This is a genomic window from Hymenobacter montanus (assembly GCF_014699115.1).
Lineage (GTDB): Bacteria > Bacteroidota > Bacteroidia > Cytophagales > Hymenobacteraceae > Hymenobacter > Hymenobacter montanus.
The window spans coordinates 1-57,671 of sequence record NZ_JACXAD010000019.1; the positions used below are offsets into that span (position 1 = coordinate 1).

50 protein-coding genes and 1 pseudogene are annotated in these 57,671 nt (G+C 58.3%); 34 read left to right on the plus strand and 17 right to left on the minus strand.

Translation table 11 applies throughout. The features are described from left to right. The 10 genes from IC235_RS15760 to IC235_RS15805 all read left to right on the plus strand — a co-directional run. Positions 1-2,615 (plus strand): TraG/VirB4 family ATPase (locus IC235_RS15760; RefSeq protein ID WP_191006154.1); only part of this gene is annotated, 2,615 nt, incomplete at its 5' end. A gap of 2 nt (positions 2,616-2,617) precedes the next feature. After that, the gene (locus IC235_RS15765) at positions 2,618-3,748 is read left to right on the plus strand and encodes a conjugal transfer protein TraG N-terminal domain-containing protein (protein WP_191006155.1); all 1,131 of its coding nucleotides are present in this window, start codon (positions 2,618-2,620) and stop codon (positions 3,746-3,748) included. A gap of 24 nt (positions 3,749-3,772) precedes the next feature. Next, positions 3,773-4,420 (plus strand): hypothetical protein, encoded by a 648-nt coding sequence (locus IC235_RS15770; protein ID WP_191006156.1) that lies wholly within the window; start codon positions 3,773-3,775, stop codon positions 4,418-4,420. Between the two features lie 48 nt (positions 4,421-4,468). Then, positions 4,469-5,224, plus strand: a complete 756-nt coding sequence (locus IC235_RS15775) for a conjugal transfer protein TraK (RefSeq protein WP_191006157.1) — start codon at positions 4,469-4,471, stop codon at positions 5,222-5,224. Between the two features lie 19 nt (positions 5,225-5,243). Continuing rightward, positions 5,244-6,143, plus strand: a complete 900-nt coding sequence (locus tag IC235_RS15780; protein WP_191006158.1) for a DUF4138 domain-containing protein — start codon at positions 5,244-5,246, stop codon at positions 6,141-6,143. Positions 6,144-6,161: 18 nt separating this feature from the next. Then, positions 6,162-7,547 carry a conjugative transposon protein TraM gene (gene traM / locus IC235_RS15785; protein WP_191006159.1) on the plus strand — a complete coding sequence of 462 codons (1,386 nt, stop codon included), beginning with the start codon at positions 6,162-6,164 and terminating at the stop codon, positions 7,545-7,547. Between the two features lie 31 nt (positions 7,548-7,578). Beyond that, positions 7,579-8,469, plus strand: coding sequence for a hypothetical protein (locus IC235_RS15790; RefSeq protein WP_191006160.1), 891 nt, complete (start codon positions 7,579-7,581; stop codon positions 8,467-8,469). A gap of 6 nt (positions 8,470-8,475) precedes the next feature. Next, entirely contained in the window at positions 8,476-9,015 is a 540-nt protein-coding gene (locus tag IC235_RS15795; RefSeq protein ID WP_191006161.1) for a hypothetical protein, read from the plus strand. Between the two features lie 18 nt (positions 9,016-9,033). Further along, positions 9,034-9,423 carry a hypothetical protein gene (locus IC235_RS15800; RefSeq protein ID WP_191006162.1) on the plus strand — a complete coding sequence of 130 codons (390 nt, stop codon included), beginning with the start codon at positions 9,034-9,036 and terminating at the stop codon, positions 9,421-9,423. A 25-nt stretch (positions 9,424-9,448) separates the two neighbouring features. Further along, the gene (locus IC235_RS15805; RefSeq protein WP_191006163.1) at positions 9,449-9,826 is read left to right on the plus strand and encodes a hypothetical protein; all 378 of its coding nucleotides are present in this window, start codon (positions 9,449-9,451) and stop codon (positions 9,824-9,826) included. Positions 9,827-9,884: 58 nt separating this feature from the next. On the opposite strand, the gene IC235_RS15810 is transcribed toward IC235_RS15805, so the two are convergent. Continuing rightward, positions 9,885-10,112 (minus strand): hypothetical protein, encoded by a 228-nt coding sequence (locus tag IC235_RS15810; RefSeq protein ID WP_191006164.1) that lies wholly within the window; start codon positions 10,110-10,112, stop codon positions 9,885-9,887. Between the two features lie 262 nt (positions 10,113-10,374). On the opposite strand from IC235_RS15810, the gene IC235_RS15815 reads away from it, so the two are divergent. Then, positions 10,375-10,797: a response regulator gene (locus IC235_RS15815; RefSeq protein ID WP_191006165.1), complete on the plus strand. Its 423-nt coding sequence runs from the start codon at positions 10,375-10,377 to the stop codon at positions 10,795-10,797. Positions 10,798-11,025: 228 nt separating this feature from the next. Here IC235_RS15815 and IC235_RS15820 read toward each other — a convergent pair whose 3' ends face one another. After that, positions 11,026-11,223 (minus strand): hypothetical protein, encoded by a 198-nt coding sequence (locus tag IC235_RS15820; protein WP_191006166.1) that lies wholly within the window; start codon positions 11,221-11,223, stop codon positions 11,026-11,028. 637 nt (positions 11,224-11,860) lie between these two features. Between IC235_RS15820 and IC235_RS15825 the strand changes: the two genes are divergently transcribed. From IC235_RS15825 to IC235_RS15835, 3 genes are read left to right on the plus strand one after another with little or no spacing between them, the layout of a single operon-like run. Next, a complete protein-coding gene (locus IC235_RS15825; protein WP_191006167.1) occupies positions 11,861-12,304 on the plus strand; it encodes a hypothetical protein in 444 nt (147 codons plus the stop codon). Positions 12,305-12,314: 10 nt separating this feature from the next. Next, positions 12,315-12,686, plus strand: a complete 372-nt coding sequence (locus IC235_RS15830; protein WP_191006168.1) for a hypothetical protein — start codon at positions 12,315-12,317, stop codon at positions 12,684-12,686. Between the two features lies 1 nt (position 12,687). Then, positions 12,688-13,065 (plus strand): hypothetical protein, encoded by a 378-nt coding sequence (locus tag IC235_RS15835; protein WP_191006169.1) that lies wholly within the window; start codon positions 12,688-12,690, stop codon positions 13,063-13,065. 175 nt (positions 13,066-13,240) lie between these two features. On the opposite strand, the gene IC235_RS15840 is transcribed toward IC235_RS15835, so the two are convergent. From IC235_RS15840 to IC235_RS15865, 6 genes are all read right to left on the minus strand, one after another. Continuing rightward, positions 13,241-14,569 carry an ATP-binding protein gene (locus IC235_RS15840; protein WP_191006170.1) on the minus strand — a complete coding sequence of 443 codons (1,329 nt, stop codon included), beginning with the start codon at positions 14,567-14,569 and terminating at the stop codon, positions 13,241-13,243. A 246-nt stretch (positions 14,570-14,815) separates the two neighbouring features. Then, positions 14,816-15,433: a DUF6088 family protein gene (locus IC235_RS15845; protein ID WP_191006171.1), complete on the minus strand. Its 618-nt coding sequence runs from the start codon at positions 15,431-15,433 to the stop codon at positions 14,816-14,818. 416 nt (positions 15,434-15,849) lie between these two features. Beyond that, positions 15,850-17,547, minus strand: coding sequence for a DUF262 domain-containing protein (locus IC235_RS15850; RefSeq protein ID WP_191006172.1), 1,698 nt, complete (start codon positions 17,545-17,547; stop codon positions 15,850-15,852). Positions 17,548-17,615: 68 nt separating this feature from the next. After that, entirely contained in the window at positions 17,616-18,527 is a 912-nt protein-coding gene (locus tag IC235_RS22680; protein ID WP_191006173.1) for a helix-turn-helix transcriptional regulator, read from the minus strand. 156 nt (positions 18,528-18,683) lie between these two features. After that, a complete protein-coding gene (locus IC235_RS15860; RefSeq protein ID WP_191006174.1) occupies positions 18,684-19,007 on the minus strand; it encodes a hypothetical protein in 324 nt (107 codons plus the stop codon). Between the two features lie 28 nt (positions 19,008-19,035). Next, a complete protein-coding gene (locus tag IC235_RS15865) occupies positions 19,036-19,545 on the minus strand; it encodes an FtsZ/tubulin family protein (RefSeq protein WP_191006175.1) in 510 nt (169 codons plus the stop codon). 179 nt (positions 19,546-19,724) lie between these two features. Between IC235_RS15865 and IC235_RS15870 the strand changes: the two genes are divergently transcribed. From IC235_RS15870 to IC235_RS15900, 7 genes are all read left to right on the plus strand, one after another. Continuing rightward, complete coding sequence (locus IC235_RS15870) at positions 19,725-20,222, plus strand: hypothetical protein (protein WP_191006176.1); 498 nt, start codon at positions 19,725-19,727, stop codon at positions 20,220-20,222. After that, a complete protein-coding gene (locus tag IC235_RS15875) occupies positions 20,150-20,812 on the plus strand; it encodes a GIY-YIG nuclease family protein (RefSeq protein WP_191006177.1) in 663 nt (220 codons plus the stop codon). The genes IC235_RS15870 and IC235_RS15875 overlap by 73 nt, the downstream gene beginning before the upstream one ends. After that, positions 20,802-21,032, plus strand: a complete 231-nt coding sequence (locus IC235_RS15880; RefSeq protein ID WP_191006178.1) for a hypothetical protein — start codon at positions 20,802-20,804, stop codon at positions 21,030-21,032. Before IC235_RS15875 ends, IC235_RS15880 begins: the two co-directional genes overlap by 11 nt. A 136-nt stretch (positions 21,033-21,168) precedes the next feature. Beyond that, positions 21,169-23,718 (plus strand): DEAD/DEAH box helicase family protein, encoded by a 2,550-nt coding sequence (locus IC235_RS15885; protein ID WP_191006179.1) that lies wholly within the window; start codon positions 21,169-21,171, stop codon positions 23,716-23,718. A gap of 45 nt (positions 23,719-23,763) precedes the next feature. Next, positions 23,764-24,558, plus strand: a complete 795-nt coding sequence (locus IC235_RS15890) for a tetratricopeptide repeat protein (RefSeq protein ID WP_191006180.1) — start codon at positions 23,764-23,766, stop codon at positions 24,556-24,558. Between the two features lie 126 nt (positions 24,559-24,684). After that, positions 24,685-25,530, plus strand: coding sequence for a hypothetical protein (locus IC235_RS15895; RefSeq protein ID WP_191006181.1), 846 nt, complete (start codon positions 24,685-24,687; stop codon positions 25,528-25,530). Between the two features lie 77 nt (positions 25,531-25,607). After that, complete coding sequence (locus IC235_RS15900; protein ID WP_223847351.1) at positions 25,608-26,540, plus strand: tyrosine-type recombinase/integrase; 933 nt, start codon at positions 25,608-25,610, stop codon at positions 26,538-26,540. 13 nt (positions 26,541-26,553) lie between these two features. On the opposite strand, the gene IC235_RS15905 is transcribed toward IC235_RS15900, so the two are convergent. The 4 genes from IC235_RS15905 to IC235_RS22865 are packed head-to-tail and all read right to left on the minus strand — an operon-like array spanning position 26,554 to position 28,783. Beyond that, positions 26,554-27,192, minus strand: a complete 639-nt coding sequence (locus tag IC235_RS15905) for a hypothetical protein (protein ID WP_191006183.1) — start codon at positions 27,190-27,192, stop codon at positions 26,554-26,556. 51 nt (positions 27,193-27,243) lie between these two features. Then, the gene (locus IC235_RS15910; RefSeq protein WP_191006184.1) at positions 27,244-27,762 is read right to left on the minus strand and encodes a hypothetical protein; all 519 of its coding nucleotides are present in this window, start codon (positions 27,760-27,762) and stop codon (positions 27,244-27,246) included. Continuing rightward, a complete protein-coding gene (locus IC235_RS15915; protein ID WP_191006185.1) occupies positions 27,759-28,538 on the minus strand; it encodes a toll/interleukin-1 receptor domain-containing protein in 780 nt (259 codons plus the stop codon). The genes IC235_RS15910 and IC235_RS15915 overlap by 4 nt, the downstream gene beginning before the upstream one ends. An 8-nt stretch (positions 28,539-28,546) precedes the next feature. Further along, positions 28,547-28,783 carry a YodC family protein gene (locus IC235_RS22865; protein ID WP_394355274.1) on the minus strand — a complete coding sequence of 79 codons (237 nt, stop codon included), beginning with the start codon at positions 28,781-28,783 and terminating at the stop codon, positions 28,547-28,549. Positions 28,784-29,029: 246 nt separating this feature from the next. On the opposite strand from IC235_RS22865, the gene IC235_RS15925 reads away from it, so the two are divergent. The 13 genes and pseudogenes from IC235_RS15925 (at position 29,030) to IC235_RS15980 (ending at position 51,276) form a co-directional block, all read left to right on the plus strand. Continuing rightward, entirely contained in the window at positions 29,030-29,851 is an 822-nt protein-coding gene (locus tag IC235_RS15925) for a hypothetical protein (RefSeq protein ID WP_191006187.1), read from the plus strand. A gap of 105 nt (positions 29,852-29,956) precedes the next feature. After that, entirely contained in the window at positions 29,957-30,445 is a 489-nt protein-coding gene (locus tag IC235_RS15930) for a BrxE family protein (protein WP_191006188.1), read from the plus strand. Positions 30,446-30,449: 4 nt separating this feature from the next. Next, complete coding sequence (locus IC235_RS15935; RefSeq protein WP_191006189.1) at positions 30,450-31,259, plus strand: BrxA family protein; 810 nt, start codon at positions 30,450-30,452, stop codon at positions 31,257-31,259. Further along, the gene (locus tag IC235_RS15940) at positions 31,222-31,818 is read left to right on the plus strand and encodes a BREX protein BrxB domain-containing protein (RefSeq protein WP_191006190.1); all 597 of its coding nucleotides are present in this window, start codon (positions 31,222-31,224) and stop codon (positions 31,816-31,818) included. Before IC235_RS15935 ends, IC235_RS15940 begins: the two co-directional genes overlap by 38 nt. Then, positions 31,815-35,429, plus strand: a complete 3,615-nt coding sequence (brxC, locus tag IC235_RS15945; protein WP_191006191.1) for a BREX system P-loop protein BrxC — start codon at positions 31,815-31,817, stop codon at positions 35,427-35,429. The genes IC235_RS15940 and brxC overlap by 4 nt, the downstream gene beginning before the upstream one ends. Before the next feature lie 72 nt (positions 35,430-35,501). Then, a complete protein-coding gene (gene pglX / locus IC235_RS15950; protein WP_191006192.1) occupies positions 35,502-39,815 on the plus strand; it encodes a BREX-1 system adenine-specific DNA-methyltransferase PglX in 4,314 nt (1,437 codons plus the stop codon). Between the two features lie 11 nt (positions 39,816-39,826). Further along, positions 39,827-39,928 (plus strand): annotated as a pseudogene (locus tag IC235_RS22870) (SEC-C metal-binding domain-containing protein); the annotation flags it as partial. Between the two features lie 42 nt (positions 39,929-39,970). After that, positions 39,971-40,714 (plus strand): hypothetical protein, encoded by a 744-nt coding sequence (locus tag IC235_RS15955; protein ID WP_223847361.1) that lies wholly within the window; start codon positions 39,971-39,973, stop codon positions 40,712-40,714. A 13-nt stretch (positions 40,715-40,727) separates the two neighbouring features. Beyond that, positions 40,728-43,298, plus strand: a complete 2,571-nt coding sequence (locus IC235_RS15960; protein ID WP_191006194.1) for a PglZ domain-containing protein — start codon at positions 40,728-40,730, stop codon at positions 43,296-43,298. After that, positions 43,288-45,348, plus strand: a complete 2,061-nt coding sequence (gene brxL / locus IC235_RS15965) for a BREX system Lon protease-like protein BrxL (protein ID WP_191006195.1) — start codon at positions 43,288-43,290, stop codon at positions 45,346-45,348. Before IC235_RS15960 ends, brxL begins: the two co-directional genes overlap by 11 nt. Before the next feature lie 121 nt (positions 45,349-45,469). Beyond that, positions 45,470-46,924 carry a hypothetical protein gene (locus tag IC235_RS15970; protein WP_191006196.1) on the plus strand — a complete coding sequence of 485 codons (1,455 nt, stop codon included), beginning with the start codon at positions 45,470-45,472 and terminating at the stop codon, positions 46,922-46,924. 12 nt (positions 46,925-46,936) lie between these two features. Further along, positions 46,937-49,426, plus strand: coding sequence for an ATP-binding protein (locus tag IC235_RS15975; protein ID WP_191006197.1), 2,490 nt, complete (start codon positions 46,937-46,939; stop codon positions 49,424-49,426). Positions 49,427-49,479: 53 nt separating this feature from the next. After that, entirely contained in the window at positions 49,480-51,276 is a 1,797-nt protein-coding gene (locus IC235_RS15980; protein WP_191006198.1) for a hypothetical protein, read from the plus strand. Positions 51,277-51,285: 9 nt separating this feature from the next. On the opposite strand, the gene IC235_RS15985 is transcribed toward IC235_RS15980, so the two are convergent. The 5 genes from IC235_RS15985 to IC235_RS16005 form a co-directional block, all read right to left on the minus strand. After that, positions 51,286-52,665 carry a Fic/DOC family protein gene (locus tag IC235_RS15985; RefSeq protein WP_191006199.1) on the minus strand — a complete coding sequence of 460 codons (1,380 nt, stop codon included), beginning with the start codon at positions 52,663-52,665 and terminating at the stop codon, positions 51,286-51,288. Beyond that, the gene (locus IC235_RS15990; RefSeq protein ID WP_191006200.1) at positions 52,665-52,937 is read right to left on the minus strand and encodes an antitoxin VbhA family protein; all 273 of its coding nucleotides are present in this window, start codon (positions 52,935-52,937) and stop codon (positions 52,665-52,667) included. The genes IC235_RS15985 and IC235_RS15990 overlap by 1 nt, the downstream gene beginning before the upstream one ends. A gap of 78 nt (positions 52,938-53,015) precedes the next feature. Continuing rightward, a complete protein-coding gene (locus IC235_RS15995) occupies positions 53,016-55,274 on the minus strand; it encodes a TraM recognition domain-containing protein (protein ID WP_191006201.1) in 2,259 nt (752 codons plus the stop codon). A 37-nt stretch (positions 55,275-55,311) separates the two neighbouring features. Next, positions 55,312-56,349 (minus strand): DUF5712 family protein, encoded by a 1,038-nt coding sequence (locus IC235_RS16000; protein WP_191006202.1) that lies wholly within the window; start codon positions 56,347-56,349, stop codon positions 55,312-55,314. Between the two features lie 50 nt (positions 56,350-56,399). Continuing rightward, positions 56,400-56,915 (minus strand): BfmA/BtgA family mobilization protein, encoded by a 516-nt coding sequence (locus IC235_RS16005; protein ID WP_191006203.1) that lies wholly within the window; start codon positions 56,913-56,915, stop codon positions 56,400-56,402. Positions 56,916-57,671: the final 756 nt, after the last annotated feature.

Sequence of the window (57,671 nt, forward strand, 5' to 3'; positions counted from 1 at the left end):
TGACCAAAAAGCCCAAAACGGCCGCGTTTAACGCCGTGATGCCCGTGCACAGCTTCGAGGGCGACAAAGTGGTTTTCAAGGACGGCCGCGTCGCGGTGGGCTTCCGCGTGGAGCCCGCCGAGATGGAAAGCTGGACTGCCGAAGACTACGAGGCCTTCCAGACCGCGCTGGTGGGCGTGCTACGGCCCCTGCCGGTGGGCACCATCGTGCAGAAAACCGACATCTACTACGACCGGCCCTACCGCGAGGACAAAACCCAGCAGACCTACTTCGAGAACAAGATGAACAAGCACTTCTTCGAGCGGCTGGTGCTGTTCCAGAAGTCCTACCTGTTTCTCTCCTTTGCCCCGGTAGCCGTGAAGTCGCCCAAGACCAACGCGGTGAATGCGTTGGTGGCCCGCGCCGGCGAGGCCGTGCTCAAGAACCCGTTTGCCCAGCTCGTGCACACGCTTGAAGCGGCCGAGAGCGGGGCCGTGGAATTCATTCAGGGCATCAAAAACCTGGGCGGCGTGACCTTTGAGCGGCTGCCCAGCGCGGAGATTCACCAGCTCTACCTGCAGTACTTCAACCTCAACTTCGACGGCCAGCCCACCCGGCAGGAGCGCGAAATCGGCAACGACCTGGGCACTTTCAGCGTGGGCGAGCACAAGGTCAACGTGCTGAGCATGGTGGGGCAGGGCTCCGATGCCTACCCGGCCGTGCGCAACTCCTACGGGGTGACGGCGCCGATGCTCTACCCGCTGACCCACATCCTGCAGTGCCCGCACGTGCTCACCCAGGCCCTGCTGATTCAGGATACCCGCGCCGAGCTCAGCTCGCTGGATACCGACCGCAAGCTCAACGCCTCCCTTTCCTTTCTGGCCACTCAGGACAACCACCTGCGCGCCGCCGAAGTCGAGGAGTTTACCGCCGAGGTGCGGGCCGAGAACAAGCAGATTATGGGCCTGCACCTGAGTTGCGTGCTCTGGGACACGAACGACACCAGCCGGCGCGAGAACGTGGAGCGGGCCACGGCCGCCTTCCGCTACATGTTCGGCACGGAAAGCGTCGTCGAAAGCTACCTGGCGCTGCCCGTGTTCTTCGGCCTGCTGCCCGGCAACGCCTGGCAGGTGCCGGACCGCTGGCTGACGAGCACCGCCGACCGCGGTGCCTGCTATACCCACTGGACGGCCACCTACAAAACCGACCCAGTGGGGGAGTACCTCACCGACCGGTTCCGCAACCTGGTGCAGGTAAACCTGTTCAACACGGCCCTGGACAACCAGAACGCCATTGTCATCGGCCCGTCAGGCTCGGGCAAGAGCTACACCTTCGGCAATTTGATTGTGCAGCGCTTCGAGAAAGGCGCCCGGCAAATCATCATGGACGTGGGCGGCACCTACCGCAACGTGCTGCAGTCGCTCAACGGCGAAGATTTCGACAACACCTACTTCGAGTACGACCCGCAGCGGCCCATCGAGTTCAACCCCTTCGTCGTGCCCCGCGACGCTTCGGGCAAGTGGCTCTACAACGACGAGAAAACCAACTTCCACCTGGCCTTGCTGGCCGCGCTCTGGAAGGGCGGCAAGGACACGACCCTGGACAAGAGTGAGCGCACCATTCTCTCGCGCTTTCTGATTGAGTACTACGCCTGCCTGAACGAAAGCCCGCGCCTGAACCAGAAGGACGAGGAGTTTCCCGGCATGGAGAGCTTCTACCGCTTTGTCGAGCAGTTTGACCACGAGATGCAGAAGCCCGTGGCACTGCCCGGCGACGGGGTGGAGCCCGACCCACTGGACGGGGCCCGCCGGCAGTACCAGAAAAACCTGAAGTACATCGACATGCACCAGTTCTTCCTGGTGCTGGGCCAGTACATCACCGGCGGCCGCTACGAGCGGGTGCTCAACGCCAAGCGCGACGTGGATTTGTCGGAGTACCGGCTCATCTGCTTTGACCTGGCCAAGGTGCAGGCCGACCCCGACCTGTACCCCGTGGTGGCCATGCTCATCACCGAGTTGTCGCTGGATTTGTTTCGCAAGTTTCCCGACGACATCAAGTACATCGCCCTGGACGAGGCCTGGACCATGCTTTCGGGCGTATTGTCGGAATTCATCGAGTCGATGTACCGCACCATCCGCAAAACCAACGGCTCGGTCACCATCATCACCCAGGGCATCACCGAGATTACCAGCAGCAAAATCGGGCCGGCCATCATCAACAACTCGGCCACCAAGATTATCCTGCGCCACGTCAACCCCGACTCCCTGGCCCAGCTGCAGGCTCCGCTCGGCCTGACCGGCCACGAGATGGACTTGATTAAGTCGGTGCGCTCGACGGAGGCCCTGCGGGAGTTCTTCATCAAGCAGGGCGCCAAGGGCAAGGTCTTCGCCCTGGAAGCCTCGCCGCAGCTCGACGCCATTCTGACCTCCAAACCCGTGGAGCGCAACCACCTCAACAAGCTGGTCAAGTTCTACCAGCAGACCCAGCAGCGGCCCAAAACCGACAAGAATGGCCACGTGCTGCTCAATGCCGAGGGGCAGCTAGAGTACGAGCCAGTGCGGGTACAGCGCCTGGACTACGCCGTCGACCAGTTTGTGGAAGATAAACAGGCCCGCAGAGGGGCCCTAGCCAAATGAGTATGCTCGCCATGGTTGCCTACGGCATCGACCCGGGCTTTCTGCGGGCCTGCGACCAGACCCTGCAGGTCGTGCTCACCGCCTGCCGCTTCATCACACCCAGTTTGATGGGCATCGCCCTGCTCTACACCATCGGGCGGGGCTTTATCTCCGGCAGCGGCCTGGCCATGGACTGGGGCCCGATTATCAAGGCCACCTGGATACTCTTCCTGCTGTTCTTCTACCAAACCTTGATGGACACGCTGGGCGCGGGCCTGGCCGCCTTCACGGCCATGTTTTCGACTGATAAGTCGGCGGCCGAAGCCATCCGCGACCTGACCACGCCGGCGTCGGTGGCGGCCGCCGCGCGCAATGACTCCATGGGCATCGGCGACATCGTGGCCGGCGCCAGCTCGCTGATGACCAGCATTTCCCAAACGCTGAGCTCGTTCACGCTCTCCGGCATCCTGACGCGGCTGTTTACGGCCACGGCGGTGCTCATCATCCGCCACATCATGCAGTTTATCCAGCAGTTCATTCTGGGTTTTCTGTACGTGTGCGGTCCGATTGCCATGACCCTGTCGGTGATTCCAGCCTTTGGCCAACTGGCCATGAAGTGGCTGCAGAACTTCCTGGCCGTGCAGCTCTGGGGGCTCACGTTCGTGCTGCTCGACACCATCTACGGCTTCTACGCCGAGACGGCGCAGGCCCCCAACGGCTTGTTTAGTGGCCTGACTAACGGCCCGCAGCAGTCGGTGGACGATGAGAAGTTCATGGTCATGTCCGTGGCCTTCGTGCTGCTCTACGTGATGGTGCCCTACCTCACGTCGATGTTCATCGGCTCCTCGGCGGTGCAGGGCTTCGTGGGCTCCATGGTCGGCTCGGCTGTGGGCGCCGCGACGGCCGTGGCCGGCGTGGCTTCGCCTGGCGGCGGGGGGTTGTCGAGCGCCGTGGGCCGCGCCTTGGGCAACGGGGGCAGCCGCGGCGGGGGAGGGGCGCACGGCCCCGGTGGGGGAGGTGGCACTGGCGGCGGTAGCAGCGACGCGGGTGAATCCGCTACGTCATCAGCCTCCTCCGGCCTGCCCACTATCACCATGTCGGAAGCGCTGAACCCGTCTTACCGCCAGCGCGCCTCGGGCATCTGGACCAAATAACTCATCCCCGCTGACTTCTTATCCATGAAGAATCTTCCTCTATGCATCGCGGCCGGCTTTACCCTGTGGCTAACCGCAGCCTGTCAATCTAACCCTACGACGGAACATGCTGCTGCTCCGATGGCGCCGGCCGCAACTGCGCCCACAGCTACCCTTCCGGCCCCACTGCCCCTTGCGGCCGTGGACCTCAAACCCGGCGTAGCCGAGCAGACCCCGCGCGAAGGCTACCTGCAGGTAGTTTCCGTTCGGGCCCTGAAAGCTGAGCCCATGCAGCTGCGGCTGCCGGCCCTGTGGCAATCGGACCCGGACCGCGCCGATGGTCAGAAAGTCGCGCCCGGCTACCGCATTTCCTACGAGGCCGTGCTGCAGTGGATACCGCAGGGCTTCGGCCGCCAGAAAGTACCGGCCTCGCTGCCGCTGTACTCTCCCAACGGCCGGGATACGCTGGCCTCGTTCCGTGTGGGGGGCCTCAACTTAAATGTACCCGGCCGTGAGCGGTACACGGTGACGCCCATCGAACCCCGCAAGCCGCTGACGGTGCGCGGAACCCTCTACGCCTTCACAGGCCAGAACGAGCAACAGCAGCCTGCCCTGGTGGTGTACCCCTATCGGGGCCGTACCGGCGGGTTCGACGATTCTTTCAAAAAGGTGCTGCTGCCCATTAGCCAGTAAGGGCAGTGGGGAGAAAATGTACCAATTACCACAAACAGACTCTCACCAATGGATTCCGCCAAAGACTTAAGTACTTCCTTCTCCACCATGCGCAACCTGGCGCTGGGCAGCGTGCTGGCCCTGCTGCTCGTGGCCCTGGCCTCGGGTTTCCTGGTGTACCGAGCCTACGAAAACAGCGGCCGGCGCGTGTACGTCGTCTCGCAAACCGGCTCGGTAGCGGCCCTCTCAGCCGGCAACGATGCCCACACGCCCTACGAGGCCCGCAACCTGGTGCGCCAGTTCATGCAAACTATGTTTGGCCACGACCAATACACCTACAAGGCCAACTTGGATGCGGCCCTGCCCCTGATTGAGGGGCGCGGCGGCCGGCGCATCTACGAGGGCTTCACCCGCGGGCAGGTGCTGCAGAACTACGAGCGCTACGCCGCCCGCAACGTGGTGACCGTGGACAGCGTGCTCGTGGACATGAGCCGCCGCCCCTGGTCAGGCTCGGTCTACATCAAGCAGCGCATTTTCATCGGGGGCCAGCAGAAGGAGCCCCTGCCGCTGGCCGCCAAGTTCAACCTGGTGGAAACCAACCGCTCGGACGCCAACCCCTACGGGCTGCTCATCACCAACTTCGATTATATCCCCTACAGCCCGCAGCTCACACGGGAAGAGCAGGAGTTGCTGCAGGCCCAGGAAGCCGACCGGCAGCGCCGCCTGCAGGAAGCCGAGCGCGGCCTGGCCCCGGCCGGCGCGCCCACGGCGCCGCTGGCCCCCAGCGACAAGCCAACTACCGCTCCCGCTACCCCGGCCAACTAACCTTTTATCCCTTTCACCGATGCGACTTTACACCCTTCCGGCCCTGCTGGGGCTCCTTTTACTGCTTCTCCCAACGGTGCCTGCTGGCGCGCAAACGGGCGCTACCACCCCGGCCTCGGCCGTCGTGGCCACCGATGACCTTCTGGACGTGGCCGTGTCCGATTCCTCCACCACTTACCTAGTCTTTGGCGGACCGGTGTCGCTGGTCGACGTGGGCATGGCAGGTAACTACCTGGTCAAGATTGAGGCCAACGCCGTGTTTGTGCGCGCCAGGCGCAAGCACGCCCCGCCCACTCCCATGCTCATCCGCTACGGCTCGAAGTACTGGATGGGACGGCTCGTGTACGTGAACCGCCCGGTGCTGCAGCTCTACGACTTTCAAAAGGACGGCGCGCTGAGCATCAATGGCAAAAGCGCCCGCTCCACGGGCACCGCTCCGGAAAACGAGCTGGCCCTGGACAAGGAGCGGGAGAAGAAAGCCGTCGTCGAGGGCAAGCTCCAGACGCTGCGCAAAGCCCGTGAGGAGCACCAGGCCGTGGCCGTGGTCGACAATGATTTGGTGCTCTCACTGGCCAACGTGCGCAACGACAAGGATTTCACCTACCTGCGCTTCAAGGTCATCAACAAGACCAACATCGACTACAACGTGGATTTCACCGACTTCCAGCTGGTGGAAAACGCGCAGAAGAAGTTTCTGGCCCGCAAAAAGAACGAGGCCCGCCGCCCGCTGGCGCCCTCGGGCGGAGGCCCCAACCAGGTGATTACCGGCCGCACGACCGGCTACCTGACCTATGCCATTCCGTTGTACGCGGCCACCGAGCGCGGCTACTTGGAAGTAACCCTGCGCGAACTCAACGGCGCCCGGGTGCTGGTGCTGCCTGTGCCTTCCCGCGTGATTAACCGCGCCGCCACCATCTAACCCTGCTTGGCTATTTCTATGGAACCCATCAATCCCCCTACCCAAGCAGCCGCCTCGGCGTCCCCGCCGGAGAATGAGCAGCCAACTGCGGCCGTTAAACGCACCCCCACGGAAATCCTGCGCTCAAACTGGATGGCCGTTGCTGGCCTGCTGCTCGTGCTCATCATCGGTGGCCTGTTGCTCTGGCTGAAATCGGCAAAGGAAGCTGCCCAGCAAGAGCGCGAGCCCGTCGCGGCCGCCTCAGCCAACATCGAGCCCGAGATTCCCTCGGTAGAAACGGTGCCGCCGGCGCCCACTGCCTCCCCCTCGGCTCAGATTGAAGCCCAGCGCCGCGCCGAGCAAGATGCCCAAAGTGCCCCGGCCCGGGCCGCCGAGCAGGATGTCGTGGAGGTATTTGCCGTCGATACCACCGGCCTAGCGTTGCGCAAGAAGCGCCGGGCTCAGGCGACGGCCCAGGCCGCCGCCCGCCGTGCGGAGGCGGCCCGCCTGGCCGCGGCCGACGTGGACACCATCGAAACCACGATTCAGGACCCTTCCACGGGCTCTTACCGGGCGCAAACCCTGGTGGTACCGCGCCGGCGTATTGCGGCGGGCGGGGGAGGCAGCCGCCGGGCTGGTGCGGGGCGAAGCGGGCGCAGCTTGGTACCAACCCGCGACGTGGACGGCACCCCGTTTGAAACCGACCCGGACGTGCTGGCCATGCTGGGCTCCTCACCGCCGGAAACCCGCGCCGCCTACGAGCGCATGACCGGCAAGCGCTACCGCGACCCCAACCAGACCGCGCAACTGCTGGCCACCCGGATGAGCGCGCCCGGCGTGGATGGCTTCAACACCGTGAAAGTGGGCAACGCCAGCCGGATGATGGCCCAGGGCAGCCAGCGCGAGCAGCAGCTGGCGCCCGACGTGTTTTTCAAGTGCGTCATCAACGGCGAGCAGAAGGTGCGCACCGGCTCGGTGGTCATCCTGCGCCTGCTGGAGGATGCCGTTATCTCGGGCGTGACCTTTCCCAAGAACATGGTTTTCGCCGGCGTGGCCACCGTGGGCGCCAACAACGTGACGCTGGAAGTCAACCGCCTGGGTCCGACGCGGGTGCAGGCCGACATCTATGACTTCAACTACATGCCGGGCATCATGATAGACCCGGTGAAGCGCGTGGCCAGAGAAGCCGGCATGGCGGGCAACGAGTTGCAGCAGCAGACCACCCAGGAAATCAGCACGGCCATTGACCGCTCGGCTTCGGCCGCCAACTCCGTGGTGGGCGTGGGCGGCCGCGTGGCGGCCTCCGTCCTGTCGCGGCCCAAAACCCGCACCAAGCTGCGCGACGTGCTGCTGCCCGACGGCTACCCCATTCTGATTACCACCGCGGCCGCCGGCCAGCTGGGCCCCGAAGCCGCGGCCCGCTGATTCATTTTCCCACACTAAACCGGATACAACGATGAAAAAGACGCTTTTGCCGGCCCTCGCGGCCTTCATACTAGCACTCGCTCCTGGTAGGGATGCTGCGGCACAGGCCGTGGTGAACGACCCGCTGCACATGGGCGTGCACATCGGCCAGTTTGCCAAGCAGCTCAAGGAGTGGGCCGAAACGGTCAAAAACTACCAAGTCATCAAGGACGCCAAGCAGATTGCCGGCGTGACCAAGGACATTACCGGGCAGGTGAAGGACATCACCGACGAGACCCTGCAGCTACAGCGCCAGGTGCAGGCCGACCTGCGCAAGGTGCAGAGCATTCAGGACCTGCGACTCTCCAACCCCCAGGAGCTGTTTGCCCGCGCCCTGGCCATGTCGGGCCGGGGGCAAAGCAACCAGTACATGCCCGTGTTCCAGAAGGCCGAGCGCCTGCGCCAGGCCCTGCAGCTCAACAACCCCCAGCAGGATTTGAACACGGTCTACGACGTGTTTTCCCGCTTCGGCTCCGGCGCCACGGCCGGCAACAACCGCATGAGCTCCCGCGAGTACCAGGCCAAGCGCGAGGAAGCGGCCGTCTCCACGTTTGCCTACGAGGAGATGATGCAGAAAAAGAAGATTGCCACGGCCTTTGGCTACTACAAGATTGCCGACGAGATGACCCAGCAGAGCATCGAGATGAATGCCACGCTGAAAAACCCCGGACGCTATGCCATGACCGAGGGCGAGCGGATGGTAGCCCTCAACACCTCAAACGACAACATGATTAAGGCCATGCAGCTGCGGCAGGAAGCCGACCGGCTGCTGGCCGAAGCCGCCCAGCCCGGCCCCTCGCGGCAGGCAGCCGAAATGGTCTATTCTGACATCCTGGTGCAAAACGCCCTCATCAAAGCCGACCGGGCCCGCCCCCGCAACTAACCCCTTATGAAGAACCTATTGCTAGTGGCCCTGCTGCTGGTGGGGGCCGGCGCCGTGCCGGCCTCCGCCCAGCGCCACGTAAAACACATTGCCAGTTGGGGAGCCCACTTGGGCCGCTCCGAGAAGGGTGACTTCTACGAACTGAGCTACACCAGCATGCTCACCAACCGCTTGGCCCTGCGCGCCAGCGGGCTGCGCGACGCCGGCACCCTCAGTGGCCGCGGTGAATACGCCAGCTACGTGGGCCGGGTGCTGCTGGCCCCGCAGCTGTTTCGGCTGGGCGAAGTGGCCTACGTGCACCTGCTGCTGGGCGCCGGCGCTGGCTACGAGCGCACCGGCGAAAACGGTACCAGCGAGCTGGCCCCAGATGCCAAGGAGCCGCAGCGCTTCACCTACGGCCCGCAGGCCGGGGCTGAAGTCGACTGCTTCCTGGGCAACCGGCTCTCGCTCGTGGCCACCGCCACCAAGGGCTACCTGTTTAACAACCCGCTCATCGACCAGTGGCCGGGCTACGCCAGCGCCGGCCTGCGCTACCACTTTCGCTAACCCCCGCCATTCTGACCTATGAAACGACTGACTTATCTGCTGCTCAGTGGCTTTACCCTGGCTTTCGCCGTCAGCTGCTCCAAGGATGATGCGACGCCCGCCGGCGCCAGGGAATACCAGGTGGAATACCGCATTTCTTCCACCACCGCCCCCGCATCGGACTACATCAGCTACGACAACGAAAGCGGCGGCACCACGACGATGAACAACGTTCCACTGCCGGCTACCTACCGCTTCAAGCGCACCATGAAGCAGGGTGACCACGTGGGCCTGCTAGCCAGCCTCGACGGGGGCACTGCGACGTCGGAAATAACGGCTTCCATCCTGCTCGACGGCCGAGAAGTGAAAAAGGAGACCGGCCGCGGCGCCGACGCGCAGGCCGTGCCGGTGTACGTGATTGGGCAGTAGGGAAGCAAATTGTGTACTTCGCGGCATGGATTCGCCCGTCATTCCCGCCGGTTTTCCCGACCCGGCCCTGGTCATCAACTATCCTACGGCCCTGCGCTTCGTCCGCTACCGGCTTAACCGGATGATGCACGGGCAGATGAAGCCCTGGGCTAGGGAGTACCGCTTTAACTACGCCCGGCTGGTGGAAATCAAGAAAGACAACCGGCCGCTTTACGTGCCGCTGGTGCAGCGGTTGCTGGCCACCTGGGGCCATTCCGTTGAGGTTATTCGTCTCCTCTCCCCGGACAAGGCCAAACGCCACTTTTATTGGTTTGCGACCCCGCAGGCGCATGCGCTGTTCAGCCACGAGCTGCGCTGCTATGACCAGTTGGTCGCGCTGGCCGGCCACGAGCGCACGGCGTAAAGGCGAGTAGCAGAAAGTGCGGGGCAGGGGCTGCTAGTAGCAACAGCCCCTGCCCCATTTACTCGTCGTTAAGCAATTCGAACAGCCGTTGACGCGTCGCTTCCCCCACATGGATGCTGATGGCGTACAAATCTACCTCGCCCGCTATGTAGCGGTCGTAGAGGGCCATGAGCTCGGCCTTGGCATGATTGGCTTCTTCTACGGTGACGGCTAGGGCGCGATTGGCAATTTCACGACGCTGGTCGGTGGTTTGTTCGGCGGGGCCGAAATTCAAGGGGGCTTGCACGGGGTTGCTGTTAGATAAACGCGCTAGGGTATAATCAGCAAAGCGTGAAACAGTGCAGCTTGTTTTAGCTAGGCTAGCAGGAAAATATCGTGGCCAGGAAAGAGGGGGCTTTTTATATGCCGACAGAGCGTGGCGCAAGGGCTGCGGTTTAAAAAAAGCCAGCGAATTCAGTCGTAATGCCCGCTTTGCCGTTGGGTAACTATCTAATCTACTGGCTTGCCTCGCTACTCTGTGTCGGCCATTCATGCTTGAATTGCTAGCCATGGACTCCCTACGTTGCATTTTACTGGTCGACGACGACCCCACCCTTCGGTTTTTGAACCGCCGGTTGTTGGCCCGGCTGGGCCCAGCCCAGCACGTACTCGAAGCCGCCAACGGGCAAGAAGCACTGGCCATCATCCACGCGCAGCGCGCCGACGATATTCGCACCCGCCCCGATTTGATTTTACTGGACGTGCACATGCCCGTCATGGACGGTTTTGCATTTCTGGCAGCGTACCGCGCCCTGCCCGAGCAGCAGCAGTGCGCCAAGGTCGTGGCCATGCTCACCTCCTCCCGGCAACCGCACGACTTGGAGCGGGCTATCTGGCTGTCTGCTTCCGCTTATCTCATTAAACCCTTCACGGCTAACCAATTCCACGAGCTCGTCCACGACTATTTCACGGTTGCTCCTGCGCGCGATTAGGTCGCCTGTCCCCGAAAACGGGAAGACAATCCATCATTCGGGTAACCCACCGGGCCCTCCTGGCGCACTAGAAGGGCCCGGCGCCAGTCTGTAGGGGTCGACAAGCGGAGAAACAAAAATGCTTCCGCACAAGCTGGGTCCCTGCCAAAGGCAAGGGTTGCGCGGCCCCGTTGCCTTTGTACTTCAACGGTTGAGCAAAAGCCAGCAGCGCTACTCTGCCCTTGTCAGTTACCGGGGCAGTTGCTCACGCAGCTGCTCGTAGGATTCCGGGCAAATTCGAATGGCGGGTTCGGCAGCCGTACAATAATAAAAGGTGGGGTCTGCCAGCGCCACGGCGCGGGCCCAGGCGGCCTCGGTAACAGCAGTGGAAAGAGATAGTAGTGGGGTAAATTCTTCTTGAATGAGCCGGATGACCAGTCTTTGCACGGTAGGGCAAATGCTGGAAAAGCGGCGATACGGACTCGCGGCCATGGAAAATATCGACGGAAAGGATGGGAAACGCCCCGCCTGCAGCCGCAGCTCGCGGCCGGGCAGGTAACAGCTTATCAGCGCCGCCGGCTACACGCCAGCGCAGCAGGGCACTGATTTCAGGAAATGGGGAGCGTTAGGCCAGGGAGCCCACAAACAGGGCGGGCCGCTGCTGAATGGGCAGCGGCTGCCGGTGAGCCCAGCGCAGCCAGTCCGCAGAGTGAACCGCTGACGAGGGGCAGCTATGCAAAGCGTAGGATTTCTGAGCTAGCATACTCGGCAATCAGTTTGGCAGGCAAAGCTAGCCAATACGGGCAAAACAGGCAGCTGTTACGCTTTTTAACCTGCAAAATTGCTAGCGTCCGGCACCAATTTTTACCAGGACGGCATCTCCCTGCTTATGATGGCCTGTGGCCTACTCCGCAAAATTAGGATAGTCTGAGCCGTAACCGCATACCCTATCAGAATCCCACGCAGTCAGCTGCGCAGCTGAGCATGCCTGACGCATTCAGACGCCTCTTATTGGAATTTATTCACCAATTTCCGTCTCATACTGGAATTTTATCCTCATTCGCTACCCCCTGCGGCTCCGTCAATGGAAAATCAGAACACCTGGGCTAATCTGCCGGAGCTGCTGCACCAGGTCGCAAGGGACCTCGCTGACCCGAGCGTGTATTACCTGCTGGGCGGGCACTACTACGACCGCGACAATCACCCGCAGCACCGGCACTACCCGGCGGTGTTTTCCCTGCACCACGGCGAGGTCGCCAACCTTGAAATCGGTCCCGACTTCGTGGCCTTCGACACGGAGTTCGTGCGCTACCCGGAAGACGATGAGCCGCACGCCCCGGGCCCCTGGATTGACCGCTTTCGCGCCACGATTCCGTTCGAGCAGCTCTACCAGCTGCTGCGCAAAGTCATCCCGCCTGGGGAGGAAGTGGACGAGCGGCTTACCTTTCTGCCAACCGATTCGGTGTACTACAATGAGCGTATCCACCGCGAGAACTACCCTACCCCGTGGACTATTAACCAACCGTAACGACCGTCTTATGCCCCGCGAGCCGCATGATGTAGCCGCCGTTCTGCACCAGGTGCACGCCGGCCTTTCCACCCCGCAGCATCATTTCATGGTGTGCACGACCTACTTTGAGACGGAGAACGGCCCGGTCATGCTCGGCACACTGCATCTGCACCAGAGCACGGTGTGGAATCTGCAAATCGGTGCCGACGGTTTCACGTGTGAGGTGCTGCTCCAGCCCGGCAGCCAGCAGCCCCGCTCGTCGGTGCGCGTAGCCTACGCCAACATCTGGCAGGTGCTGCGCGGGGATGGGCCCAATTTCAACGCTGGCAAGCGGGCGGGCTTGCTCTACGAAAACAACCACGCCTTATCCAGCTTTGCCAAGCAAGGGCTGGCGGAATAGCATGGAAGAACTGCTGCAACCGCGTCACCCGCTCGACAAGCACCACCAGGCCCAGCTGCAGGCCTTGCAGCAGCTGCCCGAAGGCCAACGGGCCGCGATGGCCCGGCTGTTCCGCCTGGGCAACGCCACGTACCGGTACCAGCAGCTGGCCGACGGCGAAGTCACGGAGGAAGATTATCGGCACTGGCTGGAAGGATTGCCCGAACGTTTTCGCCAAGCTATGGAGAAGGGCGGCTTTGCGGGCGCTAAATCCAGCCTGGCCCTGCGCCGGCATGCGCTGGAGCGGCGCGACGTGGGCTACTCCGCTTTTATGCAGGCCATCTTGTCCCCGGAGGACTGGGCCTTAGAGCAGCAGCAACGGGCTGCCGCTGGGTTATAGAGCAGATTCTCCATTCGGCAGTCCAAGCTGCTTATTTGCCGAAGCATACCAGACCCCGTGAGCCCTTACTGATCCCATTGCCATTGCGCAGTATTGCACCAAAAACAGTGTTCTAGCGCTACCAAGACACTTTTGTTAAATCCTACCGGGAAGTGATGAGCCCTTTGTGAGCCCTTTAAGAATCAAGCAGCGTGTACTGAGTGCCCACGCCGGTTTTGCCGGATTTCTGCAGCCAACCGCCCTTTTCCAACTCGCTCAGGTAGCGGGTAGCAGTAGGCTTGCTCACGCTCAGCTGCTGCTGCACCAGGGTGTTGGTAATGCTGCCGTGCTGCCCGGTATAGAGCAGCACCGGCACCAGGTCGGCGCGTACTCCCTGGGCCTGCCAGTAGGCCGGCGAGTACTCGGCAAACGCTACGATAAAACCCGAGGCTTCGAAGTGGAAACGCGGGGCCGGCAAGTGCACCGTACGGCACTCATTCAACATCTTAATGGTGCCCCGGCCCCAGGATTCAATGTAGCCCGCCCGGAACAGCGTGTTGGCCACGTCCGGGTTGAAGGGCTTGGACGGGTGCTTGCGCAGCAGGTTTTCCACGGTCCAGCTGTCGGGCAGGTGGCCCTCGTTCCAGAACTGCAGCCGGTCCTCGTACACGCTGATTTGCACCGGCGTGCCGCCGCTGTAGTCCTTATGAGCCAATGCATTGAGCAGGGCCTCGCGCAGGGCAGCCGCCGGAAAGGGCGGTTCTTCGATACGGCTGGCGCCTTCGTAGCGCACCTGAGCCTTGGCGTACTTGGTTTGCAACAAGTCCAGCGTCCGCTCCACCTGCAGCAGCAGCGGCCCGTGTACCTCATCCTGGTAGCGCAGGTCATCGTCGGTAGCAAAGAAGCCGATTTTCACGTACGCCCCCGTCACAAACTTCTCGGGGTTCGGGTGAAACAGCAGCACCGCCGCTCGCTTCAGGTAGTCGCCGTCGACCAGGTTCAGGTTATCAAGCAAAGCCTCGTTGCTGTCGTGCAGCACCTGTTCATCGACGCGCCCGCTTTTGGCGGTGCGCTGGCGAAACAAGTCAAAAGCCTCGGCCGACAAATCAGCCGCGGCAACACTCGGCACCGGCACCCCGTCCCAGCGCTTGCCCTGCTTCTGCAGCAGAAACGCGCTCAACGCCGGCCCCTTGAGCTCCTGCTTGGTGCTGCCGCTGCGGTAATGGTACTGCCCGCGGTAGCTAATAGGATATGGGTAGGGCTCGACGACGATTTCCAGGTACTCCAGTCCTGCCTCCTCGTGGCGGTTGACTTCCACCAGGATGCCCATCAAGTCGCGCACTTGGTTGGGCAGGTCCTCCAGCAGCTTGCGAATATTGGACAGGCCTACCACGCGGCCGTCGTCGTTTTTGCCGATGAAGATGCGCCCGCCCTGCGCGTTGGCAAAGCCGCAAATCCACTTGAAGTATTCCTCCCGCCACGATTCCTTCCACTCAATGTTTTGCTGTTCGCGGGCGGTGCTCATGGATAACGGTAACGAAGCGACGGGGTAGGGAAACAAAAAGACCAATAGCCGGCAAGTTACCCAATTCCCACGCTGAAAACCGCTGGTTGGAGCAACAGCAAAGGCCGTGCGCTACCACTCGATAGCTTTATGCGGAAGCGTCATCGGATGTTCCACTGGTGGGCGTTGGGAAGGGCGGCGGTGCTGAGCCCGAGTCGGTAGGTGGTGAGGGGATTAAGGGTGGCCCGTAGGCTAGCGGCACCGTGTTTATCGCCTTGCAGCTCCAACAGCGCGCCGAGTACTGCGCGGACGCGGGGCCTGGCGGCTGGCCAGCTCCACGAGGCGGCGGCGCTCGGTCGAGGCAAGTGCTTCGACAAAACGCTGCACCCGGGCTAACACTTTATCGGGCCTGGCATCGGGAATGCGGCGCAGGTCGCGTAGCACCTCCAGCCACTGCAGCAGCGGCACATCGCTGGCATCTTCCGGCACCGGGCGCACCACAAACGCCACCCGCTTTGGCCGGGTGCGCCGCGGCTTGGGGGTCGTCACTTTGATGGTAGCGGGCACCTGGGTAGTCAGGCCTAGCTGGTTATAAAGTGCAGCGCCGGTGAGATAAGCTGATACTATCCCTTCTTCAGTAGTAGTCAGGATGCGTAAGATAGCACCTTCGGACGGCGGCAGCTGCCCAAATCGACTGCTCTGAGGCCGGTAGTACTGCCCTTTGGCGTAGCGGACCACCAGCCCATCCCGGCTGAGTCGGCTCAAGGCCGCCGCCACCGCGCCGAACTGCGACGGCTCGGTCACTAGGTCTGCGTAGGTCAGCAGCCGGCCCGGCTCAACCGCCAATACCTGCTGACGGACCCGCTGCATGATAGACTCTGGCATGAGCACGCGTTGAGATTCATTAAGCAAGGTACGTCACAGTGTCAAGTTTTCACGAGTAAAAACTTGACACTATTTTCGGAGAAGGAGTTCCAGCCGTTGAGCTAGTGTCGGCTTATACCCTGGGCAACACGACGCGGTGTTGGCGTGAGTGGGAAGACTGGCTGCGCGCCGCCTGACAGGGCAATAAGTTGCGCGCAGATAATTTCACAGGGCAAACCTGAACCGGCCCCAGTTTAGACATTATAACTCTTACTTATGCTACCTAACGGGCACCAAAGGCTTCTGTCTTGTTCGTCAGATAATAGGTATCGATAAGGACGGCTTAGCACTACCAAACAAAGAAGCCCAACCTTACTATGGTTGGGCTTCTTTGCTTCTCCTGCCTGTAGCATCGCCACTGGCCCGGCTACCTGCTATTACAGGTTCTCCGTAATGAATTCAATGATGCTTGCTTTCCGGGCAGTAATCATTTCTTTACTCCACACGTTGGATTCGGCGCTGAGGTCCTGAATCTCCCGTTGCTGAGCCGTGTGCGTGTAGGAAGCCCGCTTCTCCAGAAACGGACTGTTCCCAACCGAGCAGTTATGAGACTTGGATAATAGCAGGTAGTTGCCCAAGCAGTCGATATACTGGTTTCTGAACTCCTCGTCGTATGCCGGGTAGCCCGCGGCTACTGGTTCCCCTTTCGTTGGCGTCTGGGGCGCAATATGCTCCAGTTCCGGGCGGGTAACGGCATCGAAGCGGGAAAGGGCATACCCGCTTTTGCCCTTGCTCTGCAAATGATTCTCGTACTTCCACAACAGGAACCGGGCAGTGGCCGGGTGCAGCCAGCCTTGTAAGGCCTTGTTCAGTTCCACTTTGTTCCAATAGGCGTACCACCATTCGGTGGTTGTTTTCAAATAATTGACCCGCTTGACAATCGGGTCGATGCTGGGGGTCTCCTCCGTGAAGCCCGAATACACATCATTTAGACGGGACGTTAAATCGGCCCGTGTACCTATTACCCGGCTCCGTAGCACCACGGATTCTAACGAGGTGCACAGCTGACAGATGCTCTCAATCGGCAGCCGGAACGTGTAGGCTTTGATGATAAACGGGATGGCCAGGCTATATCCGCCAAGGGCTACCAGCGAGTGAATCGCATGGTGCTCGGGCTCATCGTGTTTGAAGAAGGTCGTCAGGTGCCGAAAGCTCGTGTCCAATGCCTGCGTAAAGGCTTTGACAAAAGGTACGGGGTCGGCAACCGCCAGCTTCTTGTTGATTCTATCGAGCGCGCTGCTTTCCGACAAGGAATTGAAAAACACCTGGAGGGTGTACCCCAACACCTCATCCTCCTTAATGGACCCTTCGATAGAGGAGATGGACTTGTAGATATTCTCAAATCGCTCCTTTATCTCTTCGATGAGGCCATTCTTGGCTTCCCCGCCTTGCAAGTGCACGGCAAACATGAACTGCGCTTTGATAATCTCCAGATTCGAGGGCTTTTTCCCCCGGTTGTTCTGAAAGATGAACATCTGAATCGCTTCCGATTCGTCCCGCACCGGGTGGGTGGTGCAGGTGGCCTCACTGATGGTTTCCAGCATCTTCACCAGATAGCGCTCGTCTTTCTCAGCCAGGACATTGGTAAAAAAGTCGAAGGCGGCGACGATGCGTTTGGCAGAGGTGGTTTGCAGGCCGCGGTTATCCTTCCGCTCCTGGTTGATGACATAGTCTCTGAATAGTTGCCGGTCGTAATCGACGGTTTCAAAGCGGTAGGTCGAGTTCCGCTTTACCATGTCTTCCCTGGCCTCAATTTCCGGGTCGGTCCACTCCCGAATGGCCTTCAGGCGGGTGAACAAGGCGGAGAGAAAGATAACGAGCGTGGTCAGCCGCTGCTGCCCGTCAATCACCGCGAAGTCCTCCTTGGATATCTCCTCGAACAGGAAGTGCCCGAAGTAGTAGGGGGTCCTGGCCGAACTGGTGTTGTACTGCTCCAAGTCGCGCAGGAACACATTCACCTGTTTGGTGGAGTTCTCCTTTTTCGCCTCGGTCTCCCACGAGTAAGCGCGTTGGTAAGTTGGAACGACAATTTTGTTGCCGGCCAGCATTTTCTTGATGGTACTCGATGCTTCCATGTAGTGGGGGTGATGTTGTTTATAAGGTGATGGTTTAGGGTCGTAGGCTGCCGGCTGGTTGCTGCCCGCTACAAGGGGCCGGCCTTCATAGCGGTGGCATGAATCTGTTTTATCTGCTTCCGCAGCGACACCGGGGCCAATACCTGCACCTGGTCCCCAAGGGAGAGCAGTTCCATCAGCAGGTCGTGGGTATTGTACACGGTGAGTTGAAGCAGTAGCTCCTCGTCCGTATCCACCAGTACTCGTTGTGAAGAATGGAGGGGAAACGACTTGAGGTACTGGCCCTGCGTTGGTTCCAGCGCCAGGACTATTTCGGCCGGCGGCTCGTGGTCGGGACGAATGATGCCAAAGCTGTGGGCGTAGTAGGTATCAGGCTCAAAGTCCGCAGGGGGCTCAAAGGAAAGAGATGTCGATTCCAGCGCCCGGATGCGGTCAAGCCCAAAGCACCGCAGCCCCTGGCGGGCCGGCTCGTGCGCCAGCAGGTACCACCGGCCTTTGAATTCCTTGAGCAGCAGGGGCGAAACGGTCCGATGGGTGGGCGCTTCCTCCCAAAACTTATGGTACTGAAACGCGACCTGCCGGCGCAGCTGCACAGCGTGCAGCAACGGCTGCAGCCACTCCGTGCCCAAGGGCCGACGGGACTCCCACTGCACAAACGGACTCAGGGCCGTCGGGAGCCGCAGGAACTCCTGCAGTTCAAAGGCATCGAGCAAGCGCTGGTAGCCTTCGGGCAACGGGTCTGCCGAGACAATCACGTAGCCGCCGGCTCGCCGGTCGTGCCCAATGGTAACGCCAAAGCGCTCGGCAATCTGGGGCAAGTCCCGCTGCAGGGTGCGCTGCGAGTAGTTAGCGGCCAGGTCCCGCAGCGAGGTCTGCTCCAACAAGTAGTCGCGCAACTCCACAAAAGGCACCGCCCGCTTGAGGTGCTGCAGGCGCAGGACCACTAGTAATTGACGAAGAAAATGGGCGTGGGTCGTCACAGAGGAAAGCAAGTGCTTCCATTCGTCCAGGATTTCAACCGGATACGCTGCCCAATTTCATCCCCCGGAGTAGAAGGCAAATGGACGGTACCTGCTCTCCTGATGAAGCGTAAGCAAGGTGCAAGGTAAGGATTAGTAGCGGCCGGCAAACTCCCTTTATGATGGAGGGCCGGCCATATTTTCATTGTCGTAAAGGGCCATCAACATGCTCTCCTGCACCCATAGCAGACCCCACCGCTCGAACTTGTCGGTATCCGCGCCAAAGTAGCGCTGTGCCCGCTGCCAGCCGTCCTTTCCGGCCTCGACCAGCTCAGCCAGGCTCAGGCCCCGCCCCCGATAGCGGCGGGCAACGGAACCCAGGAGCATGTTGGTGTTCGGTGGCAGGCCGGGAGGTACCGGAGTGTTCAGCACCTCTTCCCGGGCTTGCCGGTCTTCCTCGGTCTGACATTCCAGTCGTATAATGCGCAGCGGTCGTAGCATGGGGTTACTCAGAAGGGTAGAAGTGGGCTTACTGCCGGCTGACGAGCATCATCACCTGGATGCTTTCGCCGAGGGCCGGATTAAGGCCGTGCCCAAACACAACTTCGGCCTGGTCGCCGGCCTGGCTCACCACGTATTCCAGCAGGTAGGTTAGCTCGTCCATTTCCAATTCCGTTGCCATTCCGCTTTGAATGGCCAGCAAAATCCGATGGGCCGGTAGTGTAGCCTCTCCGAGCACGGTGGATTCTGCCCATAGCTGCTGTCCGACCACTACGGCGCGGTTGTGGCCCTCCCCGGTGGCCAGGCCAAATTGCAGAGAGGTAGCCCCGGCCAGCAATGCCCAAATGTCCTGGTGGTCTACATTAATATCCCCGGTATCCGCCAGAATGTGCTGCAAGACGGTCAACAGGCCGGATTTTGTGGCCGGTGTCAATGCCTGCACGGCTGGCACGTCGGCGCATTCCTGTAGCCAGGACGTGAACAGGGCATCCGCCTGGGCTAGGCCGCTTGCCAGGGGTGGGATGAATGGGGTCTGCATGGGTTCAGGTGCCAATTTTAAACGAAGGTGCAGGCAGACGACGACAGAACGTGTCGTTCTCATCCGGGCCGGAAAATCGCTGCCGGGGTTAAGCTAAATGTTCGGGATATCTTCGATTTGCACCGCCCGATTCTTTGGCTCTTATTAGGCCCGGCTGCTAATTCCCCGGCCCAAATCGAATGACCAATCCACTACTTTCAGACCAGGAAAGCGAGCTTACCGCGTTGCTGGATGCCTACCAGGAGCAGTTTCCAGCGGCCGAGAGCCCCATAACTTATATGATGGGGTTTGGCCCGGAACAGCTGTGCACCATTTTGCGGGAAGCCAACGGGCGGGAAATCGTCTTCAGCTACCCCGAATTGGACCAGGGGGTACTCGATGGCTGCGCCTATCATTATAAGGAAGCCCCGGATGAAGCCGAGCGCGGCAATCCCATCACCTTGCAGGAACTGCTCTATGCCCGCGGCCTCCCGCGCACGGCCAAAACGAAGCTGGTGCGGCACCGCGACACCAGCGGCACGATTGACATCCACGACCTCTACCGCAACCACCGGCCAGCCTTCCTCGACTACCAGCGCCAGCAGGGGAACCGCGTGTTTGACAAATGCGACTTCCTCGTGGCCTGCCTGGGCGAGCCGGGCAGCCAGTCTCGCTTTGTGGGGTGTTTCAGGTGCTAGGCATCGAGCGCGAAACCGAAGAACATTACTACTACAATCTGGTCGAGGTGCCCGGCTTTGCCGACCTGAAAGAGCGGGTCATCTTCGACTGGGGCAAAGCCGCCATCAGCTGGCACCAATGGCTGCGGCCGGAAGTGGGCAAGACGGTCCTGGAAATTCAGCCCAAGCCGTTCAGCCAGCCCTTTACCGACTACCTGGATTTCACCCTCTCGTTCGCAGAGCTGACGCAACTCGTCACCAGTCAGTCGCCCCGCGACGAGTGGTGCCGGATGCTCTCGGCCACGGCCGGGGTGTATCTGATACTGGACCAGTCCAGCGGCAAGCAATACATTGGCTCCGCCTCCGGCACAGAAGGCATCTGGGGCCGCTGGAAAGACTACGTGGCCACGCGGGGCCACGGGGGCAACGTGGAATTGGTCAAGCTCCTGGCGGCCGATGCGCAGCACGGCCGGCATTTCCAATTCACGGTCCTGATGACACTGCCCAAAACCATGACCCGGCCCGAAGTCATCAAACGCGAATACCTTTTTATGAAAAAGCTCGGCTCCCGCGCCCACGGCCTTAACCAGAAAGCATCCCATGAGCAATAAGGCAGCCATTACCACGCACGCGGGCCTGACCCTCGACCTGGCGCAAATCAAGTGCTTCAAGCTGTCGCCGTTTCTTATGGATGGCAACGACACGCGGCAACTGCTGGTGGAGTACAAAACCAGGCCGGTGTATGTGCTGCACCCGGGCACCAAGCTGTGGGAGAAGGAATACCTGGCCGACGTTATATCCTACGACTTTCCAAGCTATGAATCCGCGTAGGCGCACTTAAGTGAGTGGGAAGAAATCTGGCAGGACCACCTAAATGGACAGGACTAATGAGCTTGGAGCAATTGTGATAGTTTGCTTGATGCTACTCCTATCTTGTGCCCTTTCTTAGCATTCGCATCTCGTTTTTATGGAAGAGGCTGAAGTAATCGCCGGTTGTGAACACCTCTTAGGGTTGATAAAAGAGCGCGACCGCAAGCTGCTGGTGTTGAAGTATGTCAACTTCCTGGATTGGTTCGGGATGGGTCTCCGGCGCAACCCCGAGCGGATGGCCATTATTGACAGCTTTTTACAAGCCAACAACATCACCGTGTGGTGTAAGCGCGAATCACACAGCTCTATTGCCGATTTTGACCGCCGCACTACCGACCGAATCACCTTCCGCCTCGAAGGGGCAGCCAAAACCATGCAGAACGGCCAGGACCAGATAAGTTACGACAACGCCGGGACCATCGAGGTCGCCAAACAGGACAGCGGCATCACGCTCTATCCCCACCAGAAGGAGGCCTTGCAGCAGCTGAACGACAAAATCACCAAGTCCGGGAAGGTACCCTTCGCAGGCTTGCTCGTTTTGCCAACCGGCGGCGGAAAAACCCTGACGGCGGCCCATTGGCTGTGCACCAACCTACTCAACCAGAACAAGAAAATCCTCTGGATTGCCCACCGGCACGAACTCCTGGACCAGGCCAAGGCGACGTTCCACGAACGGCTGGCTTTTCAGGACATTCTACGTACCAAGCCCTCGTTCAACTACCGCATCATCTCGGGCATTCACGATAAGCCGGTACATATCCGCCCGACGGATGACCTCATCATTGCCAGCAAGGACAGCCTGAATGCCGGCTTTCAGTACCTGCTGGATAAATGGCTGGTTAACCAGGAAGAAGTCTTTCTCATCATCGACGAGGCACACCACGCGACGGCCCGTACCTACCGGAAGCTCGTCGAGAGCATTCGCGGCAGCGTCAAGCAGTTTCGGATGATTGGGTTGACCGCGACGCCCTTACGCACCGTCGAGGAAGAGCAGGGGCTGCTGGCGAAAGTGTTCCCTGACGACATCATCTACAAGATTGACTTACGCAAGCTCATTACCCGCGGCATCCTGTCCGAGCCCGTCTTTGAGAGTGTCGAAACCGATTTCAACGTCCTGAGCCTGTTCAACAAGCAGGAACTGGACAAGCTGAACTACTTCGACATTGGCAGCATCGGCGAGGGAACGGCCAAAACCATCGCCCAAAACGACCAACGCAACTGGTGTATTGTCAACCGCTACTGCGAGAACAAGGCCAAATACAAGCAGACCCTCGTTTTCGCACTCAATCAGGACAACGCCATTGCCCTGAAAAAGCTATTTCAGCTGAAGGACATCCGCTGCGAGTACGTGCTCTCCTCCATTCGGGACCAAGCCACCGGCGTCACCATTTCCAGCAAGGGCAACAAAGAGATTATCCAGCGTTTCCGGGCCGGGGAGCTGGACGTGTTGATAAACGTGAACATCCTGACGGAAGGCACGGACTTACCCAATGTCCAAACCGTTTTCCTGGCCCGACCGACCATCTCGCCGACGTTGATGACGCAGATGATTGGGCGGGGGCTGCGCGGCGAAAAGGCCGGTGGCACCAAGGAAGCTTATATCGTCAGCTTCATTGACAACTGGGAGGACAAGGTTGCCTGGGTCAACCCCGAACGGTTGATAATCGAGGAGAACACGGACTTTAACGACACGCAGAAAAACACCCAAAAGCAGCTCGTCCGGCTGATTTCCATCAGCAAGATTGAAGAGTTCGCGGTGTTGGTGAACGACCACATCGACAAAGCCGACAAGGAGAAGCTGGAAAACATGCCCTTCATCGAGCGCTTGCCGCTCGGCATTTACCACTTCTCCTTATTGAGTCAGTTCGAGGAGGAAGCCCGGGAGAAGAACTGCGAGGTTCTCGTGTACAGCAATCTCAAGCAGCCCTACGCCGATTTGATGCATGCGCTCCCCACGCTGGTAGCGGGCCTGAAGGCTCCGGTGGCGGATTATCTGTCGGAAGCGCAGCTGCAGGAACTGAGCGCGACCATCGAGAGCCAGATTTTCTTTGGCCACGACTTGTACCCGGGGTACAGCCCGCAGGACGTCAAGGACATCGTGCAGTATTACTACCAAAGCGAGTCACTGCCGAGTTACATCGAGTTGCAGGACCGCGCCAAGTTTGATGTGACCAACGTGGCGAAGGATATTCTGGCGGGCGATTACAGTCGTTCGCAGGAAGAAGCCTACAAAAGCCAGTTGTGGGACGAGCACGAATCACAATGGAAAACCTTCTTTGGCCACGACAAGCGCTACTTCCTGCATGAAGTCGATTTGGCCATCCGCCGCATCAGCAACCCCGACCTGTACCAACGCCCGACCATCATCCCCACCGACCGGAAGGAGCTACGCCGACTAGAGGAACTGCCGATGGGCGAAATCCGGGAGCAGAACCCGGCGTACTGGAAATGGCTCAGTGACCATGTGTACGAGAAGCATCGCGATGCCGAAGGGTACTACCAAAGCGCGGAAGGCGATTACCGAAGCAAAAACAAGCTCGACTTTCAGTTGGACCACATCACGGCGATAAGTAACGGGGGCCTCACCACCTTCGAGAACCTGCAGTTGCTGACTAGAAAGCAAAACGCGGTGAAAGGGGCACATTAAGCGACATTACACATAAAAATTATTCAACCCCAAAAAGCCGTTAAAATGGGTCTTCTATACGAAAACGGCATCACGAACGGGGCAGGTTTCTTTGAGTACGACCGGGCGCTATTCCACCTAGCTCAAAGCAACTACAAAGCAGCCTTGACCTTATTAGATAAGGCAATAGCGGACAGTCCTCGTAATTTTCACTTTTATAAGTGCCGAGCCTATGCGAAAGCAAAGGTGAAAGACTACGCCGCAGCTCTCGTGGACATTGAGTTGTTTTTGCTTCATTTCAAGAAAGACAACTTGCATCCAACGGGTCTACAAGGCAATGAAAGCATTTTGTTTGCCAAGGCCTTTTGCCTGGCTGAAGCCGGGCAGTTGGAGGAAAGCCTACTGACAATTGACCAGTATCTGCTTAGAATGCGGTTCGACAAACGGGCTTATTACCTGGCCGGAGTTGTTGAATGCCGCTTGGGCAATTTCGACAAGGCCATTGAGCGATTGAACACTGCGCTCGGTAAACAGGCAGGTGATTTTTCGTTCCTGTATCTAACAACGGAGCAGTTACTTGCAATGAAGCTACTGGAATGGCTGCAAACAGTGCCAGTAGAGAAATCTTTGGACAACGAACCAGGGGCGGGCAGCCAGCAATTCCCACTCGGTTTTTATCCTTACTACTTTATCGACTTGGAAGGCAAGATGTCCGAAGCGTATAGTCGACTCAAACGAATGGATGCTCTGTTGTCAGAGGATGAAGTATACAGTCGGGCCAATGACACCTACTTCGACTATAAGACATGCCAGCGGTGTCAAATGGCCCCGTGCCATTGTAGCGACCCGGATTTCGATTAAGTAGCTTTCATTGAAAAAGCCGTGCACACTAAGCACGGCTTTTCAAAACCTATTTTAGGTACGATAAGGCTTCATTATCGTACCTAAGTTCTAACTACATTTACTGCCATTAAACCCTTACTCAGCATGCTTCATTTTGATAGTGCGTGGCGATTCGAGTCACCCGGTTCATTAGCTACTCCGGTCGCCCAGGAGTTCCTTGAAATCATTGGCAAACTAGCCCTAGGCAAGCAGCAGGTTTTTGAACACTTCAAAAGGTACTTTGCTTCGGCCTACGGTTCTGTTGCATCACAGAGCTCCAATGCGAGTTGGGCCTACTCTGACCTGCAGTATGCGCTTGATGAAGCAGCCAAGAATGCGCCCCTGTGCATTAACGCGTTCTATACCGCCTGCCAAGAACTGAACGACGGGCCAGTTCCCAACCATGAGCTGGTCAACCGCATTCTTGCGAGGCACGAAGAACCGTACCGAATTGAGCCACCCAACCTAATTCGTCTCGAATCCGGTCAACCAGTCACCAGACCAGAAGTACCTGCATCATTGGCTCAACAGGCCCAGGACCTGATACAAGAGTCCTTCGCGGAGTCACAGCGGCTGCTAGCAGAAGGCCGGTTCCGGCCCGCAGTGCAGGAAATCCTATGGCTGCTGGAAACCGTGTCGACCGCCTTCCAGGGAGTGAGTATTAGCGAAAACAGCTCCATACGTGGCAAGTACTTTAACACTATTGTCGACGAGTTGCGCAAGAAAAATCAAGGCACGGCACTAGACCAAATCTTTGGCTGGTTAAAAACGCTGCACGGATACCTTTCTGCGCCAGCTGGCGGGGGCATCCGCCACGGAATGGACCTGAAAGAAGGCGTAGCCACATCAGAGGGTGAAGCTCGGCTGTATTGTAACCTTATCACCAGCTACATCTCCTATCTACTTGCCGAGTACCACCGCTTAACTGCCGCTCCTGCCGGTAAAGCTTGACTGCCATGAAACAAAAGGGAAAAAAAGCAAACCTCCCAGTTGCTGCGGACTCGGTACCCGCGCTGACACTAGCTGACTTGTCTGGCCAAGTTGCGCCGGATGTGGCCCGCTACCTAGTGCGCGGCCTCGAAGGTGCCGACAACACACGCCTGGCCTACGCAACAGACTTAGCATCGTTTGAGGCGTACTGCTCCGAACTACAATTGGAGCCGTATCCGGCTTCCGTAGCGACGCTGGCCGGCTACGTTGCCTACTTGGCCGATAAGCCTCGCAAACTGGCCACCATTCACCGGCATCTGGCTGCCATTGCGAAGAAGCACCAGTTGATGGGGTTGCCGTCTGCCGTGGACGCGCCGGCGTTGAACGTGCTACTTAAAGGCGTGGCTCGTGAACTCGGCAAGCGGCAAAAGCAAGCTCCCGCCTTCACGGTGGCACAGCTGAAGCAAGCCCTAAACACGCTGGACCTGGAGACTGCCGCCGGCCTGCGCGACCGAGCTCTGTTGTTGATGGGCTTCGCCGGCGCATTCCGACGTTCAGAGCTGGTTGCCCTCGACTTGGAGCAAATCGAAATGAATGACGCTGCGTTGGTCGTCCACCTGCGCAGCAGCAAAACCAACCAAGCGGGCGAGACCGAAGACAAAGCCTTGTTCTACGCGGCCACCCCCCGTTACTGCCCCGTGCGGGCGTTCCTCGACTGGCAACGCGTGCTGGGCCGCTCGTCCGGACCAGTGTTTGTCTCGCTAGTACGCGGGCAGAAAGCAGGTGAAAGCAAGCCTTCTCAGAAGCGCCTCTCTGATGTGCGCGTGAATCGTTTAGTTAAGCAGCACTTGGGCGAGCAATATTCGGCCCACTCATTGCGCGCCTCCTTTATCACTACGGCCAAGCTCAATGGGCAGTCCAACGAGTTCATCAAGAATCAGACGAAACAGAAGACAGACGCAATCATCAGCCGGTATACCCGACTTTCAGATGTGGTGGCCTACAACGCAGCGCAATCGTTGGGATTATGAAAGTCCGTTCCGGCTAGTCAAGCGGTTGATAGCTCTGCTCTAGGAGAATCTCCATGGTTTGGCCATTCTTATACTTAATCTTGTACAAGCCAATGCCCTGCACATAATACTCGGTTGTATTTGCCCAGGCAACCAGAGTTTTGCCACCGTTACTGTAGCCCTGCTTGGCTACTTTGATTGCAGGGATTGTTTTGCCGCTGATAATAACAGAAGCTAACTCGGCCGTACACTTCTCTACATCCCCACTTGGTTGGGTAGTGGACCAGTAGGCTTTTTGACCGGGAACAGGCACCTTCAGCAGCGTTTGAGGCAATTTGTAGTACTTGTCAGTTTCTCCACCGAATGCATTTAGGGCTCTCTCCCGCGTCAGCTTCACTTCGTTATTGGTGAATTGAATGTACCGAGCCACCATAGACACCATTCTAGATTCCATCGTTTTCTTGCTCAGTACTTCATAACCGTTGTCATTTTTTGCATACACGATAACCGTAGCAAAAGCACTGGGCATTCCATCAGCACCAGGATGGTCGAACGTGCTTTGATTGACGGAATCAGCAGGAATATAGAAGCTTTTGGCCGTGGTAGACTGGCTGTGAGCTGTGAGTGCGCTTAGGCCAACCGCAGCGGTGAGGATGAGCTTGTGAATGTGCATGGAAAAAGGGGGCCGGTGCTAGAAAACGCTTAACCTCTTAACGACGAGCTATTACGCCTCCTTGTGATTGGCTTCGGGGGCCAGGAAGAGCAGGTTTAGGGTGTAAACAAGTGGTTCAACAGCAATACTCATGGCAATACCCCCAAAGCTGTGGTGCTCGGGATGCGCCTGCCGGTTGCGAATGCCCCGGACTGCGTGAAGCCGTTGTTTTAACTCGGCCGATTGAAGTTGAGTGCATAATTCATCGATAAGACGAGCCAAAGGTCTGTTCTTGGAGTCATTCTGGCCTTCGGCAATGGGAATACCTTTTTGCTGACACCGCAGCTTCACGGCCATTTCCACCATGCTCGTCAGCTTTTTAATGGCTTCGTCATACATTGGGTAGTGATACCAGGCCAGCGCCATTAGGTGCTCTACGGTACGGTAAGATTTCACTACATCTTCATGCACTTCGGGATGAAATTGAGCGGGGGCAACCATGTGCGCGACATAGCTTTCGCGGGTGTCAAAGCCTAATAGTCGCCAAGTGGAGTCTGGCTCGTACCAATCGCCGGCAGTAGGCTGGTTCATGAGCGCGGGGTTAGGGTGTCGCGTATCTGCATGACCAAGTTCACGCATAGCTCCTCCTTATCGGCCTCGTCCATCTTAATGAATGGGCGACTGGGTGCGTTAACACCTTGGTATTTCATGATGTCCGGGTACTCATCTAGAATACAAGGCTTGAGAACGATGAAGAGGATAATAGCCCCATCCTTTCGAGCGGCTTCCAGCAACGGCGGAATTTCCTTCTTGAGGATGAAGTCAGAGTTGAAGAAGTCAGCGCTGAGCAGTAGCAGGGCCACTTTAGCTTTGCTGATGGCTTGCTTGATTTCGTGCTCCCATTCCTGGCCGGGCTTAATTTTTTTATCGTCCCAGAAATCGATGCGGTTCTCCAACGGCCGGAAGTGCCGACGAATGTAATCCAGGTGGGCGCGGTCTTGGTGGCTATAACTAATGAAGACCGAGCTGCGCTCCGGGTTAGCTATTTCGCTGGGATGAATGACCATGGGTAGGGCTGCCACTTCCTGTTTAAGGAAAAACAACACTTTGGCCAGCATGACTTCCCGGTCGCATGGCTTGCCCTCCCGGTGACGCGTGCACTGCTCAACGTGTTTATTGAGCACCTCTTGGATGCGTTGGGTTACCTCATCCAAGAATACGGCTTTGTGAGCAGCAGAATAGAACTTCTCTAACTCCTGCTTCACGTATTCAATGAACTCGTTGTGCCCGTCGTAATCGTCTTGGTAAGCGCCCCAGCGATACGCACAACGCCCTGCTTCAGAGCGAATCAGTTGCTCGTCGTCCATGCTTGGTTTTAGTAAGAGTGTCTGCTGGGTGGCCGGATAGGCACAATGGTCGATGAGCCAGTGCGTGGCTTGTTTTTGATAAGGGTAGCAGCTGGAAAGCGCTGTTTGTTCTGCTGGCTCTTATCGAACCAGATGCATACTACTTCATCGCCTTCTACCTCGGCAACCGTCATCACGGGGCTACCTGACTTTAACTTAACGGTATCACCAACAGCAAACATTGTCATAGAAAGAAGCAAATACATTCACGTTCAATCAATTGCAATTGAATATTTTCACCTACTATACTTGAATAGATGAACAGCATAGAGTTGAGCGTGTAGAAAGACAACATATGCACATACGTCGCAACACCAAATCTAAGCTTTAGGCGCTTTTTGAAGGGTAGGTTCATTAGCTTCGTTCATTACTCAGCCGCGTCAGTTGCTCTCAATGGGCTTAGAGGCATCGTACTGACGAGACTATCTGCGGCTAAAAACAATGACTTTCCAATGAACTTTTCAGACTGGACAGAACCGAAATTTAAGCAAATACAGCTAACCTTTCGCAATGGGTCCTACGTGGTGCCTCCAGGCTGTCGTAAAGAAATACTGACCCACCCATCGGGCGATGGCCGGGTGGTGGAGGTAGCTCTCTTTCAAGAGCACCGCTACGCTTTCTATTACTGGCTTAACTGGACTCGAGAATCGAAGCAAGTGGCTCCGCCCTGTCTGGTCAGCTTAGACTGGCACCAAGACTTAGGTTACCCTGGAGACATTGAACAGGAGTGGCTCGACAAACTGGACCAAACCGACAATGCTGCTGTAGCTGGGTTCTGCTGGGCTAGCCTGCCCGGCAACAATGACGGCCAAATTATGGCGGCGGCTTATCTAAATCTAATTGGCAATGTCTATGTTCACTGCCGGGATGGCAATGGCGACGACTGGGATGATGAGCACTTTGAGGACAAGTTTGGCAACTCCCACATAGTCCGTAAATTCAAAACCCCACAGCAACTGGAAGCTGCCCTGTTTGCTTCTAATGAGCAGGCAGTCTACTTCGACATTGACCTGGATTTCTTCACATACCGAAACCATTTTAGTGAGGGTGGGAACAGCTTCACCTATATGCCCAAAGCCAAAATCGTTAAGCTTTTGGCAGCAGACGCCCCACTTATCCAGTGGATTTTCAGCCGCTTGGCTGGCTTCACCATTGCCACGGAACCGGAATTTTGCGGAGGAATTTCAAAGTCCAATAAGCTACTTGATATCCTGAATAAATTATACTTCACTCCAGACCTGTTTCATGACGAGTGCGAGTGGAAACACCTATAGCATCGTCAGACATGCTAGGGACACAAGAAGATAAGGTCAGAGCGAAAATAAACGGGTGCAAAAGTGGATTTAGGCCGTTACCTTCGGCTTTCCTCTTTACATGCCATGACGTTTGCCGAATTAGTTGAGCAATTTTTACTACTGCGTTTACAGGTAGCTTATGCCGGTGAGACCAGTGCACCCGCCTGGTGGCCCACTAGCTGCCTGACCGCCGACGCCGCATTGGATTTCAAGCACTTGTTCGCTGACGCAGCGCCGGCGGTAGCCTGGCAGCTTAGCAGTCAGGCCGCCTGCCAGGCCCACGACAAGTGGCTGTCCGGCATGGACTACCATTTGTTTCGTTTGCCTGAAGGGCTTGAAGAAGCCATTTACCATACGGGCTTGCAACTGCCGGTAGCGCATGCCCAACAGTGGCTGGAAGAAAAAGAGGCCTTGTGGACTGCCACGAAAAGCGCTGACCCTGCCTCGGGTCCCCAGCGCCTGGGCAGCAGTGCCGATTTGCTTTCTGGGGCAGCCCTGCCCGCCTTACGGGCCTGCTACGGAGCAGCCTTTCAAGGGGGTGTACAAGTTTTCCCTTATTTTACCACGGTATAGGTAGATGAGTAAGGACCTGTTATTTACTGCCGCTCTTAACAAAGGGCAAGCTCTTTTGCCCGAAATGCACCAGTTGGCTCAACACTGGCATCCTGGTGTTACAGCCCGTGAACTGACACAAGAGGCCTTGTCCACAGGCTATCTGGGCCGAGCCACCGAAGCTCGTATCCGCGACGTTGTAGCCGTGTTTAGCCGCCGTTTCCTACGTGGTCAACCGCAGCCGGCGGAGTACCTGCACGAGCTGGCGCAGCACCTGCCGGCAACCGGTTTATTCGCCGAAGTATGTTTGCTGCATACCGCCGTCGCACACCCCGAGCTACTGGTTTTCTTACAAGAAGTCTATTGGCCCGCTCACTTCGCTGGTCGGCATAACTTACCGAAGGAAGCAGCACAGGACTTTCTGCATGAAGCTCAAAAAATGGGACGTACCGGCAGCAGCTGGTCCGAGGGCTTAACCAAGCGCACTGCTCGGCGCCTTACGGGTACGCTGACTGAGTTTGGTTTGCTCGGCGCACCTGACCGCCAGGGTCTCCGCCCTATGCGCCCATTCCAGCCCCACCCAGAAACGGTGGTGTACCTAGCCTATTGGCTGCGCGAGCTCAACCTGGATGTGCCGTCCCTGCTGGCTCACCCCCTATGGCAGGTGCTGGGCTTACGAGCTAACGACGTGCTCCCGGCCTTGCGTCGCTTGGCATTACACAACTGGCTGACCGTGCTTACGGCCGGCGACTTGCTTCGCCTCGAATGGAATTATCCTTCTACAACTGCGCTCCTGCATGACCTCACTCAACGAAGCATTCACGCAGTTGCTTGATGCGCTGAATACGCGCTACCAAACCATCAATCCAACCGGAGCAGCGCAGTTTTATTACCTGGTATTTCCGCCTGAACAGGCGCTGGAAGTGAAGCGTCAACTGCACAAGTGGAAGAAGCGCTTGAACGACCAAAGCTATAAAACGCGGGAGTACAGCTTTGCCAAAGAACTACCGGGCCTGGCCGAGAAACACCCACTAGTATCACGGTCATTGCAGTTGGAGGCGACAAAGCCTGCCTCCTCGGCCGAAAAGTTTGCAGCTAGCCCTAAGCTTCTGCACCAACTCACCGGGGCGGCAGGAGAAAAGCTGGCAGCCGACATTACTTCCCGATTCAGCGGAACAAGCGACAAGACAGTGCTGCTGCTCACTGACCTGGAAGCCTTGCACCCTGCTGTGCGCATCGGCACAATCGAGAACCAACTCACCCAGACCTTGAAAGGTCCGGTTATCGTGTTTTATCCCGGCCAGCGCACGGCCAAATATGCCCTGAAGTTTTTGGGCTTTTATCCCGAAGACGGCAACTACCGCTCCACCCATTTTGAGGCCACTACCGCATGAGCATTCGTACCCTGTTTAACCTGGAAATAGAGCGCCCCATTGAGCCAGTCGTAAACTATGGCACCAATGCGAAGCGCGAGGAGGCGCTCCTAACGGAAGTTAAAGAGTATGTTACCACTGCCCATATCGAAGAGCGGATTGAGAAGCTACTCGAAGCAGTGGAAGATGGAGCCAACGGCAACCCCAATACCGAAGTGGGCATTTGGGTATCAGGCTTCTATGGCTCGGGTAAAAGCTCGTTTACAAAGTATCTGGGCATGGCCCTGGATACCAACCGGCTACTAGCAGGCCGGCCGTTTCGGGAGCAACTAGCCGACCGCCTCACTCCCACGCTGCGCCAGCGCCTGCTTACGCTCACTCAACGTCACCCGGCCGCGGTGGTGATGCTGGACTTGGCCTCGGAAGCCAGCGGAGGCATGCGCCTCGTGCACGAAGAACTATACCGTAAGGTGCTGCAATGGGCGGGCTTTTCAACCGAAGCCCGTACCCGCGACCTGGAGCTGCGGCTATTGCGCGACGGTAAGCTTGATGCTTTTAAAAAGCGGGTTCCTGAGTTGCCGGACGCTGCTGGCCTGAGTTGGGAGGAAGTACGCGACGACCCCTACTCCGGTATCTACGTGGCTTCCCAACTGGCCCATGAATTCTACCCAGCCCGGTTTCCTACGCCCGATACGCTGGCCAACATGGCCGAACTGCAGATAGAGCGCGGCCTGGACGAGGACGTGGCCACTATGCTCACGCTGGTGCGCCAGAAGACCGGCTATCAGAATGTAATTTTCGTCATTGACGAAGTAGGTCAGTATGTTGCGCCCGTTGACGACCGAATTACCATGCTGCAAGGCTTGGCGGAATCACTGAAGCGCCAAGGTCATGCCCTACTAATTGTGACCGCCCAGCAAACGCTGACCAACGACAACCCCGACGCGGCGCTGAACTCGGCCAAGCTAACCAAGTTGTTGGCCCGGTTTCCGATGCAGCTCGAATTAAAGTCCGGCGACATCAGCCATATTATAACCGAGCGCCTACTGAAGAAAAGCGCAGCTGGTACCACGGCCCTGCACCAGCTTTTCGAGCAAGTGGGGCAGAGCCTGAACCACGCTACCCGCTTGCAAGATGTGAGTGTATTGCGACTGCCAGAGTTCAGCCGCGACCGGTTTGTGGACCTCTATCCCTTCCTGCCACAACACTTCGAGCTGATGCTGCGCCTATTAAGCCGGCTGGCCACGAAGCACGGTGGACTGGGGCTGCGCTCCGCCCTGAAACTGACGCAGGACATGCTCCTCGACGAAACCAAAGGGACGGCCGTGGCCGATGCCGAACCTGGCCGCCTCATTACGCTGGCCGACTTCTACCGCGTGCTCACGTTGGAAATAGGCCGCTCGCTGGCTTACCTCACTGCTGCCGTTGATAAGGCCCGGCAAGTGTTTGGTGCCGACTCTCTAGCCGCTGAAGCCGCTTCGGCCGTGGCTGTGCTGCAAATCATTGAGGAAGTAGTGCCCGTCACGTTTGTTAACGTGGCCGCACTGCTCCAGCCTGATGCCCGCCAGCTGCGCACTCCCGCCCAAGTGAAGCAGGCCCTGGAAGAGTTGATTGCCCATGAGGCGCTGCCCTTTGCCCTGCTCAATGACCAGGTGCGCATCTTGAGCGAAGAAGTAAAGGAGCTGGAGACCGAACGCAACAAGCTGCAGCCCCTCACCGGCGACCGGCTGCGGCTGGAGCATGAGGTACTGAAAGAATTGCTACCCGACACCTCCCGCCGCACCACGCTGGGCGGCAACCGGGCCGTTACGGCGGGGCTGTTTTGGTATCCGGGGGCTGACGTCTTTTCGCAAGTTGCGGCCGGGGCTGACCCCATTCAGGTAGTAGTGACGCTGCTTGACCCCGGTGAGTACCAAGCGCAGGTGAGTCAGCTGGCCCTGCGCTCGACCGACCCTCAGGAACACAATCGCCTCTACGCGTGCGGGCAGCTGCCCGCGGGCTGGAATGACCAAGTCCGTGACCTGTACCGGGCTGGTGAAATCGTACGGTTGAACCAGCACTCGGCCCGCCCCGGCGACGAGGCCCAGTACGTGCGCAGCCAGCAGGAGCTGACGCGCCGGCTGTTACGCGAGCTTGGCCAAAAGGTGCGTCAGAGCCTGGAAAACGGCTCATTCATCTTCCGTGGCTCACAGACAGCCGCTCGCACTGAGGCCAGCACCTTGCCGGGGGCACTGGGCAAACGCCTGAAGGAAGTAGCTGAGCTGACGTATGAAAAGTATAGTCTCGCCGGCCAGCCTGCCACCACTGAGGCAGCGGTACAATTCCTGCAAGCCAAGGACCTTACCACGCTACCAACGCAGTTTGACCCGCTGGGCTTGGCTGATACAAACGGGGCGGTGCGGGCCGACCACGCCGCTCTAATGGCGGTGCTCGACTACCTCCGCCGCCACCTGCGTGCGGAGGGACGCTCACTACTGGACCATTTTGCCGCGCCGCCCTACGGCTGGTCTAAAGATGCCATTCGTTACCTGGTAGCGGCTCTACTGCGCGATGGACGTGTGAAGCTCTTCACCAGCGGACAGCCGGTAAGTGGTACCAGTCCCGAGGCCCGCACCGCTATTGGCAATACCAACGGCTTTAACCGAATTAGCCTGGGCATTGCCGACGGGGTGCCTTCGGCAGAGCTGCGCAACATGGCGGCTCACCGCCTGGAAAATCTAACCGGCGATACGGTATCGCCCACTTTGAATGGCATTGGCCGGGCCGCTCGCGAATTTTTCCCTAGCAAGCTTACGGAGCTGGCTGGTCTGCCGAGTCGCCTGCGCGCCGTGCAGGTGCCCGGCCCTGACCGCGCGGAGCATGTGCTGAATCAACTTCGGGGACTACTAGCCGGCGACGATGCTGGCATTATTATTAGCCTCGGTGACCCCGACAACCAACTGGTATCTGACCTAAGCTGGGCCGACAACCTCGGTCGGCAATTAGAAGGTGGGCTGGAAAATACCCTGCGCGAGCTTCTGCCCCTGCGCGAACGTTTGGCGCGGCTACCCGATGTGGCTGCCCTGGCCGAACTGCGGCGCGCCACCGCCGAGCCGTTGGCTCTGCTTGATGAACTGTTGACCCACGATACGTTTGGTGGGCGAACGGCGGAATTGACTGCTGCTCACCGGCAACTGGTTACGGCCCTAGCGGCGGGCGTAAAGGCCCTGGCTAGCCACCAGCTGACGCGTCTGCGCCTGGCTGGTACCGAGCTGCGCGGCTTCTATACCTGGAACAACCTAGACGTAGAAGCCCAAACGGCCATTGCCGACGCGTTGGACGCGCTGACGCAGCCTTATGAGCACGCACGCACCGGCACGTTGCGCGACCTGGAAGACCTGCAAAACCACGGTTACACCGTGGAAGAACGCCTGGCTGACTTGCGCCGCCGGGTGATGGAGGCCAGGCCGCCGGCTCCGGCACCTAGCGAAGTGCAGGAAGACGGCAGCCCCATACCGAGTGCCGCTACCCCCCTGCGACTGCGCCGTCGCCTCACCTCGGCTGCCGACCTCGACCAATTGATTGACCGGCTGCAACAGCTGCGCGCTGGATTTATCGCGGGCCAGGCAGTTGAGTTTGACTTTGAAGATTAACTACTATTAAAGCCTCCGTTCTGGTACTGCATCTCTTTGGAGAAGCGCTAGAAGGGAGGCTAAACTCACTATATGACGCCCACCCAACGCAGCCTGCTCCGCCAGTTCGTGGCTGATGCCCGCAGTGCCCTCTACCGCGATTTTGAGCAACAGCTGCCAGGCTTCGGCATTTTCTTTCAACTCGCCCCGGTGGCTGCCGGTGCTCCGCCAGCATACGCGAGCCTGCAGCTCACCGACCCCGGCGAGCTGCCCAACGCCGACCGTGCCACTCGCGCCGGGGCCGCCCGCTTGCAGGAGCGCCTGCACTACCTGGCCACTACCGTGCCCGGCGCGGTAGCAGGTGCTGCACCTCGTCTGGCGGAGGCCCTTCCCCGGCTGCTGCTGGAGCAAGCTTATACCTTCCTCAACCGCCTCACGGCATTGCGACTGGCCGAGGAGCGTGAGATTGTGATGGAGTGTCTGCGCCGCGGGCCGCAGTCGGAAGGCTTCACCGACCTGTTTTCCCTGTATACCAGCCAGGCATATCCCAGCGGCGATGCCCGCTACGCGGCCTTCATTCGGGCCAACTTTGACCGGCTGGCCCGTGAGCTACCCGGCTTATTTGGAGCCTACTCCCCGTATGGCCTTTTATGGCCACGGCAAGCGGCTTTTGACGTCGTGCTCACCCATCTGCGCCGCGCCGACCTGAGCTTTGCCTGGGATGCCGATGAGACACTAGGCTGGCTCTATCAATATTTTAACACCGACGCCGAGCGCCAGGCCATGCGGGCCACTAGCCGCGCGCCGCGCACCAGCCGCGAAATGGCCGTGCGCAATCAGTTCTTCACTCCGCGTTACGTCGTCGAGTTTCTAACCGACAACACGCTGGGCCGCCGCTGGCGCGACTTGGCAGGTCCTTCGGATGCGCTTACCGCCCGCTGCCGCTACCTGGTGGCCGATGATGCCCCCGACAACACATCCACAGTGCAAGCTCTGGAGGCAGCAGTCAGCGCTCCCGCACCCAAGAAAGAAAAAGCTGGTGGCGAAAGTGCTTCTACGGAAGAATTCCCACTGCCTGACCCACGCGGTCTGCGGGTACTCGACCCAGCTTGCGGCTCTATGCACTTCGGGCTGTATGCCTTCGATGTGTTCGAGACCATTTACCTCGACGCCTGGGACCGGCTACCGGATACTGTGCTCACCGACGTGCGCGCTGCGCTGACAGCTGAGCACCCCACCGATGAGGTGGCCCGCCGTCGGGCATTTCAGGCGCTGGTGCCGGGGTTAATCCTGGCTCACAACCTGCACGGCGTTGACATTGACCCCCGCGCCATTCAGGTGGCGGGCCTTACGCTCTGGCTGCGCGCGCACCGGACCTGGCAGAGCCTGAAGCTGCGTGCTGCTCAACGGCCGCGCATTGGCGAGGCCCGCCTGGTGTGGGCCGAGCCGCTGGCCGAGGGCGAGCTGCTGAATGCCTTTGGCCGCACTCTACGCCAAGAAACGCTGCCCGGCCAGGACAAGCCGCTAGCTCCGGCCGAGGCCGACGTGCTGGCAGGATTGCTCCGCAGCGTAGCCGCTCACACCCGGCTAGTGGGCGAGGCAGGCTGGCTAGTGCCCCTGGAACAGGAGCTTAGTGGCCTTATAGAAGCTGCCCGCCTGAACTGGACCAACGCCCGTGCTGCCGTTGCTCAAGCCGCACAAGTAGATATGTTTCGCGGGGCACCGGCGCAACAGTTGGGACTACCACTCACCGAAGCATTGGGTAGGGTGCGCCGCAAGGCTTTTTTCGAGGAAGCAGAAGGCCTGCTACTCGCTGCGCTCACCTTGTACGCTGAGCAAGCCGCAGGCCCCGATGCTTACCAGCGCCAGCTCTTTGCTGCCGATGCCGCTCGGACCCTGGCCCTAGTGGACCTCTGCCGCCTGCGCTACGACGCCGTGCTGATGAATCCGCCTTTCGGCGCCGCAGCTGCTGCCAGCAAGGCTTACTTGGAACGCGCCTATCCCAGTGCCAAAATGGACATCTTCGCCATGTTCGTGGCCCGGGCACTCAACAGACTGCAGCCCGGTGGTTTCGTGGGCATCATTTCCTCACGCACAGGGCTATTCATCTCTTCCTTCAAAACCTTTCGCGAGCAAGTGCTCCTGCGCCACCACTTGCCACTTGTAGCCGACTTGGGGGGCGAAGTGCTCGATGCCATGGTGGAAACAGCCGCCTACGTGGTGCAGCAGGCCCCGCCAGTAGCCAAGCCTACTCTATTCCTACGGTTACTCAATGTGCCCGGAGAGGACAAGGAAGCAGCTTTGCAGGAAGGATTGTTGAACAAGACCGCGCCATTTCGCTTTGAAGTGCCTACGGCTGCGTTCGATGTGATTCCTGGCAAGCCGCTAGCGTACTGGTCGCCTGCCGGAATCCGCAGAGCTTTTGAAAGCGAACCAGCTTTTGATGACGAAGCTGGTTCTACTAAACAGGGCTTAGCCAGTGCAGACGATTTCCGTTTTGTGCGAATGTGGTGGGAAAAGCCAGCAACAAAGGGCTGGTTCACCTTTGCGAAGGGCGGCTCCTGGTCACCTTTCCATACTGACTTCAACCTGATTTGTAATTGGGTGCAACAGGGAGAAGAAATGACTTCCTTTACCCGTTCAGCAATTCGCAACCCAACTTTTTACGGCCGTCGTGGCCTCACCTACCCACTTCGCACACATGAGTTGAGCCCTCAGGTCATGCCAGCTGGTACCATTATCAGCGTCCGTGGCCAAGGCATTTATCCTAATCCACCTGATAGCCGAACTGCGGAGGAACAGAATCTGCTCAACCTAGCTGTGCTGGCGTCTCGTGCGTTCGACTATATGCTTAAGTTAGGACTGGGGTTTTCGGCCCGTCCGCAATTTGACGGCGGCGCAATCAACCGTACCCCCTTCCCAGCCACCTTGCAGCTGCCAACTGCCGCGCAGGTGGTGTCCGAGTTGGAGGGTCTGGCCCAACGAGGCCACGCCGTACAGCGGGCGAGGGAGTTCACCCGCGAAACGTCTTTGCATTTCCGCCTCCCGGCACTCCTTCTACCTGCTGCCCTGGCTGGCCCTGCTCCATCGGAAGCCTTGCCCCCGGCGCTGGCTTCCATTTCTGTTCCTTTGCCATCAACTGACCCTATCACGCTGGCTGACACTGCCGCGGCCGAGGCGGCTCGCGCTGCCGCCCGCCAAGCTGAAGTACAGGCCATTCAGGGCGAAATCAATGTTCGGGTGTACGCTGCCTATGGCTTCGGCCCCGCCGAGCGTGCAGCGATTGCGCAATTCTACGCGTCCCCCAGCAGCGCCAGTGAAGAAGAGGCTCCAGCCGAGGAAGAAGAGGAAGATGACACTACGGCCCCCGGTAGCACTGACGATGTTGCATTCGCCCTGTGGCAGTGGCTGCTGGGTGCTGCCTTCGGCCGCTGGGACGTGCGCCTTGCACTAAATCCGGCGGGAATTCCAGCACCGGCCAGTGCATTCGAGGCGCTGCCGCCGGCTCCGCCCGGTGCCCTGCGACACCCCAGTACTGGCCGTCTGGTTACTAATGCCGCCGAAGTGGCTGATGCCGAAACGCCTTATCCCGTGCCCGTTGCCTGGCCTGGCCTGTTGCCCCTCGACCCCGACCACCAACACGACTTGGCCCGCCGCCTGCGCCAGTTGCTAGCCACGTTGCGCCCGGCTACTGCTGCGGCTATCGAAACCGAAAGTCGGGCCTTACTGGCGTCTTCTAAGTCGGACCTTACCGGCTGGCTGAGCGAATGGCTGGGCCGGGCCGGCGCCGGTGGTTTTTTCGACCGCCACCTGCTGGCCTATTCCCGCTCCAAGCGGGAGGCGCCCCTCTACTGGCCGCTGCAAGCACCTGGTACCGACTATGTGCTTTGGCTCTACGCCCCACGCCTAAGCCGCGAAACCCTCTACGCGGCTCTCAACGACTATGTGGAGCCACGCCGCCAGCGCGCCCGCGACGAATTACGCCAATTCTCGGAGCTTCTCAGTGGCCCCGCCCCGGCAAATGCCAAGGAGGCCCGGCAGCAGCTCCAGCGCCGCGACGACATAGCCCAGCTGGTGGCCGGCCTCGACCAGTTTGTCGAGCACCTAACCAGCGTGCTCGACCAACCCGGTTTCCAGCCCCACCCCGACGACGGCGCTGCCATCAGCGCCTGTATGCTGGCTGAACTGTTTGGCCACCGGGCCTGGCGCCGCAAGTTGGAGCAGCACCGGGCCAAGCTGCGCGCCGGCGACTACGATTGGAGCCACTTGGCCCTTTCCCTGTTCCCCGCCCGCGTCCGCGAAAAATGCCGGCTCGACCGCTCCCTGGCCATTGCCCACGGGTTGGAAAATCTCTATGAAGGTCCGCTGGCTGATTTGGTTGGCGCGACGGTGGAGAAAAACGAATAGAACTATCCTCCATGAAAACGCCGCCAGCTTCAGCTACTCCATCCAGTCAACCAAAGCCTTCCCGTAACCAACCGTGTCCCTGTGGTTCAGGAGTAAAATACAAGTACTGCTGTATCGATAAGGAAGTCCGGCCCCAGCATGTAATGGCTACAGCTATGCACAAAGGCAAGCCGCGGCAGGTGCAAGTCGATGCCAGCAAAGATTGGCTCAACATCCTTGCCACCTCGGAGTTGCCACTTAAGCTCTTCTGTAAAGACAACGGTCTGTATCTGTTTGGACTGGGCCTTACTGTTGGGCAACAGGAAGCGCTAACGCAACAGCTAAAACAGGGAAAGCTGACTCGGGAGGATGTATTGGCTACTTATCGTGAGCATTTTCGGCAGGAGCCCATCATGTCACTACTAGCCAGAGCTTGTGAAGAGCAGCCCATCTTTGAGAAGCGGCGCGCCGTGCTAACGGATGCTTTTGAGGCCCATTTCTCCGGTAAATACACCCTATCAATTCCTGTGCTTTTCACCCAGCTTGAAGGGTTACTACGGGACGTGGGTAAGCTAAAGAACTCAGACAATGTAAAGGGCACAATTCGCAACGACATCTGGAACGACCGACTTCTACGGCCCATTGAGGACGACGCCACCTTTTTCAATGCCTTTGTTCACAAGCTTTTCGAAGGGTCGAAAGGAAGCGGCCAAGGACTAAACCGTAACCCCATTTTGCACGGATTTGAGGTGGATTATACTTCGGCTGACAATTCGATGCTTCTCATGCACAGCATACTGGAAATCAGACTGTTTTTATGGTGGGAAGGGAGAACGGGCAATTTCTTCGATAAAATCAAGCTGACCATAGTCGACGAAAAAGATTCAGATTCTCCAAGCGAATCGGCCCTGAACCAATAACACTCACTCTAGTATGCCAACCATCCGCGCCTTCATTCAAAATCAAATCCAGCAAAAGCTGACCAAGCGGCGCTGCGTGGTGGTGTACGACCCGGCGCAGCTGTACGGCGAGCTGGTGGCAGAGCTAGCGGGACCTGCCGAGGCGCCACAGGCCGTGATAGTAGCTGCACTCCCCGGCCCTACCCAAGCCCTTCTTACTGCGTGGGCGGCCTGGGCCAGCTTGGGAAGTCGCCCCAGCCCGGGCCCGCCATTGGTGGTGTACGTGGCTGCGGCCGCTCCCCAAGGAGAAGCTGCCCAGCGTGCCGACCCATTCTGGGCCTTGGCAGTAGCAGGCAGCACCTTTGGCTGTACCGACGATGAGCAGTATGCCCAACTCGCTCGACAGTGCTACCCCGACCATACCAGCAAGCTCGCTGAGTTGTTCTCTGCCCCACAGCCCCCGGCATTCGCCGTGCTCGACAACCTGGGCGGTGGCGAACGGTGGCCACTGCTGAGTCATTACTTACCAGGCCGCGAATCGCGTGCTGAGCTACTGCGCGGCTTGCTGCTGCCCAGCGCAAGTACCGATAAACGCCTATTGGAGGCCACCGACTGGATAAGTGAGGCCCAGCGCCTGGTGGAAGTTGCGCTGGGCGTGCTGCCCACCGAAAATACCCTGCCCACCTTGCGCCGCAAACTTTGGCAGTTGGTGCTATTGGGTGAATTTGTGTTCGATTTGCGCTGCCCACTTCCCCCCGCCCTGACTGGTGTGGCCCGCGCCGCCGACCGCGCCCGCGACTTAGTGTTACGCCTGGCCGACGAGTTGCGTCATTACCAGGAAACCGAGTACCTGGAGCAAGCTCGTCAACTAGCCGACCAGCTCAACCTAAGCAGCTACTTCGGCCCGGACGATGACCTGGGCGAACGGCTGACTTTTGGCTTTGAGGACCTCACTTTGCTGGGCCAGGTACTCACGGCCATTCGCACCAACGACCTGTCGGGGGCCGCTGCCAAGCTGAAGCTGCAAAAGAAATCGGTGTGGCGCGACCAGGGCGCCGCCCGCTGGGAACTGACCGAAGCTGGCCTAGGCCTGTTGCAAGCGGTGAATTCGGCTCGTGCTTATCTACAAGCTGAGAATACGGCTGACTTAGCTCGCCTGGTAGCCGCCTACGTAGGCCCACTGCACTTGCCCGATGCTGCTCAGCGCCATTTTGAAGCCGCCGTAGCCGCCTATCAGCACTCTCCGGAAGCCTTACCTACCGCCACAGGCCGTCCCGATGGAGCTAGCTCTAACTTGGAAGAGTTTATCCAAGAATGCCGTTCCCAGTATGCTACGTTGGCAGTGGAGCTACATCAGCGCCTGCTGACCGCTGTTGAAAAACAAGGGTGGCCGGCCACAGGGCTACCCGCGGCCCGAGAGTTGACTAACCAGCTAGTGCAACCTGCCCTACAGGACGGGCGTCGCATCGCTTATTTTCTGGTAGATGCTCTCCGCTTTGAATTAGCCCAGGAGGTAGCCGGGCTGCTCTCTGAGCAAGGCGCCACAGTCCAAATACAGCCTTACTGTGCCCAACTGCCCACCAGCACGCCCATTGGCATGTCGGCCCTGCTGCCTCATGACGGCACTTGGACGCTGGCCACCGGCCCTACCGGCAAAGTGGAGCCGCAGGCTGGCCAGCCACTAGTACCTGTGCCCGACGTTGGCGCCCGGGATAAATTCTGGGAGCAGCGCTTCGGCGACCGGGTGCGCGTGCTGTCGCAGGAGACGTGGCTCAGCACGCCGACTGTGCCGGCCACTGTGCGGCTGCTGGTAGTACGCTCTTCGGACTTGGACCAGGCCGGCGAACACCGGGGCATTGGAGGGGTAGGGCATTTCCCCCTGGCCCTGCGTGCCTTACGCAAAGCGGTGCTAGCCGCTGGCACTGCTGGTTTCCGCGAAATCATTATTGTCACCGACCACGGCTTTGTACTTAACCCCAGCCCTGACGATGGCGCCCTGGTGCCGGTACCCGCCGGTGAATGGCCGTTCAGAAAGGTACGTAGCCTGCTCGGCCGCGGCCCCGCCGACACCCCGGGCACCATCCGGTTCGACAGCGCCCAGGTCAGCATCCCCGGGCCGTGGCCACACTTTGTTGTGCCCCGCTCCCTAGGTGCCTTCGAGCGTGGCATTACCTATGCCCACGAAGGTTTGTCTTTGCCCGAGGTAGTGCTTCCAGCCCTGCGCATACAGTTGCCCGCTCCAGAACAGGCGCCCAAGCGTACCAACTTATTCTTGACGTATCCCAAAACCGCAGTTACCACCCGCCAGCCTATCCTGACAGCGGAAGCTACTGCCGGCGGCCTGCTGGATTTTGATGACACGCCGCCAGTTGAGTTTCAGTTGGTCGTGGTTGCGGCTGACGGCCGAATAGTCGGCAAGCTGGGCCTGCACACAGCTGTGGTTGATGTAACCACGCAGTTGGTGCGCCTCTCGGTGCAGGAAAAGGCGCGCCTGCCCGTGCGCCTCGACGAGGAATTTGAGGGGATATTTACCGTGCGTGCCCTACACCCCGACACGCAGGTGGAGTTGGCCAGTATAACCTTGCAGACAGCGTATGAAATATGAAGGGCCTGATGCGCTGGATGCTAAGCTGAACGAACATTTCAGCGGCAAAGCCGTGCGCAAGGATTTGCTGCACCAGATTAAAAAAAGCACCAACGTGCCCTCGTTCGTGCTGGAGTTTCTCCTGGCCCGCTATTGTGCCACCGACGACCCTGACGAAGTGGAAGCCGGCAAACAAGCCGTCGTAGAAACGCTCAGCCGCCAGTATGTGCGCCCCGATGAGGCCAACAAAGCGCAATCGTTGGTGCAGCAGAAAGGCTCGCACCGCTTCATTGATAAGATTCACGTCCGCTACCAAGAACGGGAGCGCCGACACTGGGCCGCTATGGAGAATTTCAACTCCCAGCGCATTGCCATCCCAGAGCAGTTCTATAGCCAGAATGAGCGCCTGCTGGAAGGTGGGGTATGGGCTGAAGTAAAGGTGGCCCGCAACGAAACCGACGAGAGCTACGCCTTCCACATTGAGGAGCTGCGGCCCGTGCAAATGGCCCGCTTTGACTTTGATGCCTATTGCCTGGGCCGTCAAGGCTTCAGCCGAAATGAGTGGCTGGACGTGCTCATGCGCACTATTGGCCTGAATCCCGACAAGTTCTCCTTCCGGCTCAAGCTACACTACCTCACCCGCCTCATTGGTTTCGTTGAGTCGAACTACAACTTTATCGAGTTGGGTCCGCGTGGCACCGGCAAATCCTTTGCCTTTAGTGAGTTTTCGCCCTACGGCACGCTCATCAGCGGCGGTCAGGCCAGCACCGCCACGCTGTTCTATAACCTCTCACGCCGCACCGTGGGCTTGGTAGGCTATTGGGACATTATCGGGTTTGATGAGGTTGGCGGCATCCGCATTAAAGACCAGAATACCATTCAGATAATGAAGGACTACATGGCCAATGGGCGGTTTTCCCGGGGGGCCGAAGTGATTGCGGATGCCTCGTTTGCCTTCGTAGGCAACATCGACCATTCGATTGAGCAGCTCGTTAGCTCTCCCATTCACACCTTGTTCCTAACCCTACCCGACAATTTTGACTTAGCCATACAAGACCGTCTGCATTACTTCCTGCCGGGCTGGGAGATGCCTAAAAACAGTTCTTCTTACCTCACCGGGCAATACGGCCTGATAACGGATTACCTGGCCGAAGCGCTGCACTACCTTAAAAAGAAGGTTAACAAGTACCCAACTCTTAATAGCCGTATCCGACTCGGGAAGTCTGTCGAAGGCCGGGACGAGCAGGCCATTAAGAAGACAGTGGCGGGCTTGCTCAAGCTCCTGCATCCTGCCGACGAACCTTCTGACCAAGAGTTTGACGAGTACGTGGCCTATGCAGTAGAAGGCCGTCGGCGGGTAAAAGAGCAGATGAACAAGCAAAAGCCCGATGATGAGTTTGCCAATATCAACCTGAGCTATACCCGCCGGCAGGACGACCAAGAGGAAATCGTGTACTGTCCCGAGTCGGCTCACATCGTACGGAGTACAAACGCCCCAGCGCTAGACGCAGCGGCAGTACCTGCAGTTTCTGTTCCACCTACCCCTATTACGCTACCATCTACTGGGGAGGCGCATGCTGGGCCTCCTCCTGGCGTGCCTCTGCTGGAAAAAACCGTCCGCATTTTGTTTGGTGACACCGGATACAGCTATGAGGTGCTGTTTGGCCCCTACCTAGCCGGAGCCACCGCCGTAACGTTAGAGGAACCGTACATCCGCACGTCGCACCAGTTAGGTAACTTAGTGCGCTTTGCTGAGCTGCTGGCCCGCGTCGGTGACTGCCGTGAGCTCACCGTGCTCACCGGACAGCCGGAAACCGAAGAGCAGCAGGCCGAAGTTAAAAAAGCGTTGGAGGACCTGCGCTGGAGCCTGAAAGAGTTTGACATCCAACTCAACTTCTCGTTCAGCCCCACGCTGCATGACCGAGAACTCCGCTTGAACAACGGCTGGGTTATTCGCTCTGGCCGCGGGCTTGACCTTTACCAGAAGCCAGAAAATTGGTTTAGTATCGGGGTAAACGACTTTGCCTATCGCCCCTGCTTGGAAACCACAGTGGTATACCAACGCCAATGACGTCAATCAGAAAGAAGCATCTATTCTCCGTTTTCCGCTTCGGATGCTAAACTTATGAGCAGGCATAGTAGCTTAGTTGAGGGGTTTTACGTTACTTTTGGCACTATCCCGCTTATATTCCTTGCGTCACATTGGTTTGGTAACTGCAACATCTTACCCTCACTCTACCTCCTCCACCCTGCCCCACTCTGTGCAGCGTGGCCCGGAAGCTACTGACCAAGCGTTAATTCAAGCTATAGAGGCCTTAACGCAGCAAGAGAAGAATTTTTGGAGCCAACCGCTCGAATATGACCGGCGCGGCGCCGGTCATCGCTTCTTTCAGTACCCGGCGATGATGCTGCCGGTGGTGCAGCGTAAAATAATTCAACTGGTAAAAGCAGCAGCTCCTCGAACGCAGACTCTGTTGGACCCCTTTATGGGGTCAGGGACGGCCCTGGCGGCAGGGATGCTGAACGGGTTGGATTGTTATGGGCAGGATATAAACCCAATGTCTATTCTGCTGGCGAAAGTGAAAGCGGAGGCTTTCAATCAGCCTGCGTACCAGCGCGCCGCAGAGCGGCTGTGGAAGCGGGTAAAAGCCGATACGTCAACCGAGATTACAGCTGCTTTCCCCAACCTGGACAAATGGTTTAAGCCAACCGTAGCCCAGGAATTATCCAAGCTGGTACGTGCCATTCGCCAAGAGCGGCAGTTGAGTACTCGACGTCTGTTTTGGGTAACGCTGGCCGAAACAGTTCGCCTCACTTCTAATGACCGCACGAGCACCTTCAAGCTCCACGCCAGATCCGCCGAGGATATAGCTAAGCGTGACCCGTCGCCGCTTAAGACCTTCGAGCAGCTGTTTGCTCAGAATACAGACGACATTGCTTTTTACGCTGAACAGCTGACCAAACAAGGTTATTTGCACGAGGAAGCTTATACTGGTCGGGTAAGCATCAGCGTACTGGATTCATCAAAACGCATTAAGCTGCCGGCAGCTCGTCAGCCTCTTTCTGCTTCTGCCGCCGATACGCCGCCTGGTTTTGACCTCGTGGTTTCGTCGCCGCCGTACGGCGATAACCGGACTACGGTGCCCTATGGGCAACATGCTTATCTGCCGTTGCAGTGGATTGACTTCGCGGACATTGACCCGGCCGTTTCTCCCGACTGCTTGGCTACTACCCACGAAATTGATAACCGAAGCCTAGGTGGCCAGCGCAACACGGTTACCAAGCGGGACCAAAAAAAATTCTCCCGCCTCTCGCCAGCTTTTGAAGCCAACATTCAGGCGCTGTTGCAAACCAAGCCTACAGAAGTAAAAAAGGTGGTCTGCTTTGTCCGTGACCTAAACGAAGTTTTGAAGCGTTGTGCCCAAGCGGTGAAGCCGAATGGCTACTTGGTGTGGACTATCGGCAATCGCAAGGTAGGCGGACTGGAAATTCACAACAACTTGATTCTGGCGAACCTGCTAGCTCACTATAATATCATCCAGGTATACAAAATCGAGCGTTCTATACAAAGCAAGCGGATGGCCGCTCGTAACAAAAGCACGACGACCATGACGAAGGAAGAAATACTCATTTTCCGCAAGAAATAAGCGGCGCAACCAGTGGACGAACCCCTAGAACTTCCTCACTTTGACATTGACGCCACGGTCGTGAAGCGCCTGGGCGAAGAGTTGATTTCCGACGAGGTGAGTGCCATCATGGAGTTGGTCAAAAACGCGTACGACGCGGATGCCGACTGGGTAAAAATCACCATCAGTACCGAGGGGCAGGTGCCAGAAGGAATGGTGTATGCTGGCACGGAAGGCTACATAACCTTGGAGGACAACGGTGCCGGGATGACCTACCAGGATATACTGTCGAAATGGCTGGTTATCTCCTTATCAAGCAAGCGGGATATGAAGGCCCGCAACGAAACAACTCCTAAAGGGCGGGTCCCACTCGGCGACAAAGGGGTCGGCCGGTTGAGTACGCAACGCCTGGGTAGGCAGTTGGAGCTAATAAGCGGCGTGGCGGGTAATGAGGAATGGAACCATTTAGCGTTCGACTGGGCGGATTTTGAATCCCACGTCCCGTTGACAAAAGTGCGGCTCCAGCAACGGATAACGCCCAAAAAAACCAAGCAAAAAGGCACCCAGCTTGTTATTACCCGCCTGGCTAATCAGGACATCTGGAAGAAGGAAGCTGCTGACAAGTTTCGGGGGCAACTCTCCCAGCTGATATTTCCTTACAAGCAGCACCGTCCCTTCTCGGTCTATTTGACCATCAACGGCCAAAAGCACGACCTCGACGAAATCAGTGAGGACTTGCAGACGCAGGCGATTGGCCGCTATCAGTTCCGCTTCGTCGGGGGCCAACTTCTGCTCGATGGACAGATAAGCCTTGGGAAGCTGCGCGGACAATCAAGCAAGGAAGAGTTTGAGAAATTTGTCCTGCTCGACCAAGGACAAGACTTTTTTAACTTTTTAACCGATTCAACCGCTAATCGTCGCTACTTTCTAGCTGGCATTAAGCCCCAAAAAGGCTCCTTTTTTTCTTTCCATCGGGAGCTCTCGTTCGACAAGGACTTCCCTGGCAAGAGCTTAGCCCCAGACTCTGCAGGAGAGCTGGTCGTAGCTAACCCAGGCGAGTTCTTTGGAGAAATAGACGAGTACGATTTGCGCGGCACAGAGTCGACCGAAGAAGTTTTCACAGGGCTGAAGCAATACCAGAGCTTGGTAAAAAATCAGGTGGGCATCCGTGTTTTTCGGGACGGATTTGGCATCAAACCCTATGGCTTTGACGGCCAGGATTGGCTGAACCTGGGCGGTGGCCAAACCTCGGGCGGGTCATTTTATGGCCTTCGGCCCAACAACGTCATTGGCTTTGTATCCATCTCGATGGCTGGCAACGCGCAGCTCAAAGAGCTGACCAGTCGCGAAGGCTTCACTGACTCTCCCTACTCCCGCAACTTCATGCTGGTAATGCAGCGGGTAGTAAAAGAAGTAAGCGAGGTCTTGGAGCGTACCCGACGTAGTTATCTCGATTATAAGAAGACCGTTGCTGAGCGGGTAACGGGTTTTAAGTCCATCGCCGAACCTGTAGCGCTACTCAAACAGACCTCCCAGCAGGCTACTGCAGTGGATGCCCGAAGCCGTCAGGCAGAACGTAAGTTCAACGACTTATCCCAGACCGTTAGGAAACAAGTAGACCGGCTGCAGAACGAGCCGCTTTTCGCAGCAGCTGGGGAAACGGCCTCGCTACCACTTCTACGAGAGGTAGAAGGTATGGTAAGCGAAGGTGCTAAGCTATTCGCCGAAATCAATGCCATTCTGGACAAAGCAAAGAAGTGGGAGGAATCGGCGACCTACGTTAGCACCCAAGTAGCCAACCTGGAGAGCCAGTTGGTGCAGTTTACCGAACTGGCTGGCCTGGGCTTAACGGCGGAGGCCTTGACTCACGACATCTACTTTTTGCTTGACCGTATCAATACATACACCGATAACTTCAACAAGCAGTTGGGGCGGGCTACGGTACCAGCTTCGGTTTATGAATTTATGGAGTATGTGCGCTCCTTTTCCCGTGATTTGCGCAAGCAGCTTACTCACCTAGCCCCTTCACTACGCTTTAACCGGGAGAAACGTGAAATTCTTTCCATGGCGGAGTTTGTGGAAACCGTGCGCGACTATTACAACACCCGGTTTTCGACGGCAGGCATCAAACTCATCATTGAAACCCGCAAGGATTTTACAGTGGTGGCCAACAAAGGCAAGCTGACGCAAATATTTGATAATCTATTTCTGAACGCCGAATACTGGTTGCGAGAGCGTCAGAAAAGTGAGCCCAACTTCTCTCCTGAAATCAAAGTTGAAATAAACGAGCCCGTTGTGCGCGTAAGCGACAACGGTTATGGCGTTGCGGAACACTTGGAAGACACGCTTTTTCAGCCCTTCATTACCGCAAAACCAGCGGAGGTTGGCCGTGGATTGGGCTTGTTTATCGTGCAGCAGCTCCTTGAATCCATCGGAGGTGACATTTTCTTGTTGCAAACGCGCAACGCACTGCATCGGCGCTACATTTTTCAACTCAACCTAGACGCTGCTATTCAAGCGTAGGTCGCCTCACTATCCGGGATTCTACATCATTGCTTTAAGCCTAAGTAGTTCGTATGAAAGAACAGCTACACCAGTTGTTAGAGTTGGCAAACGTGTCCAGCGTTTACATAGTAGATGACGCAATTGGTGACGGCAGTGTAACGTATGAGCACTTCATCGGTCTCATCAGAAAGGTAGAAATTGCTAGTGGGTTGGAAGCGTTGAACAGCTTGGACGAAGGATTGGATTTTGAAGACAACGCACCAGCTCTTGAGGAGTATAGCGCAGGCTTATGGAAGGCAGCTGCGCCATACAAGCAGCTGCATTACGTGCGGCGGCTTTGCGAGCTGACTCCGACGGGCGAAGACGAGGACTTGGCCACCAACTTGGATATTGCCCGGGTCCTCCAGCAACTGCGCGAGGACGAGCACCTGAAGAAGCCCGAGTTGGTAAGCTTGTCGCCCCTGGAATGGGATGCCCAACGGGATGAAATCGCAAGTAAAGTCCCAGCAGGTAAACGAGTATTGGTGCTCTTCGACCAGCGGCTGGAACGTTCAGGCGAGCGTTTTGCTGTGACGAGGGGGATAGACCTGGTTAAGGAGATTGTATCCTCAGCCCACAAGCTTGTTTTCCTAACGGGCATCCTGACTTACACGGTTACCGAAGAGGGGCAGGAGCTAGATGAACGCGCCAAGCTTATAGCCGACAAGGCCCTTGAAGCCAGCGATTTATTTGTTCTTACAAAGAAGCGGTTAGAGGAACTGCCTCACTTCGTGGATGGTATCAAAAAACTATTGCTGAATGAGCCTTGCGAACAAATAAAGGTGCAGGCCATTTCGCTAGGTGAATCAGCTTTGCAGTCCACGAAAGCTAAGCTGCTGGCTTTGGATACCTACGACTTTAATCGCACGGTATTGCAGTCGTCATCAACGGAAGGAATTTGGGCACCTGAAACGCTTTTCCGCATCATTGACATCATCTACAAGGATGAGATTAAAGAACAACTGCTCCAAAGGAATTTAATTCCTGAATTGAACAAACTGCTCGTTCAGGCCACTGCGCTATCCCAAATTCCAGTTCCAGTTCTGGAAGCCGAAGCGTACACAAAACGGTACAGCTTGCGCCGCCAGGAAATCTACGCCACTGCTAACCTTGTGAATGGCTTATTCAAGCCCATTGAGAACGGCGACATTTTTGAGGTCACGGGCGGGACAGGGAAGGGTCTGTACGTTTTGCTGGCCCAACCCTGTGACTTAATGATTCGCAGCAACGGTACCCGGTCGTCAGAAGTAGGGCATTTACTCAAAATCAGAACGACGTCAAAGCCGGACTTAGAAGCCTTGTTGACGGAGCAGCTTCAAAAGGCCAGCATTAAAAAACTTCATGACTTTAATTTCTGGAAAACAAGAGGTGTAATCGAATACATTGCGGACGACCCTCAAACCATCGGGCTAGTGAGCCTTACCAAAGCCCACGTCGTTAACTTAGACGTGCTGGACTTAGCCATGTTTAGCTCCACAGGCGAAGTGGTACTAGATATTTCCGCTACGCCGCCAGCTGCCTTGCACATTGGTTTGGCCAAGCGATTTGATAAGTTAAAAGGGCTTCACGAAAAGATACACCGTAATGTAGGAGAATGCCAGGTGGCCCTGAAGGCAGTCCAAGGGACCTTGCCAAAAGAGTTAATTCAAGGTTTGCTACCTAAACTTTCGCTTAACGATAAGCTGGGCGCAACAACGCTTACAGGGAGTCTTTTCTCGTTTGGCATTCGACGCGTTAAAGCCCTACGGGAGCCTTATGCTAAAAACCTGCTCGACAAATACACCCGTCATTTATCGCGCACCGGGGATTTACACGATTTTGCTGACTAACAAGTGAAGTCACCGCTCAAGCTGGTTATGATTATGATTGCTACTTGATATGCCTTCTGAGCTACTTTTTATACGGCCTGGAACCTGTTGCAATACTTCTGTAGCCTGCTTTAACTCACGTAGTGGACTATTACTTTTCAAGGCATCAATTTGGTCCGCAGCTACTATGGCTTTGCTCACATTTTCCTTATTCAACCCAGCCAAATAGGGGTTTCGTGCTATATGCTTGGCCACCTCGTCCAGCCGGGCAGCCGCTAACCCCTGATTATGTTCCTGCAGCGCGCGGGCAACCTGAGTAGCTGCTGCGGCAAACGTAGCCTGTGCTTCAGCATGGGTCTTAAGCGGCGGCATTGCGCGCTGCTGAATCTCGGTCCCCATGACTTTACTAGCTGCAATTTCACTGACCTGCTCAGCGGCCGCACGAAACCGTTTCGCATCCGACTGGTCTTGCCTAGCATCAGGCCCCTGCAGTGCAGGATGTTTGACAATCTTCTCCGCTGCCTGCTGAAACTGCCCTAGGTGTGTCTGAATAGCCGCAGGATTAAGGTTGGTTGCCTCTATTCCCTTGCCAACTGACACCCCCTTCTCGTAATTACCGGCGCCGGGCATGTTGGCCACAATGTCCATCACTCGGTAGCCCGTTACCTCCAACTCGCGCCGGGCATCCATGGCTTGCATCTGCGGGGATAGAGCTGCTAGCGGCCGCGCTTGGCTGGGGTCACGCAACTTTTCGGCTTCTAGCCCTGGGGCCGGGCTAATTACCTGCTCAAACATTCCCTTCAGTGCCTGCAGGTTCTTTCCTGCTTCCTCGGGAGCATGCGGGCGCACCATAGCCAGGTCGCGGGCCCGATTCAATGTGGCCGGGTCGATGCGGGCAAAGTCGACCTGATAGCCGGCTTCCTTGCCCAGCTGCACAAACGTAGCCTGCAGCGTACGCCCGTTGCCGTCGCGAAAGGCATGGGTGTGGTTGTACTGGTCGAGGTAGTAGGCGGCGCGCTCGGCAAACTTCTCCGGCGGCAGCCCCTTTAGGTAGTTCTCCTTGCCCAGCTGCTCACCAATGGCGTTCAGGCGCTGCTCAATCTCCTTGTATGGCGCATACGTCATCGTTTCTTTGAAGCCGGTGACGTAGGTGGGCTTGTGCCCCTGAAACTCGCGGTCGGCCCGGGTTTCGCCGGCCCACGGGTACACGCCTTCAAACAGCTTCTGGTGCACCTGCTTGAGGTGGGCGTGGTCATAGCGCCCGCCGGGGATGCCGCCCTGCATATTGAGCCGCTGCAGGCGCAGCAGCGAGGAGTCGGTTTCGGCCTGGGCCAACTGCTGGGGGTCGGTAATGCCCAGCCGGTTTATCCGTACCCCGTGCTCGTCGCTGAAACGGTCGCCGGCTACCATCAGCGCGCGGGGTTAGGCTCAGAGGTAGCGGAGCCAGCTCCGGGCCGGTAGCGGGCTAGCAGCATGGCGTCGGTAAGCTCAATGGCTTCCTCAATGCTTATCTCCCCGTCCACGTGCCGCTGCATGATGGCCAGAGCCTCCGGACTGGGCGCGGGGCCGTTGCTCATCAGGATGGCAATAGAGTTATTGGCGTGCCGCTCGCGCTCCTGGCGGGCGGTCAGCTGCTCGGGGCTTAGCCCGGCCGGGGCGGGCGTGAAAAAGCTTTTCATCATGGGATTTGGAAGTGGATGATGGGTACTTACTCAACAGCAAAAAGGGCCTAAACGTCGCTTTTTACAGGCTTTTTGAGGCTATTCCACCTCATTCTTTGTGGCTCCTGCTAAGGTGTTTGCGTGCAGGGCCAGCGTTTCTTTTACCTGCTGAGTAACCCGCCGGTAGTTCTCCTGCACCACCACGGAGAGCGTGGCGGCGCTATCTTCTTCGTCGGTGCCGAAGGTGGCCACCGGGTGCAGCGGAAACCGCTCCGGGGAAGCGTCGGCCCGGGAGATGACGCCCTGGAAGAAGGTGCGCTCGGTTTCCACCGTCTGGCCGATAAACTCGCCCTGCTGCAGGCCGATGGCATCCTGCACCCGCACCAGGTTGCGCTCCTGGTAGCTGGTGCTCAGGTTGGAGCTGTGGCTGCCGTGGCCCCCCGCCCCGCCCTGGCTCTTGCCGGTGCTGGTGCTGTGCATCTGCTTGTCCTCCCGGCCCACGAGTTCAGAAATGAACTTGGCCGTGTCGAGGGAGTTGACCTTGCCGAAAAACTGGTTGTTGAGGTTAGAGACCATAACCTTCATCTTTTCAGGCCCATAGGCATCGGTCATTTGCGCCAAATCCTGGGTCATGTAGATGGTGGCCACCCTGTTGCTGCGGGCCGTGGCCGGCAGCAGTTCCAGCCCGGGCACGTAGACCGTGGCGGCCTCGTCGAGGAACACGTAGCTGCGGTGCTTATGCTGCTGGTTCATGAGCTTGATGGCCACCGTGATGATGCAGCTGACCACCGGCGAGAAGGTTTCCTTGAGCGTCGGGTCGTTGCCGATGCAGAGCAGCGCCGGCTGCTTGGGGTCGTTCAGGTTCAGCGAAAACCCCTCCCCTTTCGCCTCGTCGGGCGTGAGCACCCACACGATTTCCGGGGAGTTGATGCGGTTGAGAATCACCTGCAGCGTGCCCACCACGGCCGCCACCTGCTTCTCGGCCCGCTGCTCGACGGCCGTCACGATGCTGCGCACCATGCCGGCGCACTCCGGGTCGGTTTCCAGCATCGAGAGCACGTGCTTGAAATCCTTGTGGATGGCCGTGGCCACCACGTGGGGAATGGTGCAGTAGCGGGGGAAGTGCTTTTTGTAGAACCAGATGATGCCCGTCAGGTAGGCCACCGCGCTGATGTCAAAGAACTCCATCTTGCGGATGCTGGCCGGGTTCAGGTTATTGATGATGGCCCGCGAGTACTCCTCGGCAAACGCCACCACCGGCATGTCGGCGGCCCGCAGCGGGTTCACCCGCTCGCTGCGCTGCAGGTCGCGGAAGTTGATGACGTGCAGCACCACCGCCGGCTCGGGCTCTCCGTTGGGCAGCAGCCGCGGCGGGCTCTGCTGGCGCCCGGCCAGCTCCAGCGCCTTCTGAGCCACTTCGGCCAGTACCGGGAACTTGAAGTCGTAGATGAGCCCGGCAAAGTTCTTGGCCGCCAGCTGCTCAATGACCGGCTCGCCGATGGAGTAGGTCTTGCCCGCCCCGGCGCCGCCGAGCACCAGCACGCCGCGGTAGGGATTGGGTACGTTCACCCAACCGCCCCCTTCCGTGGGCAGGTTGAACCCATCCGGCGTCTCCAGCTTCCTGCGCTCCACGCTCAGCCCAAACTCCGGGCTTTTGGTCGCGGCCCGCAATAGCCCTACCACAAAGCCGCTGGCCAGCGCCGCAGTCACCGCGACCGGGTAGCCCAACCGGATAAAGCCCGGCTGGTAGGAGGCCATGGTCAGCAGCACGTAGGCGCTGAGCAGAAACAAGCCCGCGCAGCTGGCCACGACCACACGCACGGCCTCAGGCCGCAGCCGCTTGCGCCGGGCCGGGCCGCCGGGTTTGCGCTCGGGTGCCGGCAGCACGAATACCAGCACCCCGGCCGCGAGCAGCACCAGCGCCCGCAGGAAGATGCCGGCCGCGTCATAGAGCCGGCCGGCCTTGACCAGCAGTTTGCCTTTGAATCCCTGGCCGGCGGTGGCCACGCGTAACGCGGCGACCCCTCCCCTGCTCACTACCTGGTCGACGGCCTGGCTCGTGGCCGTGGCCAGCTCGGCGGTCGGCTGGCCTACCACCGGCGCCGCCTGCCGCTGCAGCCGCTTCCGCCGGGCCTTGGCGCGTTGCTGGTTGATGATGACCATCCGGGCTGCCAGGCGCTGGCCGGGGGCTAGCGAGGGCGCCTGCCCGGCCTGGTGCTGGGCGGCCCGGGCTGCCACTAATTCCGCGGGGTGCTGCAGCACGTACCATTCGCCGGCCAGCAAGGCCAGCAGCAGCACGCCGATGAGCAGGCCGACGGAGTGGGACTGGGCCGCCGGCCGAGGGGGTAAACTGGTCATAGGGGAGTAGAACTAGTGGGTTGATTGCTGGCCGGGCTTACATGTCGATGTCCAGCTCTGCGCCGCGGCGCCCGGGCTTCTCGGCCACGTGCTCGGTGCGCTCGTCCTGAGCGGCCTCCCGGGCACGGCGTACCAGGTGCTGCACCGCGTGCAGGGCCGTAGCGGCCTGGCGCTGCGGGGCAGCGGCCTGCTCCCGCCCCGTGCGCAGCAGCTGCAGGGCGTTGTCGATGGGCCGGCCGTCACGGGCCCGCTCCTCGACCCGGGCCAGCATCCGGTAAAAGGTCTTGTCAAACTCCCGGGCCACGGCAATGCCCTGCACTTTCTCGGGCACCAGGTGCTGCTCGCGGGGCACCAGCAGGTTGATGCGCGCCACGCGCCCGGCAATCTTCTCCAGCCGGCCCGCGTCGTGGGTGGTGTCCCGTTGCCGCGTGGCCTTGGCCCGTAGCTTTTCATGCTCCTGGGCCACGTAGCCAAACTGCCGCTCAAACTGCCGGCCCGCGGCGGCCTGCCAGCGCATCAAATCAAACCGCTGGCGGCGCCCGCCGGGGTTGAGGGTTATCTTCTGCTCCGCATCGCGGGCACTGACAATGACGTGCACGTGGGCCTGCAGGCCCGCCCGCTTCTGGCCCGCTTTAGCCGTGCCGGCCACCACTTCGGGGTCCGTGCCCCGGTGGGTGCGGTCCTGGTGCAGCACGGCACCCCACACAATGTCCTGGCGGCCCAGCTGCCGGCCGCCGGGCAGCGTAAAGTTCTGCGCGTACTGCTGCATTACCTGCCGGGTGTAGGCCCGGAGCTTGTCGGGGTCGCTGCCGATGTGCGCCAGCTCCTGCTCGCTTGGGCTCAGCACCAGGGAATAGAACTTGGCCTCGCCAGACCGCAGGCCTTTGACGTTGGTGTCGATGGACTGCTGCACGTGCGCGGCGCTCAGCTCGTCCGCGTCCGCGCTGAAAAACGTGGCTTGCTGCCTCTCCCCTACCGCTTCGTGCTGCAGGTATTGCAGCGTCTGCGCGCTGCTGCCGGTGTTGGTATAGGCGGCTTTGCCGTGCGTTTTGGGGTTGATTAATTTGACGTACATCCGGGAGTAAATAGGTGTTTTGCTCGCATATCGGGGGCGCTTTTTCTTGCCTATTGCCCCTGTCCAGCCGTCGCTTCGGCCGGCTTGCTGCGCTTGCCGGGCCCTGCTTTTTGGGCTGCTTCCAGGGCTTCCTTCACCTGCCTTTCCACGGCGTCCTCGTTGCGCTGGCGCAACAGCTGCAGGGCCTGCTGCTGCCGTTGCAGCTGCGCCTCGCTAAGCGTTTCCAGCTGCGCGTTGAGGTTGCCCACCAGGATTTCATTCAGGCGCAGCACCCGCTCCAGCGTAACGCGGGTGCGCAGCATCTCCTCCAGCATGGCCGTGAGCAGCGTGCGCTCCTGCTCCTGCATAAAGCCAAATACCCGGTCCCCGAGCTTCTTTATCTGCTGCATGATGAGCTGCCCCTCGCGGGCCTCCGTCTCGCGCGGGTCCAGGCCCCGGGTGGCAAAGTATTCCACGGCCGCGCTGGCGTACACGCCCAGGCTGGTACCGACTTCCGCGGCGGCCGCTTCGGCTTTCCGGTGGGCGTTGTTGTCCAGAGTCACCCGCTTGCGTAATTCCGTGCTCATCGTACTGTTTCCAGTTTAGCAGCCCTGGTGGGCCATTTTTAGCGCTTTAAATCAGTTACTTAGCAATCAGTGGCCCATAAATCAGCTCTGCTGGTTTACAAACAACTCAAGACCAAGGCGTTAGCCGCAGGATGGGGTTGTTCTTCTTGCTTAGACTACTCTATAGTTAGTAAAAAGTTAGTCAGAAGCTAGTACGTAGCTTTGCATCGCTGTGTTAGCAGCTGGCGCTTTTTTACCTATTGCCCTTTTCTACTGCGCCCTGCTGGCCGGCGGATTGGACCGCTGCTTGTGGCTTCGGCAGTTGGCCTCGCGTACTGATTTAGAGTCAGGCGGGGCTTGTACACCTTCGAAATAGCTTTCCAGAGCCTAGCAGTGGGGTTTCCGTTCGGCACTCGCAGCCTGTAGTTCTGCAATTCTGTATTTCTGTTGCTAAACGCAAACTGAACACCCCTGCAGTAAAGCAGCTTCATGAGTTGATTTCTGCTTTTCTGTTGTTCTGGATTTCTGCAGTTGCACAAGAATGGCAACCACGCATGACTCGCTGGTATTTTCTGCTTTTATACCATTCTGCTTTCCTGTAGTTCTGTTGTTAGAAAAATACTACCTATTGGCTCTGTCTATAGATTTTCTTTTCTGCAGCCACACAGTTCTGCAGAATGACTTTCCTGTTAATCTGCCATAGCGTTGTTTTGCATTTCTGTTTTTCTGTTGTTTTGTATTTGTGCTTAAAAACTGATTGGCAGGGTTGCTTTTCTG

Coding starts and splice junctions, on each gene's coding strand:
- IC235_RS15765 (WP_191006155.1), top strand. CDS start 2,618: ATGCTCGCCATGGTTGCCTACGGCATCGACCCGGGCTTTCTGCGGGCC.
- IC235_RS15770 (WP_191006156.1), top strand. CDS start 3,773: ATGAAGAATCTTCCTCTATGCATCGCGGCCGGCTTTACCCTGTGGCTA.
- IC235_RS15775 (WP_191006157.1), top strand. CDS start 4,469: ATGGATTCCGCCAAAGACTTAAGTACTTCCTTCTCCACCATGCGCAAC.
- IC235_RS15780 (WP_191006158.1), top strand. CDS start 5,244: ATGCGACTTTACACCCTTCCGGCCCTGCTGGGGCTCCTTTTACTGCTT.
- traM (WP_191006159.1), top strand. CDS start 6,162: ATGGAACCCATCAATCCCCCTACCCAAGCAGCCGCCTCGGCGTCCCCG.
- IC235_RS15790 (WP_191006160.1), top strand. CDS start 7,579: ATGAAAAAGACGCTTTTGCCGGCCCTCGCGGCCTTCATACTAGCACTC.
- IC235_RS15795 (WP_191006161.1), top strand. CDS start 8,476: ATGAAGAACCTATTGCTAGTGGCCCTGCTGCTGGTGGGGGCCGGCGCC.
- IC235_RS15800 (WP_191006162.1), top strand. CDS start 9,034: ATGAAACGACTGACTTATCTGCTGCTCAGTGGCTTTACCCTGGCTTTC.
- IC235_RS15805 (WP_191006163.1), top strand. CDS start 9,449: ATGGATTCGCCCGTCATTCCCGCCGGTTTTCCCGACCCGGCCCTGGTC.
- IC235_RS15815 (WP_191006165.1), top strand. CDS start 10,375: ATGGACTCCCTACGTTGCATTTTACTGGTCGACGACGACCCCACCCTT.
- IC235_RS15825 (WP_191006167.1), top strand. CDS start 11,861: ATGGAAAATCAGAACACCTGGGCTAATCTGCCGGAGCTGCTGCACCAG.
- IC235_RS15830 (WP_191006168.1), top strand. CDS start 12,315: ATGCCCCGCGAGCCGCATGATGTAGCCGCCGTTCTGCACCAGGTGCAC.
- IC235_RS15835 (WP_191006169.1), top strand. CDS start 12,688: ATGGAAGAACTGCTGCAACCGCGTCACCCGCTCGACAAGCACCACCAG.
- IC235_RS15840 (WP_191006170.1), bottom strand. CDS start 14,569: ATGAGCACCGCCCGCGAACAGCAAAACATTGAGTGGAAGGAATCGTGG.
- IC235_RS15845 (WP_191006171.1), bottom strand. CDS start 15,433: ATGCCAGAGTCTATCATGCAGCGGGTCCGTCAGCAGGTATTGGCGGTT.
- IC235_RS15850 (WP_191006172.1), bottom strand. CDS start 17,547: ATGGAAGCATCGAGTACCATCAAGAAAATGCTGGCCGGCAACAAAATT.
- IC235_RS15860 (WP_191006174.1), bottom strand. CDS start 19,007: ATGCTACGACCGCTGCGCATTATACGACTGGAATGTCAGACCGAGGAA.
- IC235_RS15865 (WP_191006175.1), bottom strand. CDS start 19,545: ATGCAGACCCCATTCATCCCACCCCTGGCAAGCGGCCTAGCCCAGGCG.
- IC235_RS15870 (WP_191006176.1), top strand. CDS start 19,725: ATGACCAATCCACTACTTTCAGACCAGGAAAGCGAGCTTACCGCGTTG.
- IC235_RS15875 (WP_191006177.1), top strand. CDS start 20,150: ATGCGACTTCCTCGTGGCCTGCCTGGGCGAGCCGGGCAGCCAGTCTCG.
- IC235_RS15880 (WP_191006178.1), top strand. CDS start 20,802: ATGAGCAATAAGGCAGCCATTACCACGCACGCGGGCCTGACCCTCGAC.
- IC235_RS15885 (WP_191006179.1), top strand. CDS start 21,169: ATGGAAGAGGCTGAAGTAATCGCCGGTTGTGAACACCTCTTAGGGTTG.
- IC235_RS15890 (WP_191006180.1), top strand. CDS start 23,764: ATGGGTCTTCTATACGAAAACGGCATCACGAACGGGGCAGGTTTCTTT.
- IC235_RS15895 (WP_191006181.1), top strand. CDS start 24,685: ATGCTTCATTTTGATAGTGCGTGGCGATTCGAGTCACCCGGTTCATTA.
- IC235_RS15905 (WP_191006183.1), bottom strand. CDS start 27,192: ATGCACATTCACAAGCTCATCCTCACCGCTGCGGTTGGCCTAAGCGCA.
- IC235_RS15910 (WP_191006184.1), bottom strand. CDS start 27,762: ATGAACCAGCCTACTGCCGGCGATTGGTACGAGCCAGACTCCACTTGG.
- IC235_RS15915 (WP_191006185.1), bottom strand. CDS start 28,538: ATGGACGACGAGCAACTGATTCGCTCTGAAGCAGGGCGTTGTGCGTAT.
- IC235_RS22865 (WP_394355274.1), bottom strand. CDS start 28,783: ATGTATTTGCTTCTTTCTATGACAATGTTTGCTGTTGGTGATACCGTT.
- IC235_RS15925 (WP_191006187.1), top strand. CDS start 29,030: ATGAACTTTTCAGACTGGACAGAACCGAAATTTAAGCAAATACAGCTA.
- IC235_RS15930 (WP_191006188.1), top strand. CDS start 29,957: ATGACGTTTGCCGAATTAGTTGAGCAATTTTTACTACTGCGTTTACAG.
- IC235_RS15935 (WP_191006189.1), top strand. CDS start 30,450: ATGAGTAAGGACCTGTTATTTACTGCCGCTCTTAACAAAGGGCAAGCT.
- IC235_RS15940 (WP_191006190.1), top strand. CDS start 31,222: ATGACCTCACTCAACGAAGCATTCACGCAGTTGCTTGATGCGCTGAAT.
- brxC (WP_191006191.1), top strand. CDS start 31,815: ATGAGCATTCGTACCCTGTTTAACCTGGAAATAGAGCGCCCCATTGAG.
- pglX (WP_191006192.1), top strand. CDS start 35,502: ATGACGCCCACCCAACGCAGCCTGCTCCGCCAGTTCGTGGCTGATGCC.
- IC235_RS15955 (WP_223847361.1), top strand. CDS start 39,971: ATGCACAAAGGCAAGCCGCGGCAGGTGCAAGTCGATGCCAGCAAAGAT.
- IC235_RS15960 (WP_191006194.1), top strand. CDS start 40,728: ATGCCAACCATCCGCGCCTTCATTCAAAATCAAATCCAGCAAAAGCTG.
- brxL (WP_191006195.1), top strand. CDS start 43,288: ATGAAATATGAAGGGCCTGATGCGCTGGATGCTAAGCTGAACGAACAT.
- IC235_RS15980 (WP_191006198.1), top strand. CDS start 49,480: ATGAAAGAACAGCTACACCAGTTGTTAGAGTTGGCAAACGTGTCCAGC.
- IC235_RS15985 (WP_191006199.1), bottom strand. CDS start 52,665: ATGGTAGCCGGCGACCGTTTCAGCGACGAGCACGGGGTACGGATAAAC.
- IC235_RS15990 (WP_191006200.1), bottom strand. CDS start 52,937: ATGATGAAAAGCTTTTTCACGCCCGCCCCGGCCGGGCTAAGCCCCGAG.
- IC235_RS15995 (WP_191006201.1), bottom strand. CDS start 55,274: ATGACCAGTTTACCCCCTCGGCCGGCGGCCCAGTCCCACTCCGTCGGC.
- IC235_RS16000 (WP_191006202.1), bottom strand. CDS start 56,349: ATGTACGTCAAATTAATCAACCCCAAAACGCACGGCAAAGCCGCCTAT.
- IC235_RS16005 (WP_191006203.1), bottom strand. CDS start 56,915: ATGAGCACGGAATTACGCAAGCGGGTGACTCTGGACAACAACGCCCAC.